The sequence below is a fragment of the Myxococcus dinghuensis genome (assembly GCF_024198235.1).
Classification (GTDB): domain Bacteria; phylum Myxococcota; class Myxococcia; order Myxococcales; family Myxococcaceae; genus Myxococcus; species Myxococcus dinghuensis.
In genome coordinates this window covers 1-55,717 of sequence record NZ_JAKCFB010000024.1, presented here as the reverse complement: position 1 = coordinate 55,717, position 55,717 = coordinate 1, and the positions used below count along the sequence as shown (strand labels likewise).

The following is a 55,717-nucleotide window of genomic DNA, read 5'->3' as shown; positions in this document are numbered from 1 at the left end:
ACGCCGCTCTACGACCAGGCCGTGGTGCTGCTGGGGACGGTGCTGGCGAAGTCCCAGGAGTTCAGCGGCAACGGCGTGCCGGTGCGCACGGTGACGCTGCTCATCACCGACGGCGCGGACATGCACTCGTGCAACGCGAAAGCGCGGGACGTGAAGGCCCTGGTGGAGGACCTGCGCCGGGCGGAGAGCCACATCGTCGCGGGCATGGGCATCCACGACGGCAGCACGGACTTCCGGCGGGTGTTCCGCGACATGGGCATCGAGGACCGGTGGATCCTCACCCCTGGACAGACGGCGCAGGAGATTCGCGCCGCCTTCCAGGTCTTCAGCCAGTCCGCCGTCCGGGTGAGCCAGGGGGCCGCGAGCTTCAGCCGCACGGCCCTCGGCGGATTCGGACGGTAGCCACTCCCCGCGTCAGTGGACGCGGGCGCGGGGCAGGTTGGACGGCGCCACGTGGCCGGACTTGAGGCCCAGGTTCGGCGCGCACACCAGCGCCTTCAGGTCCTCCGCGCGGCGCGTGAGGTCGTCGAAGGGCCGCACCGTCTTCGTCACCGGGTCGGTCACCGTGGTGCCCTGGAGGAACGGGGACAGCGTCGACGCCCGTCCCGCCTGCCGGGGTGCCACGTGGAGGAACTCCGTCTGCGTCTCGCCCGCGTGGCAGCCGCTGCACGTGTTGAGGGAGAACTTGTGGCGCACCTCGTTCGACACGTTCGGCGCGCGCCAGAAGAAGTCCAGCGGCACCAGCGCGTTTGCCCCCAGGAAGGGGATGCCCCCCATGCTGTCCGGCACGACGTGGTTCTCCGCGAGCACGTCCGTCTGGTTCTGCATCAGGTAGTCCGCCAGCATCTGCGTGTTCTCGAAGTGGTTCGCCGGCGTGAGCTTCACCGTCGTCGGCAGGAGCCCCAGCGGCGAGAGCACGAACTCGCGCATCTCCCACGGCTCCGCCAACTGGATTTCGTTGGTGCGAATCTGGTTCAGCGCGCTGCCCACGTGGCGGCCCGACATCACCCCCGCCTTCGAGAAGCGGTCCGTGAGCGCCTGGAGCTTCGCGTTGTAGCCGGGGCTGCCCACGCGCACCGCGCCCAGCGCGTGCCAGTCCTCCGCCCAGGCCTGGATGGCCGGCGCGGAGCCACCCGGCAGCGCGTACTCCAGGATGACGGTGAACTCGAGCGGCGCGCCGTTCGGCGCCACCACGCCGTAGATGAAGCGCCCCTCACCCGCCTGGAAGCCCTCGTGGCGCAGGTCGAGGCGGTTGACGATGGCCAGCAGTCGGAACGGCGCGGTGTTGAAGTCCAGCGGCTTCGACGGCCCGCCGCTGCGCGCCTCCCACGGGCCCAGGACCTGCGTCTGCATCTCCGGACGCGGCGGAATCTCCAGCCCGTTCACCATCTGCTTCGTCAGCCACGTCTTCAGCCACCCACGCACCAGCTCGGACGGGTCCTGTCCGCCTGCCATCTCCCGCATCACCGTGCCGAAGTGCCACGGGCCGCCCGGCGCCGTGCGCACCGGGTCGTCCACCACGGACACGTCGGTGATCATCAGCTCACTCGGCTTGTGGATGGTGCACGTCTGCGGCGAGCACTGCGTCCGCGACTCGCAGCCGTTCGCGGTGTTCCCGTCGCAGTCGTAGTACCCCGGCGCGCAGGTGTTGCCGCACGTCGCCGCCACGCAGACGCCGTCCGCGTACGGGTTGTCCTGGCACGAATTGCCGCACGTCCCGCAGTGGTTCGGGTTCTTGGTCAGGTCGACCTCGCACCCGTTGGACGAACGCCCGTCGCAGTCCGCCGTTCCCGGCGGGCAGCGCAGCTCGTAGGCGGGCCCCTCGAAGCAGGCGGAGAAGTTGTAGGCCAGGTCCCTCGCCGCCAGGAACACGCGGTGGCTGCCGCCCGCGCCGAACGGAGCGCTCGCGCTGAACCGCCCCTGCGCGTCCGTCTGCACCATGCGGATGGGCTCCCCCGTGCACGCAACGTCGATGAACACGCCCACCGTCGCGTACGGCTCCGCGGTGCCCGTCACCCACAGCTCCCGGCCCGAGTCGAAGTACTGCCACTTCACGTCCGTCACCCGCGGCGGCGCCGGCGGGGTGCTGTCGTTCTGGTACTCCAGCGGGTTCGAGCAGGTGGACGGCGTGGCGTAGCCGCTCGCGTCCCGCGCCCGCGCGGACACCTTCACCGCCGCGTCCTTCGCCACCGTCACCTGGAAGGAGAACGCGCCGTTGGCGTCCGTGGTCAGCGTCTTCTCCACCGGGCCCTGGCAGTCCGCGCTCTTGAAGATGTCCACCGTGACGCGCGGCTCGGCGCGGCCGCCGAAGGTCGGCGTCAGGCCCTGGTTCGGAGAGGTGGGGCTGATGCTCACGAGCACCGGCGCCAGTCGCTGCGTCCCGCCGGTGCCGCCGCCGCTCGTGGGGTACTGGACCGTGGGGCTGCAGTGCGAGCCGTTGCCCACGCCGTCGTAGACGCGCACCGAGTAGGGCGCGCCCGGCGTCGAGGGCACCTGGATGGGGACCTCGCAGTACGCGCTCTCGCCCACCTGCGTGTTGGCCACCGGCGTGCCCTTGCAGCCCGCGCCCGGGTACACGAACACGGAGGCGCCCGGCTCCGTGTGCAGCGTCAGTCGATGCGCGGGCCCCTCGCCCGACTTGACCCACACGGGCGACGGCGTCTCCGGCGGGGTGCGGTCCACGAAGACGGTGTTGCCGATGACGACGTTGTCACCCTCGCGCGTCTCGTTGACGAGCCCATCCGGGTCCGCCCGTCCGCTCACGAAGTAGATGCCCTCCGTCGCCGCCTGGGCGCTCACCCACGAGGACACCTGCTGACACTCGTCCGGCCGCAGGGAGACGCGGGCACTGCGCGCCAGCAGCACCTCGGTCGCGCCGATGGATTGGGAGGTGGTGAGGAAGAAGGCCACCTCCGTCGTCCCCGCGCTCGTGCCGTAATTGCAGACGCGCGCCGTGACCTGCTGGGGAGCCTCGCCCAGGGTCGACGGGCCGGTGAGGCGGCTCAGCTCGAAGTCAGGGGAGTCGGGCGTCGAGGGGCCGGGCTCGAAGGGGTCGGGGTCCGGCTGGGCCCACGGCGGCGGCTCCGTGTCGAGGTCCGGGTGCTCCACGATGCAGCCCGTGAGCGTTCCCGTCGCGAGCGCGAGTGCCCACCAGTGTCGAGCGTGCATAGGTCTGACGTGCCTCCGGGGAGCGCCAGGGACCGGCCCAGGCTGGCTGAAAGGGGGTGCTCCCACCGTGGCCCTCGACGCGCCCTGTCGGCTTTTATTCAACCTCCCGACTTCCTGGCATCGAGGGTCGGGCGCGCCCCACCGCGTCACTCCGCGGGTGCCTCCGAGGCGTGGGCGGGTAGATTGGCGCCATGGCTGCTTCTCCGCGTGTGTTGCTCCTCGCCGAACGATTTCCCCCGGATATCGGAGGGTTGGCGCGCAGTGGGGCGCGCACGGCGGGGGCGCTCTCCCGGCTGGGGGCCCGGGTGGACGTGCTCGCGTGGACGCGGACGCTGCCCCCCGGCGCGCTGAGCACGGTGGAGGACGCGGGGGAGGTGACGCCGTTCGCCCGGGGCGCCACGCTGCACCGGCTGGGGCTGTTCGGGAACCTGGACCTGTCCATGCAGCACACGTTGGATGTGCTGGGGCACCTGCACACGAAGCGGCGCTACGACCTGGTGTGGGGCCACTACCTGTCGCCGCCCGGCTTCCTCGCCGTCGTGTTCGCGGCGTCGGTGGGCATCGCCTCCACCGTGAGCGCGCGCGGCAACGACGTGGACCAGCTCATGTTCCCGCCCGGGGACTTCGCCCGGCTCCTGTGGACGCTCCAGCGCGCGGACGTGCTCACCGCGGCCTCGGGGGACCTCGGGCGGAAGATGGGGATGCTGCTCGGGCGAGAGGCGCGCGTGGAGGTCATCCCCAACGCCGTCGACACGGACGTCTTCACCCCGGGCCCGGTGGACCCGGCGCTCCGTGAGCGGCTGGGCATCGCTCCGGACGAGGTGGTGCTCGGGTTCTCCGGTGAGCTGCGCCACAAGAAGGGGCTGCCCTTCCTGTTGTCCGCGTTGACGGAGGTGCGCCGGTTGCGCCCCGCGTGCCTGCTCGTCATCGGCGAGGTGCGCGCGCGGGACGCGGAGCACCTGGTGGCCTATCGCGCGGAGCACCCGGAGGATGGCGCGCGCATCCTCGTGTCCGGTGCGCTCGAGACGCCCGAGGCCATCGCGGCGCACCTGCGGCTGTGCGACGTGTATCTCCAGCCCTCGCTCTGGGAGGGCATGCCGAACGCGTTGCTGGAGGCGATGGCGTGTGGCCGCCCCGTCATCGCCAGCGACGCGGGAGGAATTCCCGAGGCGGTGGAGCATCAGCGCAACGGGTTCATCATCCAGAAGGCGCTGCTGAACCACCTGGGACAGGCCTGTCTCGACGTGCTCTCGCTCTCACCCGAGCACCTCGCGGCCATCGGCGCCGCCGCGCGGCGTCGCATCCTGGAGGGGTTCACCGCCGACGCGGAGGCGCAGGTGCTGCGCCGCGTGCTCGCTCGGGCGATTCCCACGGTCGCGTGATTCGGGCGCGGCGAAGCCGGGGCACCGCTGCGTTGCGTGTCCCGGCCTGCTCACGGCGGCGTCCCGCACTTCAGCCCGAGCGTCGTCTCCGCGAGGCCGTGGTGCCGCACGGACCTGCGCGGGGGCGCTGGCGCGGCGTGCATCCAGGCTGGCGGATTCGCGAAGCGCTGCGAACCCAGCATGGCGCTTCAGCGCGAACGTCGTCTCATCGGAGCGTCATGCAGACATGCGTCCAGGCGGGTCGTCCGCTCGTGAGCAGCTCCGCATGGCGTTCCGATGAACGTCGCCTCATAGGTCTGCTACGCGGAGGCGTCGTCGCGGTGCGCATCCGAGCGGGTCCAGTCGTCGGTCGCCGCGAGCGCTGACGGTCGCTCCAACCGCTTCAGCCCGAACGTCGTCTCGTAGGTCCGCACCAGCGCCTCGCGCGCCTGGGTCCACGAGAAGTCCCGCTCCACGCGTGCTCGGGCCCGGGCGCTCAGCGCGGGGCCCAGGTCCACGTTCGCGCGCAGCGCCTTCACCGCCTCGGCGATGGCCTTGGGAGCGCCCGGCCGAATCAACATCACCTCGTCGGGACCGGCGATGTCGCGCACCACGGGCAGGTTGCTGGCGATGACCGGCGTGCCCGACGCCATCGCCTCCAGCAGCTTCAACGGACAACAGCCCTGCACGCAGTTGCGGTCGTTCACCGGCAGCGGCACCAGCACCGCGTCGCAGTCATGGTGCAGCGCCGCGAGCGCGTCCTGGGGCAGGGGCTCCAGCAATTCCACCGCGCCCTCCAGCAACAGGTCTCCGCAGCGGTCCATCAACGCGCGGCGCTGGTGCCTGCGCAGCGGCCCCACCAGCGTCAGCACCGTGGGCAGCTCCCGGCGCAACAGGCGACAGGCCTCGATGGCGTGATGCACGCCCTGCCAGGACGTCATCGTCCCGCTGTAGAGCAGCCGCACCGGACGCCCCGGCTCCGTCGCGCGGGGCGGCGCGTAGCGGAACACCTCCAGGTCCGCGCCATTGGGAATCACCCGCACGCGCGACGCCTGCGCACCCCGCGTCACCAGGTACTCCGCCGTCACCGCGCTCGGCGTCACCAGCAGGTCCGCGCGCGCGATGCACGTGTCCTCCTGCACCTCCAGCTTGCGCAGCAGCTCCACGTCATCCGCCACGTCCGGGTGGTGGTACTTCAGCTCGATGGACGGCAGCCCGTTCACCTCGAACACCAGCGCGTCCGTCAGCGACTCCTTCGCGAGAGCGAGCGGGTAGCCCTCGAAGATGGAGCGCACGTGGACCACGGAGGCGCGGGGCCTGCCCCGCCACCAGGCGGCCAGGTGCGAGCGGAACGAGAGGGCCTGCGCCACCAGGTCTCTCCCCCGAGCCTCCAACGGGTGATACGTCACCCCCTGCGCGAGCGGCTGCGCACCCAGGGGCGTGGTGGCGGCGTCCCGCAGGGCCACCAGGTCCACGCCGCCGAAGGCCGCGCCCAGGGCCTCCACGAACGCCCGGATGTGCACGGCCGCTCCCTTGGGAGCGGGGAAGCGATCGAACGAGGCGTAGATGATTCCCGAAGCGCCGGACGTGAAGGCCACGCATGGGTGCTATCGCGCCTCGTGGACCCGCGCAAACGCCCGGGTTTGACCCTCACCCGGCGGACCCATACGCTCGGCCGTCTCGACTCTGACTCTGAGGGGGAGTCCTCGTCGTGTCCCGCGATTACGACCTCGAAACCCTGGTCCACCAGATGGAGCGTCAGCCGCGCTATTCCAAGACCGCGCCCCTGGCGCAGGTGATGGACGACCTGGACTTCTTCGAGAGCATCGATGACGTCGTGGCCGCCCTGCGCGAGAAGTGGTCGGGGCGGGGGAAGACGGCCACGGCTGCGGCCAGCATCTCCTTCGTGCTCTGCCTCATGTGCCTCTTCGCGGACGCGTTCTCCGGGGTGGTGGCGTGGGTGCTCGGGGGCGTGTTCATCGTCTCGCTCGTCGCGACCCTGGTCTGCCTGAGCAAGAACCACGGCCTCGGCAAGCGGGACCTGCCCGACCGTCGCTACCAACTGGTGATGTACCTCCTGCGGCGGCTGCGCAAGGACATCCCCCCGGACGAGCCCCTGACGCTGAACCTGGACCTCACCGACCTGGACGCGACGGAGAAGTGGAAGGGCTCCGGGCGGGCGGGGGACTGGACGACGAACGACTACGTGGACCCCTGGCTCCAGCTCCAGGTCCGGCTCGCGGATGGCACGCACCTGCGCCTCACCATGGAGGAGTGGCTCCAGAAGCGCTCGCGGTCCAAGCGCAACTACCGGGGCAAGGTGAAGACGAAGCACAAGTCGAAGAGCAGTACCGTCCTCGGCGTCCAGCTCCGGGTGAAGCCCGAGCGCCACCCGGACCTCGTCTCGCTCGAGGGGGCCGCCCGGAAGGCGTTGAAGCTGCCCGCGTGCGTCACGGACACGCGCCTCGACGTGTCCGAGGACCGGCTCGCGCTGCGCACCCGCCTGCCGTTGGAGTGGCTGGCGGTGGACCCCAGCCAGAACGACACCCAGCCGGACTACTCCCAGAACGAGTACGGCACCGGCACCCCGAACCAGAGCCGAGACATCAACGGGCGCTGGGTGGAGACCGTGCCGGACGCGACCCGGACGTTCCTGATGATGATGCTCAGCCTCTACCAGGTGCTCAACTACTCCACCGCCTCCCAGCGCAAGTCTCCCTCGAGGGCCACGCCATGATTCGACACCTGCCCTGGTTGGCCCTCCTGCTGTGGGTCGGCTGCTCGAAGCCCTCGGGCTCCGAGGTCCCGACGACGCGGGCGTCCGCCGCGGAGGCGGAGCAGGACGACACCGCGTCCGCCGGCAAGCTCAAGTTCAAGGACGCCGACGACCGCGAGCGCTTCTCCCTCAAGCCGAAGGACGACGGCGCCAAGCTGGTGGATGGCGACAACCGCGAGCTGGCCCGCCTCAAGTGGAAGGGCGTGTCGCTCAAGGTGTCCGACCCCCAGGACGTGCCGCTGGCGCACGTCGTGGGCTCCGCGGGCGGCGCGCTCACCGTGCGCGACGGCGCGCAGCAGCAGGTCCTCTACACGCTCGCGCGCCAGGGGACGGGCTGGCGGCTCAACGACTCCCGGGGCGCGCTCCTGTACACCGTGTCGCCGGACGAGGACGGCGCCCGCGTGCAGGAGGCCTCCGGCGTCGAGGTGGCCCGGGTGAAGGTGCGCGAGGGCAAGGTGTCGCTGAAGGACGCGGGCGGGCGGACGCTGCTCGCCACGAAGTCCGACGTGCGCGCGGACGCGGTGGCCTGCCTCGCCTTCGAGAAGCTCGACCTGCCGCTGCGCGTGGCGCTGCTCCATCAACTCCAGACTCCGCCCACGGCCGCCGCGCCGTGAGCCCCTCGACCCCACCGGAGCCGCTCCGCTCATGAACGCAGAGACCTGTCAGGTGGCCACGGGCTTCCTCTTCACCCGCGAGTGCGGTCTGCCCGCCGAGGCGCTGTGCCCCAACTGCGGCAGGCGCGTCTGTGACGCGCACCTCACGTCGACCGAGGAGGGCGCGCTGGTGTGCACCGCGTGCGCCGGGACCGCCACCCGCGAGACGGAGGACGACGCGAGCTACTACTACGACGACTACGGCTACTACGGCGGGCCGAACTCCTTCTGGGGCCAGCGCACGTCGAGGGACCCGCACGACTTCACCGAGGCGGATGGCGGGAGCCTGCGCCACGAGGGTGACGCCGCGTTCGAAGAGGACATGGTCGGAAGCTGATGGCGCGGTGGCTCCTCTACGCGCTGGGCGGAGGCATGGGCCACTTCACGCGCTCGTGTGCCCTGGCGCGCGTGGCGCTGAAGCGGGGCCACCGCGTGTCGTTGGTGACCAACAGCGACTTCGCGCCGGACATGCCGTTGGAGGCCATGCTCGGGCCGGGCGGTCGCGTGTACCGGCTGAGCGCGGCCCTGGACAAGGACGCGGTCCGCGAGGCGGTGGAGGCCCTGCTGGAGGGCGTGCGCCCGGACCTGCTCGTCGTGGACACCTTCCCTCGCGGCATCGCCGGCGAGCTGGCGCCGCTGCTGCCCGAGCTGCGCATGGGCAAGGTGCTGGTGCACCGTGATTTGAACCCCACCTACGTGGAGCGCTTCGACATCGCGAGCGCGGTGGAGGCGTTCGACCTGCTGCTCGTCCCCGGTGAGGACGCGGCCTTCGCCGGACACCCGCGCGCGGTGCGCACCGCGCCCTGGGTGTTGCTGGGCCAGGACGAGTGGATGAGCCGCGCGCAGGCCCGCGCGTGGTTCGGCCTGGAGTCCGGCGACGCGCGGCCCCTGTTCGCGGTGATGGGCAGCGGCAACGCGGTGGAGGTCGCGGAGGCGGGGGACATCGCCGAGCGTCTCCAGGCGCGGCTGGGGGAGGCCGCCGCCGTGCGGTGGCTGGTGCCGCCCGGGCCCTGGTCGCCGGAGCACCCGCACGCCCGCCGCCGCAAGCGCAAGCCGGGTCGGGTGCCTCCCCGCGAGGTGTGGCCCGCGCTGGCGGTCATGCCCGGCGTCGACGTGCTGGTGGGGGCGGGCGGGTACAACACCGTGCAGGAGGCGCGCGTCACGGGCACGCCGCTGGTGGCGCTCGCCCGGGAGCGCCGCTACGACCGGCAGGCGCTGCGACTGCGTCCGGAGGAGCTGGCCCACACCGGCGAGGAGCTGGTGGCGAGGGCCGCGGCGCTGCTGGACTCCGGCGCCCCGCGGGGACGCTCGCCCGCGACGTACGCGGGCGGCGCGAAGGACGCGGTGGCGCTCATCGAGCGCATCGTCCTCAGTGCTTGAGGTCCTTGTGGCCCGGCGCCGGGTCGATGCCGTGCGCCATGATGAAGTGGTAGAGGACCTGCGGGTCCTCCTTCGGTCCCCCCATCAGCTCCACCAGGAAGTGGCCCTGCGTGCCGGACTCCGGGTCCGGAGCGACGGTGACTTCCGTGACCTCGCGGCCGGCCATCACCAGCTCGCCCACGAGCGCCTTGCCCTTGAGCACCTGGACGATGTGCTGGCGCTCCTCCTCGAGCAGCAGCCAGTGGAAGTCGTCGTGGTCGTACAGCATCGCGTCCACGGAGCCGGCGCGCAGGATGCACTGCGTGTGCTCCTGCAGCCACCGCCAGAAGCCATCGAATTTCAGGGTACGTACCGGCTGGGAGAGCATGTCCATGGTGACCTCGTCGCGCGCGGCCAGGGGGGCTCACGCTCGCCCGCCACGTCCGTCCTCCCTAGCACGATTGCCCGTGGCCAGTGATGACGGCATGTGGAGAACCTCGTTCTCCGCCCGTCTGCTGTCCAGTCCGTGAATCCTCCACGGGTGGACCTTGTTGCTCCAGTCAGGAAGGGGGCGTGAGCACCAGCGTCCCCGGTTCGTGGAGGACCGAGCGTGAGAATCCCCGCCCACCGCATGGCACGTCGCCAGGTCCGGTCCCTCCTCCGGGAGGCGCCATGAGCCTGCGCGCATGGCTCGCCATCACGCTGGGCGGCCTGGCCCTCGTCACCCTGCTGGCCGCCGGGGCGCTCATCGGCCTGACGAACGCGCAGCACCACTCGGCGAACACGCTCGGGGACTCCGTGGAGGGGCTGCACCGGGCGGAGGAGCTGGAGATCGACCTGCTCATCCACTTCCGCCTCAGCGGCGTGGCGGGGCCGGTGGAGGCGACGTCGGACCTCATCCGGGGGCGCACGCTCGAGAGCATCGAGGCCTCGTTCCCCCGCCTGCTCCAGGGACTGGACGCCACGGCCTCGGGGCCGCAGGAGCAGGCCCTCATCCACGAGGTCGACCACCACTTCTCCGGCTACCTCGACGTCCAGCGGGACGCCCTCCGGTTGCCCCTGCGCCAGCGGGCCGCGAAGGTCATCCCGGCGCTGGACGCGGCGCTCGACTCCCTGGAGCGGCTGGTGCAGCTCAACGTCGACGAGGCGCGCATGGCCCGCGAGGCCTCCGCGGACCTCAACCGGATGGCGAACACCATCGGCCTGGTGCTGTGCGGGCTGATGCTGGCGGGCCTGGTGGCGGGCACGTTCCTGCTCCAGCGCATCGCCATCCAGCCGCTGCGAGACATCAGCCAGTCCATGCGCCGCTTCGGCAACGGGCGCAAGCGCACGCGCGCGCCGGTGTCCGGACCCACCGAGCTGCGCGACATGGCGCGCACGTTCAACGAGATGGCCAACAGCCTGACGCACCAGCAGGAGCAGCAGCTGGCGTTCCTGGCGGGCGTGGCGCACGAGCTGCGCAATCCCCTGTCGGCGCTCAAGATTTCGACGGCGCTCCCGGAGCGCAGCCGCGCGCAGCTCACCCCGGAGCGCATGGAGCGGGTGCTCGCCCTCGTGGGCCGGCAGGTGGAGCGGCTGGACCGGATGGTGGGGGACCTGCTCGACGCCACGCGCATCGAGGCGGGCAAGCTGGACCTGCGGCCGGAGGTGCGCGACGCGCGCGACCTGGCGCGCGGCGTGGTGGAGCTGTACCGCTCCAGCGACACCGGGCACGTGCTCCAGTTGGACATGCCGGAGGTCCCCATGCCGGTGCGCGTGGACCCGGACCGGTTGGAGCAGGTGCTCACCAACCTGGTCAGCAACGCGCTGAAGTACTCGCCCTCGGGCAGCCGCGTGGACGTGGGGGTGCGCCGGGAAGGGGACGAGGTCCTCATGTCCGTGAGGGACCAGGGCATCGGCATCACCGACGACGAGAAGCGCATGCTCTTCGCGCCCTTCCAGCGCGCGGGCAACGCGCGGCGGCGCGCCCCGGGCGTGGGGCTGGGGTTGTCCGTCGCCCGCCGCATCGTCGAGGCGCACGGCGGACGCATCGACGTGGACAGCCACCCCGGCGTCGGGTCCACCTTCACCGTCCGGCTGGCCTGCGCCACCGGCGCGGTGGAGGCGCATCCCGAGCCGCCGAGCGGCCACCTGCACTGAGCGGGAGGGGCGCGCGGGCGCGATGAAGCGTTGCGTGTCGCGCTCGCGTCGAGGAGGCTGCGTGCGCCTGGACCGGGGCGGACGTACCTTCCGGGCCACACGACAGGAGTTGCCTGGACCATGAAGATTTCGCGCCGAGTTGCGCCCCTCGTCATCCTGCTGTCCGCTGGAGGACTGGGCGCATGCGCCTCCAAACAGCAGGCCCCGGCGGCCCAGGCCGCGCAGGCCCCCGTGACGCCGGCGACCGTCGTCCAGTCCACGGAGGGTGGCTTCTCCGTGTCCCTGCCCGGCCCGGTGAGCGAGGAGCGCCGCACCCAGGTCACCGAGGTCGGCGAGGTGACACTCCACACCTTCATCGCGGTCCGTCCGGAGGCGGACACCGCGTACTACGTCTCGTATACGGACTTCCCCGCGGCGGCCGTGCAGCAGGCGGACCCGCGCGACGTGGTGTCCCGCGCCAGCCTGGGCGCGCTGGAGGCCCTGGGGGCCACCGGCGTGTCCTCGCGCCCGCTGACGCTGGAGGGCTTCCCGGGCTGGGAGGTGGAGGGCGTGTCCGGCCCCCGCCGGCTGCGCGGGCGCTTCTTCCTGGTGGGCCACCGGCTGTATCAGCAGCTCCTGCTCCACCCCGAGGGCCGCATCCCCCAGGACGCGGACGGCTTCTTCGAGTCGTTCAAGCTGGACCCGCAGATGGCGGCCATGCTGACGGGCGCCCGGCGCTCGTGAGGCGCGGCCGCGCGGGAGGCCTTTGAGGCGGTGATGGCGGGTGGTGTATGGCATCACCCGCATGAATCTCTCGGGCATCGACCTGAACCTGTTCCTGGTGCTGCACGCGGTGCTGGAGACGGGGAGCGTCACGGACGCGGCGGCGCAGCTCCACGTCACGCAGTCCGCGGTGAGCAACGCGCTGGCGCGGCTGCGCGACGTGCTGGGGGATCCGCTGCTGGTGCGCAGCGGGCGGGGACTGGTGGCCACGCCGCGCTGCGAGGAGCTGCGGCCGCTGGTGGCCGGCGCGGTGGCGCAGTTGCAGAGAGCGGTGGACGGCCAGCGCTTCAACCCCGAGGAGGACACGCGCGTCTTCACGCTGTCGTGTGGTGACAACCAGGACGTGTGCGACGTGCCGCTGGTGGTGGAGGCGTTCGCGCGCCGCCTGCCCCGGGCGTTCCTGCGCGTGGTGAGCATCGACTACCTGGTGGCGTCCAACGGCCTGGCCACGGGAGACGTGGACGTCGCGCTGGCGCCCCGGGCCGTGGCCGAGCGGGACGGCTACCTGGCGGAGGACCTCTACCTGGAGCGCACCGTCTTCCTCGTGCGCAGGGACCACCCGCGCATCACCGGGAACACGCTGACGCGGGAGGCCTTCAACACGGAGAAGCACGTGGACATGCTCATCAACAGCGGGCGTCCCGGGGTGGGGCACCGCATGTTCGAGCAGTTCTGCAAGGCGAACGGGCTTTCGTTCAAGCCGGCGCTCGCGGTCTCCCACTTCGTCGCGGCGGGCATGGCCGTCACGCGCTCGGACCTGGTCGCGGGGATGCCGGCGCGCACGGCGGACGTGCTCTGCGCGATGCTGCCCCTGCGGCGGCTCCAGTTCGTTCCGGACCCGGCCGCGATCCCCATGTCGCTCATCTGGCATCCGCGCACGAGCACGGACCCCGCCGCGCGCTACTTCCGGGAGCTCATCGTCGACGTGCTGCGCGATGGTTCCGTGGCGAAGGCGGAGGTCCGCGCGAAGCCCCGTCCCCAGGCCGCGCGGACCCGCAAGCGCTGACGCCCCCGGGACGTGGGTCCCGGAGGCGTCGGCGTGCTACCGGGGAATCTCTCCGAAGGCCCCCGACTCGAAGTCGTAGATGGCCTGGATGATCTCCCGGTGGTTGTTCATCACGAACGGCCCGGTGTGGGCGATGGGCTCGCGGATGGGCTCACCCGCGAGGACGACGAGGTGCGTGTCCTCCTCGGCGCGCAGGGACAGCGAGTCCCCGTCGTTGGCGAAGACCGCCAGCTCTCCGCCGCGAACCATCTCCGCGTCCGCCGACACGCGACCCCGGGTGACGAGCACCAGGGCGTTGTGGTTCGACGGGAGCGGCAGCTCGAAGCGCTCACCCGCGCGCACCTTCACCTCGAGCAGGGTGATGGGCGTGAAGGTCCGGGCGGGACCCTTCGCCTCGCCATACCCGCCGGCGATGACGCGCACCTTGCTGTCGTCCGTGACCGCCCCGCCGGCCTGCACGGGGACCACGGGGATCTGCTCCTTCGTGATGGGCTGATAGCCCGGAGGGGACATCTTGTCCTTGCGAGGGAGGTTCACCCAGAGCTGGAGCATGTGGAACGTGCCCCCGCGCCGGGAGAACCCGGGCTCGTGGTACTCCTCGTGGAGGATGCCGGACGCCGCCGTCATCCACTGCACGTCGCCCGGGCCGATGACGCCGGCGTGCCCCGCGTTGTCACGGTGCGCGACGGAGCCCTCGAAGGAGAGCGTCACCGTCTCGAAGCCGCGGTGCGGATGCCAGCCGACGCCCCGCTGGCCCTTGTCGAGGGCGGGGTAGGCGAAGGGCGGGTGGTAGTCCAGCAGCAGGAAGGGACTGGTCCGCTCCTGGCGCAGGCCGCCGCTCGGCACGAGGGTGTGGACGCGGAAGCCGTCACCCACCCAGTGCAGCTCGCCGCCGCCGTGGACACTCTCCACGGTACGGGGACGGGGCGTGGTGTGCGGCGTCGTGGGGATGCTGACGTGGGTCGTGGTGCTCATGGTCCACAACCTAAGCGCCGACCCCCGGCTGTAAATCGCCCCCGCGCGTGATGCTTTTCATCACGTCGTGTGATGGTCCGCGCCGGCGAGCGCCAACTGGCAGAGCGAGGTGAGCCTGTTGGCCGCCCACGTCGCCACGGGCCCCAGGGGCGTGCCCTTGCGGCGCACCAGGGCGAGCGGGCGCTGGGGTGGGGGACCGCCCTCCCACGCCGCCAGCCGCAAGGGCACCAGCCGGCCCGCGGCCAGGTCCTCGCGCACCAGGTGCTCGGGTTCGTGGCCCCAGCCGACGCCGCCGAGCAGGAGCGCGTGCTTGGTCATCAGGTCCGCCACGCGCCAGGTGCGCGTGCCCAGGACGCCCCGGTCCGCGGTGCCGGCCTTCCCCTCCGGGAGCCGCTCGCTCAGGACGACCTGGATGGCGGAGGACAGGTGCTCGTCGGTGAGGACACCCTTCACCTTCGCCAGGGGATGTGAGGGCGCGGCGACGGGAATCATCTTCAGCAGCGCGATGGGGCGCTGCTCCAGGCCGGTGAGGTCCAGGTCCGCGCCGGCGATGCCCAGCGTCGCGCGCCGCTCGCGCACCCGCTCCGTCACCGTGGACAGCAGCTCCACCTCCAGCGCCAGCTCCACGCCCGGGTGCGCGCGCGCCAGCTCCCGCACGAAGTCCAGCAGCGCGTCGGTGGGGAACATGGCGTCCACGACGAGGGAGAGCTTCGTCTCCTCGCCGCTCTTGAGCCGGCCCACCACGGCCTGGAACGACGCGAGGTCCTCGTGGAGCCGCCGGGCCGCGGCGACGACGGCCTCGCCCTTGGCCGTCAGGCGGGGGACGCGCCCGCTGCGGTCGAAGAGGCGCAGGCCGAGCTGCTTCTCCAGCCGCTGCATGGCCTGGCTGACGGCGGGCTGCCCCTGGCCGAGCTTCCGCGCCGCCGCGGAGAAGCTGCCCTCCTCGGCCACCGCGCGGAGCGTGCGGAGCTGGTCGATGGTGACGCTTTCGAGCACCGCGCGACTGCATCACATCGCCAGGGGCGATGCACGCGCGTCGCTCGGCGCTACTTGCGCGACGACAGCCACGCGACGATGAGCGAGGACAGCGTCGCGGCGGCGGTGGCCTCCGGCAGCGCGCCCCGGAGCATCTCCCGCGAGAGCGCCTCCGCCGCGCCGATGATGCCCACGCAGCGCTGGCGCAGCGCCTCCCGGGGTGCGTCGCAGTAGGGCGCGAGCGCCTCCTGATAGAGGGCCACGTAGCCGTCCAGCACGCGCTGGTAGAAGGCCTCCATCTCCTCGTCGCCCTTCAGCGCGGCGGAGACGGCGTGCAGCTCCGGGCCCATGTCCGCGTAGCAGCGCATGTACGCCGCGCTCATCACCTTGGAGACGTCCTCCAGCTTGCGCCGCGTGCGGCCGATGGCCTCCGTGAGCGCGGTGACCTGCTGGCTGTCGATGCGCTCGTAGAGCGCGATGAGCAGCCCGGAGCGCGTCTTGAAGTGCTCGTAGGGGATGGGCTTGCTGACGCCCGCGCGCTCGGCGAGGTGCCCGAGCGTCAGCGCGTCCGAGCCCTCCTCCCGCACGATGGCCATGGCCGTGTCCAGCAACTGGTCGCGCCGCTGGGCCTTCGGCAGCTTCTTGGATGACGTGTCGCTCATGAGGACGTCGCGGACTCCCCTCCGGGCTTAGCCCCCTCCACCCCGGCTCGCAACCCGCGGGGCGTGGCCGACGAATCCATTGCGAACCTACTTTTGGTAACTTACTAGTCGTAGGGTCAGCGGAACACTCCACCGCGCCGCACCGGCGCCACACCCACCGTCTGCCCGAAGGGGCAGGGGAGCGCATCGTCATGTCCTCGAACACGCAGAAACCGGTCCTCATCCTGGGAGGCTCGGGCGTCGTCGGCTCGTTGGCCGCCCGGACGTTGCGTCGGCTCCATCCCACGTTGCCCATCGTCATCGGAGGCAGGGACCTGGCCCGCGCGGAGGCCGTGGCGCGGGAGTTGGGGCACGCGGAGGCCACGCGCGTGGACCTGGAGCGCGCGGACCTGGGGCAGCCCGCGTCGCGCGCCTATGGCGCCATCGCGATGTTCGTGAAGGACGACTCGCTCCGTTCGCTGCGCTACGCGCAGTCGCAGGGCGCGGCCTACCTGGGCATCTCCACCGGGCTGTTCGAGGTCGCGCCGGAGGTCGCGTACTTCATCCACCAGCCGGGGCGCTCCGCCGTGCTGCTGGACAGCAGTTGGCTGGCGGGCGCGGCGACGTTGGCCACGCTCCACTTCGCCCGCGAGTTCCAGTCGCTGGAGACGATTGAAATCGCGGCGGTGCTCGACGAGCAGGACCTGGGAGGCCCCGCGGCCCTGGCGGACGTGACGCGCCAGGCGGCGGCCACGCAGAGCACGCTGCTGCTGGAGCAGGGGCGCTGGCGCTGGGTCGACGTGGCGTCGTCCTCGCGCACCGTGCGCGGCGTGGACGGGAGCGAGGTCCAGGTCCAGCCCTACGCGTTGCTCGACCCCGCGAGCCTCGCGGCGGCGACCGACGCGAAGTCCATCCGCTTCGACTTGAGGGTGGGCATGTCCGCCGCGCGCCGCCGGGGTGAGCCCTTCTCCACGGAGTTCATCATCGAGCTGGAGGGGACGCGGAAGGACGGGACGCGGGGGCGCGTGCGTCACGAGGTGAGTCACCCCGCGGGACAGGCGCCGGTGACGGCGATGGGCGTCGCGGTGGGGCTCGAGCGGCTGCTCGGGCTCGTGGGCGGCGCACCCGCCGCGCCGGGCCTCTACCTCCCCGAGACGCTCATCGAGCCCGAGCACCTGGTGCGGCGCCTCCAGGACATCGGCACCCGCTTCCATCGCGCGTGACGTTCCTCTCCCTGAACCCATCCATCCGGAGCATCGACATGTCCACGAACACCCTGAAACCCGTCCTCGTCATCGGTGGTTCCGGCGTCGTCGGCCGCCGTGCCGTGAAGGCGCTGCGCCGGCTCCAGCCGGAGCTGCCCCTCTGGATTGGAGGCCGTGACACGAACAAGGCCGCCACGCTCGCCCGCGAGGTGGGGCTGGCGGAGGCGGTGCGCGTCGACCTGGAGCGCGACGACCTGGGGCTGCCCCCCGACGCGGACGTCAGCGGCGTCGTCGTGCTGCTCAAGGACGACACGCTGCGCTCCCTGAAGTACGCGCAGGCGAAGGGCGTGCCCTCCGTGTCCTTCTCCGACTTCGCCTTCGACATCGGGCCGGCGGTGGCGCTGCACGCGCACCGTCCCGCGCGCGCGCCCATCCTGCTGCTCGGCCATTTCCTGGGCGGCGTCATGACGCTGGTGACGCTGCACCTGGCGCGGGAGTTCAAGGTGGTGCACTCCATCGAGGTGGGCGGCCTCTTCGACGAGGAGGACGTGGGCGGGCCCGCCGCGAGCGGCGACATGGAGCGCCTGACGAAGGGCGTGCCCAGCCCGTTGATTCGGCACGAGGGGCGCTTCCTCTGGGCCTCGGGGGACGAGGCGACGCGGGTGTTCCACGGCGTGGACGGCACGGCGTGGACGGGGCGCGCGTATCCGTTGCTCGACGTGCCGAGCCTCGCGGCGGCGACGGACGCGCGCACCGTGCGGCTCGACTTCGCGGTGCGGCCCGTCGCGGCGCGGCCTCCAGGACAGGGGGCGGGGTTGGAGGTGGTCATCGACCTCACGGGGGAGACCGCGGAGGGTGTGACGAAGCGCGTGCGCCACGCGCTCGTGGACCCGGACGTCCATTCGGGGCTCAGCGCGTTGGGCGCGGCGCTCGCCACGGAGCGGCTGCTGGGCCTCGCGGGTGGGGCTCCCGTGGGGCCGGGGCTGCATCACCCCGAAGGCGTGCTCGACCCGGCCTACGTCGTCGAGCGGGTGCGCGAGTCGGGCACGCGTCTCTGGAAGATGTGACGGGACGCCGCGCGAGGTCGTGCCGGGGCGCGCTGTCAGGGGCGGGCGGGATACTGGCGGGAGTCGAGCCACGCTCGCAGGAGGCCGCCCGTGACGAACCCGCTGCCCGCCCCGTCCGCCGTGCCGGTGTCCCAGCCGATGCAACCTCCCGCCGAGCCACGCCCGGAGAAGCAGGGCGCTTCCCGCTTCGACGGCGTGCTCGCGGACAAGGCCGTCGCCGCCCCGCCTGAGGCCCCCGCCGTCCGCCCGGTGGAGGCGACCCCGAAGGCGGAGGGGCCCGTGCTCCACATGGTGACGCAGGTGGCGCGCGACCTGGAGCAGGGCCAGCGCGTGCTCGACCGCATCATCGCCTCCGCCTCCTCGGGCGTGTCCTTCTCCAACGCGGAGCTGCTGTCGCTCCAGGCGTCCATGTACCGCTACACGCAGGAGCTCGACCTCGTGAGCCGCGTGGTGGAGAAGGGCACCAGCGGCTTGAAGGATGTGCTCAAGACACAGGTGTAGCGGCCACGGAGCCTTGCGCCGCTTCGGCGCGGGAGCCGGTGACGGCTCGTGCTCCAGGTGGGCCCCGAGGATGCCTGCATGGAATGCTGACGCCTGCGCCCGTCGAGCAATGCGTGCCCCGTCCATGGCTGCTTGGAACCAGCAATCGTGATTTCGAGGTGTGGCTGCCTCGCCGACGAGACGACTGGGCGCGCAAGGCCTCACGGGAAGGGCGTGTGGTGCTCGCACTTCGGACTGGTGTTCACGTGGAGCGGCGAGATATTCACCCGTCGAGAATCCATGAAAAATCCAGTCATCGCGACACGAGAGCTCGTACGCGGCGCAGCACGGTTTCATGACCTCATCTACGTCATCAGCAAGGGCAAGACGCTGGTCAAGGACGAGATCGCCCACACCAGCGTGGTCAGCGTCGATGGAGATGATTGGGCCGACGGCGTCGACACCGCTTGGAACTCGACGGCCATCGCGGTGGCGAGGCGGCCCTCCGAGAAGATGGTCCTGGTCGGGGAGGATGGTGAGGTCGCGACCTATGTCGGGGGGAAGAGCACGAAGGAGTCGCTGAAGCCCGCGCCGGTGATGATTCGCAATGCGCGCGAAATCGGGGGCCTGGTGTTCGCCTGCGGGATGAAGCGACAGGTCTACAAGCGCGTCGGCGAGGCGAAGTGGGTGGCGATGAACGCGCCGGCCGCGACGGCCACGGAGAAGGCCGGCTTCGAGGCCATCGACGGCTACTCCGAGACCGACATCTATGCCGCTGGATGGGGCGGAGAGGTGTGGCGCTTCGACGGGAAGGGCTGGGCGTCGTGTGACAGTCCCACGCGCGTCGTCCTCAGCGCCGTGTGTTGCGCGCCGGATGGCTCGGTCTATGTGGCGGGGCAGCAGGGGGTGTTGCTGAAGGGGCGTGGAAGCGCCTTCACCGCGGTCGCCTGGGCTGAGGAGGTGACGAGTGACTTGTGGGACCTGTGCTGGTTCCGCGACAAACTCTACGTCGCCACCACGACGGCGCTGTACACGCTGGAGGGCAACCGGCTCGTCGAGGTCGACTTCGGTGCGGTGGGGACCCCCACGTGCCAGAGCCTGACGACGGCGGAGGATGTCCTGTGGTCGATTGGTCGCGACGACGTGGCCTCCTTCGACGGGACCGCGTGGCGGCGCTACGAGTGAGGCGTCGGCGCCCCGGGGCGTAGGAGGGCGCAGCGCGGGAGGTGAGGGACGCTGGCAGGGCACCGATGCGCCGCCCGTTGGGCCGGAGCAGATGCCCTGTCCCTCCCGCAGCCCCACCCCCGCCCAGCCATTCGTCCAGGCGGGGCGAGGCACGGGCCCGGCTCTCCCGAGTGGCGGTGGCGGCTACGGCGCCTTGCGCCGCTTCGGCGCGGGGGGCGGTGACGGCTCGTGCTCCAGGTGGGCGCTGAGCTGGTCGCGGATGGTGAGCACCTGCTCCTTGAGGTCCTGGAGCGCCTCCACCGTGCAGCCCGACGCCGCGAGGATGGCGGGCGGGACACACTCCGCGCGGGCCCGCAGCGCGCGCCCCGCGGGCGTCAGGGTGATGCGCACCAGCCGCTCGTCCGCCGCGTCCCGCTCCCGCCGGACGAGGCCCGCCGACTCCAGGCGCTTGAGCAGCGGCGTCAGCGTGCCCGAGTCGAGCAGCAGCCGCTCCCCCAGCGCCTTCACCGTCACCCCGTCCTCCTCCCACAGCACCAGCATCGCCAGGTACTGCGGATACGTCAGCCCCAGCTTCTCCAGCAGCGGCCGGTAGGTGCGGTTGAGCAGGTGCATCGTCGAGTACAGGCTGAAGCACAACTGCTCGTTCAGGTGCAGCACATCCCGGGGCTTCCTGGTCGTGGGCATGGCCGGCGGACTCGATTCCGGAGGCGCGAGGCCTCCCCTCCCAACATGCTGCCCTATTCCATTGCGCGCAATAGAATTGGGCCCCGGGCCGCCGGGAAGGTTCAGTGCCAGAGCAGGTGCCAGGCGCGCACGCGCGCCAGGAGCGTGACGCCGTCGAAGGGCTTGGTCAGGGTGTCGATGACCAGCGGGTGGTGGACGGGGCGAGCGGCCAGGGCGAGCACGGTGAGCCTGCCGCCCCACCGGGAGTGCCGGTTCAGCCGGGCGAGCAGGTCCCGGCCATCCAGCCTCGGCAGGTCCATGTCGAGCACGACCAGGATGGGCGCGTCATGGACCTCCATCCAGGTGAGCGCCTCGATGGCGTCCTTCACGCCCGCGACGATGAGCCCCTCCGTGGTGAGGACGCCACAGAGGAGGGAACGGAGGTCCTCGTCGTGCACGACGACGAGGACGGTGCCGACGAGGGCGCCTGGAATCACGGGGAGTGACTAGGTCAGCTCCCCGTTGCCGAACAGTGAACATCTGCCGGGTTCGAGTGGCATCAACGTCGCCGCTCAGTGCTCCCCGAACATGGCCAGCAGCACGCGCCGTGCGCGGCGCACCTCCTCCCCGGAGCGGCCGGAGAGGAAGTCGCACAGCTCCGCCACGTCGTCCGTGCGCTCGTGCTCGAAGCCCTGGAAGAGCGTCTTCAAGGAGACGTCCAGCCCCGTGGTCAGCTTTCCCAGCGTCTCCAGGGAGGGAGAGAAGGCACCCCGCTCGATGCGACGGATGGCATCCACGGAGAGGTTGCTGCGCTCCGCGAGGGCCTCCTGCGTGAGCTCCCGGCTGTTGCGGAGCTTGCGCACGTGACCGCCGAATTTGCGATGGAACTTCGTCTTGGTCGCCACCTTGTTTTTCGCGTTCTCCATATGAGGTGAAGGGGAATCTGGGGACGCTCGCCCCCAAGTGAAGTGAAGGTGTTGGCGGGTGCTCATCCGCGCCTTCCCGGTCGGTGGGGAGCCTGGCGGCCGGGAAAATGCGCGGGCGGAAGCTTTCGTCTACGCTGCACGCCGCATGACGGATTCGGAAGTCGGGTGGGGTGGTTGGCGGGCCGTGGTCCCCGCCCTGGCGTGCGGCCTCTTGGTCGCCTGTGAAATCGGCGCCGAGCCCCGGCCCCTCCCCCGCGCACCCGCGCCGCCGGCCCCCGCGCCGGTGGCCGCGCCCGTGTCACCTCGGGCGAGCCCCCCGTCGGCGCCCACGCTGCGTCCACGGGTGATGCCCGCGCCACCGGAGCGCACGCGCTCCATCCAGGAGCTGGCCCAGAAGCTGGGCGCGACGGGGACGGCGGTGGACGACCCGTGCCTGGAGTCGGGCGCGAGCGGCTGCGCGCGCACGGCGCTGACGCCCTGGTTCGAGTCGCTGGACGCGCTGTCGTCGGGGTTGGCGACGGGGCCCTCGGTCATCGAGGCGTTCGGCAACTCGCTCATCGCGGGCGACCGCATCGTGGACATCCTCCGCGACGACCTGGGGGCGGCCTTCGGCGTCTCCGGGCGGGGCGTGCTGCTGGTGGACCGCATGGCGCCGTACGGCGGGCGCGGTCGCACGGGGCTGAGCAAGGGCGGGTGGCAGCCGCGCACGTTGGGCGAGCTGCGCGCGCCGCCGCACCCGTTCGGCATCACCGGCGTGTACCACGTGGCCACCGAGGCCCGGGCGCGCAGCCGCTTCAAGCTGGAGGGCGAGACGCGGGGCACGCTGTGGTGGCTGGACGTGCCGAAGGCGGGCGGCTTCTCCGTCGTCAGCGGCGACCAGGTGCTGGCGAGGACGGAGCCCACCGGCAGCGGAGGGGCGCGCGCCACGCACTTCACCCTGCCGGAAGGCGCCTCGACGGTGGACATCGTGGCGGAGGGCAAGGGCGCGGTGGCGCAGGGCGTGGTGCTCCAGCACGGGCGCCCCGGCGTCATCCTGGACATGCTGGGCGTGCCCTCGGCGGACGCGACGCTGTACGCGCGCCTGGACGACGCGGCGCTGCGCTCGCAGCTCGCCGAGCGCGACCCCCGGCTGCTGCTCTTCTTCCTCGGAGGCAACGAGTCGAAGCGCCTGGAGTGGAAGCGCACGGACATCGACACCCTGCGCACGGACCTGCGCGCGCTCCTGCGCCGCGCCCGCGCCGCCGCGCCGGCCAGCGCCTGCATGGTGGTGGGGCCCATGGACGCGGTGCGCGACACGAAGGCGGACGGCAAGAAGCCCTTCACCCAGCGCCCCTTCCTGGAGGCGGTCGTGGAGGCGGAGCGCGAGGTGACGATGGCGGAGGGCTGCGCGTTCTTCAACCTCTACGCGGCCATGGGCGGCAAGGGCGCGCTGACGCGCTTCCACCAGGCGGGCTTCATGCACGAGGACCTCGTGCACCCGCGTGGCCGGGGCCTGGACGTGCTGGGCCACCTGGTGACGGACGCGCTCCTGCGCGCCTGGGTGGCGGCGCCCCAGGGCCGCCGCGTGGCCGCGCTGACACCCGCACAGACAGCTCCGGCCGCCGCGTCGGAGCGCACCGTGGAGGCCGCGCCATGACGAGGTCCCGGCTGCTGTTCGCCGCGCTGTGGCTCTTCGCCGCGCCGTCGCTGGCGGCGCCGAAGCTCCCCTCCACCTGCGAGCCCGTCGGGGGCGAGGCGGCGGGCGCCGAGGCGGCGTTCACCCCGGAGGCGCGGCAAGCGCTGGACGCCATCGTCCGCGCGGAGCTGTCACAGGGGCCCGTGGCGGGCCTGTCCGTGGGCATCACCCGGGGGAGCCAGCGCTGGGTCTGCGCGTACGGCTACCGGGACGTGGTGAAGAAGCTGCCCGCCACGCCGCGCACCACGTACCGCCTGGCCTCCATCACCAAGTCCTTCACCGCCGTGGCGGTGCTCCAGCTGGTGGAGCAGGGGAAGCTGGACCTGGACGCGGACATCCACTCGCTGGTGGCGTCGTACCCGGCGAAGCAGTGGACCGTGACGGTGCGGGATTTGTTGGGCCACCTGAGCGGCGTGCCCACGTACGACGGGCTCGCCTCCAGCGACAACGTGAAGGCGCTGGGCACGCAGGAGGCCATCTCCGTCTTCGCCCAGAAGCCGCTCTCCTTCGAGCCGCGCAGCCGCTACCTGTACAGCACGTGGGGCTACAACCTGCTGGGCGCGGCGGTGGAGGCCGCGTCCGGCCAGTCCTACCGCGACTACCTGCGCGAGCACGTCTTCCAGCGCGCGGGCATGGCGCACGCGGACCTGGACGTCATCGCCACGCGCGACGAGCACCAGGCGGCGGGCTACCGCGTGAAGGACGGCGTGCTCAAGAGCTCGCGCTTCCTGGACGTGTCCAGCCGCTTCGGCGGTGGCGGCACGCGCGGCTCGGTGGACGACCTGCTCGGCTTCGGCCGCGCGGTGCTCGACCACCGGCTGGTCCGCCGCGAGACGATGGGCCGGATGCAGGCGTCCATGGCCACCAGCGACGGGCGCCTCACCGACTACGGCATGGGCTTCGCCACCTACCCGCTGCGCGGGCACTACCTGGTGGCGCACGCGGGCGGGCAGCCGGAGACGACGACGCTGCTGGTGATGTTCCCCGCGGAGGACACCGTCATCGCCCTGGCCACCAACATCGAGGGCGAGGCCAAGCGGCTGCGGCGGCTGTCCATCCGGTTGATGGAGGGCGTGCTGGAGGACGGCGTCACGCGGCGCGACGCGCACTTCGCGGACCCGGTGGACTCGGTGGTGTACGAGGGGCTGGGGCGCATCGCCAGCTACGGGCTGGCGTACCACCAGTGGGCCACGCGCGGGCCGGGCACGCTGCCGCCGGACGAGGACCTGCCGGGCGCCTTCGCGCGCGTGGCGGAGCTGCTGGACCGCAAGCTCATCGCGAAGGACGGAAGGGCGGCGCTGGAGCGCATCCGCGGCGGGCACGACCCGCGGATGGGCGCCGTCTTCATCCGCGTGGGCGCGCACATGGCGCGGACGCTGGAGAAGGCGCACGGCGCCGAGCGGCTGGCCGCCTACCCCACCGAGGGGCCCCTGTCCTTCTTCGCGGACTACCTGGCCGCGTGCGACGCGCAGGGGCTGCCGGAGGCGGAGCGCTTCGGCGGGACGCTGCGCGCGGACCTCCTGCGCTTCGTGGCCGGCTGGAAGCGCGCGCAGGTGCCGGCGCTGTTGCGCCAGCGCCTGGACGAGGTGAAGGACCCGGAGGCGCACTGGCCCTCGCTGAAGAAGCTGGCCGCGGCGGCGCCCGACGTGCGGCCGGACTTCTCCGACGAGCTGCTGCGCGTCGCCGACGGGTTCGCCTGGCGCAAGCAGCCCGCGCTGCGCCTGCGCTGGCTGGAGCGGGCGGTGGAGCTGCAGCCGCGCAGCGTGGACGCGCGGCTGGCGCTGTCCCAGGCGCTGCTGCTGGCGAAGCGCGACGACGAGGTGGTGCCGCACCTGCGCGAGGCCCTGGCCACGCCCCAGGGCGCGCTGGCGCTGGCGCCCGCCGCGTTCCTCAAGCGCGTGGTGTTGGAGGCGGAGAGCGCCCAGGTGGGGTTGGGGTTGGTGCGCGCGGGCGTGGCGCTGCACCCGGACTCCCCCGAGCTGTGGGAGTCGCTGGCGAAGCGCGAGCGCTCCCAGGGACACAAGGCCGAGGCCAAGGCGGCGCTGCGCCAGGCCCGGCGCGCGCGCGAGGGACGTCCGGAAGTCACGGCTCCCTCGGAGTCCACGGGTCGCACCGGCGCGGAGCAGCAGGGCAGCGGGCCGGTGCCGGATGACCACGGCCTGGTGCGCTCCCGACAATCCCCCTGAACCGGGAGGGAGTGTGCGAGGATGACCGCGTGCCAGGCATTCCGTGTCCCTCGTGTCAGGCCTACATCGTTCCCGGCTCGTTGTTCTGTGGGAAGTGTGGCCATTCCTTCGTGCGTCAGGCGGTGCCGGAGTCGGGCGAGCCCGTGTGCTCCGTCCACCCGGACCTGGTCAGCGTCCAGGCCTGTGAGCGGTGCGGCGCGTTCTCCTGCGCGAAGTGCCTGAGCGTGGGCGCGCGCGGCGAGGCGCTGTGCGCGAAGTGCATCGTCCGCGAGCCGGCGGAGCTGCTCCCGTGGGACCGGCGGGAGGAGCTGGGGCTCCTGAAGGCGTTCTGGAAGACGTGCGTGGAGGTCATGCTGCGGCCCACCGTGACGTTCGAGCGGGTGCGGCCGGACGGGTCCATCGGCAGCTCGCTCGGCTTCGTCGCGCTGGCGTGGACCGTCGGCATGCTGACGACCTTCCTGCTCTACGGGCTGATCCTCGCGTTCATGCCGTGGGACACCCTGGCGGCGAGGGACGCGAAGATGCCCTCCGGCATGTTCATGCGGGGGACGATGATCGCCATCTTCTTCTTCTACCTGCTCCTGATTCCGGTGCTGGGCGCGGTGGGGTCGCTGGTGCTCGCGGGCATCGACCACCTGGTGCTGCGGATGGCGGGGGTGACCCAGCAGACCTACTCGGTGACGCTGAGGGCGCACGCCCTGTCGATGGGGGTGTACCTGGCCGGACTCGTCCCGCTGTGCAGCGCGTACGTCATCCCGTTCTGGTCCCTGGGCATCCGGGTGGTGGCCTACCGGAGCATGCACCGCACCACGTGGGGGAAGGGCGCCCTGGGCGCGCTGGTCGCGCCGGTGGGGTTCGTCGTCCTGGGCTGCGGCTTCTACCTCGCGATGGTCGCGTTCTTCATGAGCGCGCTCCCGAGCGCGCGCTGAGCCCCCGCCGGACGCGGGCGCTCGAGCGACTTGTGCTCCTGGGCCGTCGCGGCCCGCGCTACTGGGCCGTGGCGGGGCTCGACGGAATCGCGGCGGTGACGGTGCGCTGCTTGGGCCAGAAGCGCGCGTCGTGCACGTCCTCCAGCGCGGCCAGGCGCTTCTTGGCGCGCGCGTCGTAGATGCGCGCGGCCCGGTCCGACGCCACCAGCAGCAGCGGTCCCCGCGCGCGCAGCTCGATGACCGACGTGGGGCCCAGGGCCAGCGACTCCGGCTCCACGAGCCTGTCTCCCAGCTCCCAGCGCAGGGGCGGCATCAGCACCGGCAGCTCCCGCGCCGCGCGCCACGCGTACAGCGGGCCGCCGTGGGTCTCCAGCGAGACCCACTCGCCGTATTCCGTGTGGCCCTTGTCCTTCACCACCGCGTCCAGGCGCGCCGTGTCCTCGCTGCCCTCGGAGAACTCCGTCGCGGCGGGCGCGTCCGGGTCCGCGCCGAACGTGGAGGACACCAGCATGCTCGCCGTCGCCAGCGCGCCCGTGCCCACCGCGTCGTCCGTCTCGTACACCGTGGCCACCGTCTCGATGCGCTTCCACGCCTCGCCCTCGCGGCGGTACGCGTGCGCCAGGCCGGGGCTGCCCTCCGTCTCCGGCACGGGCAGCTTGCGCCCGTCCACCACGAAGTGCTCCTCGCCGCGCTCCGTCTTGCGCGTCAGGCCCTCCAACTGCGACACGAGCGCGAAGACATGGCCCTGCGCGTCATAACCGAGCGTGTCGGTGTGGCCGTCCTCGGGCAGGGGCAGGGGCAGGCCCTGGCCCGCCTCGAAATCCACCGTCCAGGCGCGTGGCCTGTGCTCGCCACCGCCCCGGTCCACCAGCGCGCCGTGCTTGCCGTCCGGACTCCACGTGAGCCCCAGCCGGGCGCAGGGCGCGTCCACGGTGGCCAGGGCCTTGCGTATGCCCGCGGTGTCCTGGCGCGTCCACGTACAGCCGGACGGCGCCGCGTCCTGCAGCAGCGAGAGGGAGAACGGGGGAGCGGGTTCGACGGTGGGCGTGGGCGCCGGAGTCGTGGGCGCGGGGTCCTCTGACTTCTTGCAGGCGCCGACGAACAGCACGGAGCCGAGGAAGAACGCGGGGCCAAGGCGGCGGAGCATGAGGCTCTCCGGTGCGGGGTTTTCTCCCACCATCGCAGAACGGTGGGAGTGGGAGGAAGGCACCCGTGGAGTACACCCACGAGGCCTTGCACGAGCCCAGCCCTCTTCTCTACACCATGCCCCCCACGTCTCGTCGCCTGGGTCTCAGACGAGCCACCCTGTCTCATCCAGGAAGAGTGTCTCGCTGAACATCGTCGAGTCCGCGTCCTCGTTCCATTCGTGGGATGCGAACAGGTCCTCACCGTCCTTCACGGTGAGCAGGACCTTCAGGTCCTTGAGCGCGTGGGGTTCGACGGTGAGCGGATCATCCGAGAGCACGACCAGGTCGGCGCGCATGCCGGGCGCGATGGTGCCCTTGGTGCCCTCCTCCGAGTAGAGCGTGGCGTTGCCGCGCGTGAGGCCCACGAGCGCGTCCCTCACGCCGACGCGCTGCTCCTCACCCAGCACCGCGCCGGAGCGGGTGGTGCGGTTCACCGCCGCGTCGAGCAGGCGCAGCGGCTCCAGCGGCACCACGGGCGCGTCCGAGTGGAGCGACAGCGTCATGCCCCGCCGGAGCGTGGAGGCGAGCGGGCTGATGCGCCGCGCGCGCTCGGGGCCGAGCGTCTCGCGCAGGTGCCAGTCCCCCCAATAGAAGGTGTGGACGTTGAAGTAGCTGGGGAGGATGCCCAGCTCCCGCATCGCGTCGAGCTGGTCCTCGCGCACCGTCTGCGCGTGGACCATCACCGGGCGCAGCGGCTTGGGGCCGTGCTTCGCGCGCGCGGCGCGGACGGAGGAGATCATCATGTCCGACGCCGCGTCGCCATTGCAGTGCACCAGCAGTTGGATGTCCTCCGCGTAGGCCTTGTCGAACCACGCGTCCAGCTCCTGCTGCGACACCACGGAGCGGCCGCGATAGTCCGCGGGCTCGCCCTCCGGGGGCCGGAGGTAGGGGCGCGTGAGGTAGGCCGTCTTGCCCTGGGGCGAGCCGTCCGCGGTGATCTTCACGCCGCCCACCTTGAGGCGGCCCTGGTAGTCGCCCACGCGCTTGCGCGCCTTGAGCGCGGAGAGGGCCTCCGGTGAGGACGTCGTCTGCTCGCGCGCCTCGCGGTCGCAGTCGTGGCGGTGCGTGGCGTGCGCGCGGGGGGCGACCCGGGGGGAGAGGGCCTCCGTGAGCGTGGTCCACTTCGGGTACGCGACGATGTCGATGAGCAGTCGCCCCTGGCGGGCGGCCTCCTCGAGCAGGGCCAGCGCGGCGGGCGACGTCTGGCCCTCCTGCGCGGTGGTGACGCCCCGGCTGGCGTAGTGGAGTTGCACCTGCTCCAGGGTGCCCAGCAGTTGTTCGGGCGTGCGTTGTGGCAGGTGGGCGAGCAGCCCGAACACGGCCTGCTCGGTGACGACGCCCGTGGGGACCCCGTCCGCGTCCCGCCAGATGCCGCCGCCGGGCGGGTCCTCGGCGCCGGGGACGTAGCCGGCCTGCTCCAGGGCGAAGTGGTTCGCGGTGGCGAGGTGGCCGGAGACGTGGACGAGGACGATGCCGTGCGTGGTGGAGAGCGTGTCCAGCTCGTCGGCGAGCGGGTGGCGCTTCTCCGCGAGCAGCGAGTCGTCGTAGCCGACGGCGACGACGGTGGTGCCTTCGGGCGGCGCGCTCTCCCGCAGGTGCCGGCGCATGCGCGTGAGGATGTCGTCGAGGGATTCGACGTCGCCCGCGGGAGGTGGGCTCAGGTCGGGCCACCCCCAGGTCTCCACCATGGCCGCGATGTGCGAGTGGCCGTCCACGAAGCCGGGCACCAGGGTCCGGCCCAGCAGCGGGATGACCTCCGTGTCGCGGCCGCGGTGCCTGAGGACCTCGTCGCGCGAGCCCACGGCGAGGATGCGGTCGCCCCGGAGCGCGACGGCCTCCGCGACGGGCCGGGCTTCGTCCAGGGTGTGGATGGTGCCTCCCTCGAAGATGCGGTCGGCGAGGGGGAGGGCCGTCTGGGACGGCGGGCGTTTCGTGCTCATGCGAGGGGTCCGGGGACGGGGCGTGGCTTCACCCCGAAAGGTGTGTCGCGCGCGCGTGCGCGTCCATGGGCCCCCGGGGTCGGAAGAGGGTTGTGCCTGAAGCCCTTCGCCGGGCGAGAGGCCGTGCGGCCCGCGAGCGCCCTGGTGTGGATTGCCCGTATGCGCGGACGTCCCCAGCCTGCCTGGAGGAGGCGCGGGGTGGGGGCCACCGCACGCACGACATGTCCATCGACGACACCATCGACCTGTCGAGACCCGAGGTGCGGGAGCACGTCCTCTCGCTGGGCACGCTCGCCGCGGACCTGCTGGGCGTGTTCGCGGGCTCGGTGCTGGGCGCGCTGCTGGCCGAGCGCCGGAAGCTGGACCTGATGGGGTTCCTGGTGCTCGGGCTGGTGTCTGGGATTGGGGGCGGAGTCCTGCGCGACACGCTGCTCCAGGCGGGGCCGCCGTTGGCGCTGGTGCGCCCCATCTACCTCGTCGCCGCGTTCGTGGGGGCCTTCGCGGCGTTCATCTTCGAGCTGCGGCACGGGCCCACGGTGAAGCTGCTGATGTCGCTGGACGCGCTGACGCTCGGCTCGTTCGCGGTGGCGGGGGTGCAGCGCACGCTCGAGGTGGGCCTGTCACCGGGGACGGCGCTCCTGGTGGGCATCATCACCGCGGTGGGCGGAGGCATGATTCGCGACGTGCTCATCCGGCGAACGCCCACGGTGATGCGGCCGGAGCCGGGCTACTACGCGCTGGCGGCGCTGGCCGCGAGCGCGGTGTGCCTCGCGCTCTCCCTCTCCGGGCACAAGCGCCTGGCGCTGCTGGCCGGCATCGTCGTGGGCGCGCTGGTGCGCGTGTTGTCCGTCCGCCACGGCTGGCGGCTGCCGGTGAAGAAGACGCGCCGGCCACAGCCGAACGTGAAGGGGGATGACTTCGGCGGCATGGAGGAGCCGAGGTAGCGGGCCGCGCACGTGTGCATCCTCGGGTCATCGCCATGCGGGCGAGTCCGCCGTTCCGTGTTTGTGACAGGAGGCTCCACGGAGGGCGCCTGGTGAGCGGATACACTGCGACCCGTCTCGTGCCGCGAGGACGTCTCGGGGCGCGGGTTCTCCTCCCGCACCTCCGGAGCCACCCATGCGACGCCTTGTCGTCCTGTTCACGGCGATGTCCCTCACGGCCTGTGTCCGCACGACGGGAGGGGCGCCCGTGGCCACTCCGGCCGAGTCCGCCGCGGCGGCGCGGGAGGACGCGTCGGAGGCGGGCTTCCTGGCCTGGAGAGGGGAGCACGCGTCCGCGTTGCCCCTGTTCCGTCGCGCGTGGGCGCGAGGGGGCCGCGGCCGGTTCATGGCCTATGACGCGGCCTGCTCGGCGGCGCTGCTGGGGGAGGACACGGAGGCGCTGCGGTGGTTGGGGCGCGCGGTGGACGAGGGGCTCGATGAGCTCGCGCGACTGCGTGAGGAGCCGAGGTTGGCGCGCGTCCGGGGGCTACCGGGCTACGCTGTCCTCGAGCAGCGCGTCGCGGAGGCCGAAGCGAAGGCGCTGCGCGCGACGGACCCCGCGCTGCGCGACGAGTTGATTGCTCACGCGGCGGAGCACCACGCGGTCCGTGAGACCGTCCTCGCGTCCAACCTCCGGGGCGAGGCGGCCAGGAAGCGGCTGGAGGAGGTCGACAGGCGCAATGCCGCCTGGCTCGCGGAGGTCGTCGCGCGCAAGGGCTGGCCGGACCATGCCACGGTGGGGCCACGCGCCTCGTTCGCGGCGTGGCTGCTGGTGCAGGGCGCGAACCACGACGTGGCGTTCCAGGCGCGGGTGCTGCCGATGCTGGAGGAGGCCGTGGCGCGGGGAGAAGGCTCGGCGGCGAACCTGGCGCACCTGACGGACCGCGTGTTGGTGAACACCGGCAAGCCGCAGCGCTACGGCACCCAGATGGAGGAGGTGGACGGCGTCATGGTGCCCAAGACGCTCGAGGACCCGGCCGGGGTGGACGCGCGCCGCGCCGCCGTGGGGTTGGGAACGATGGAGGAGTACAAGGCCGTCTTCGAGCGCATGCGGCAGCAGCAGGCCGCGGGCCAGAAGTGAGGCCCGCCCGTCGCCCACGCGGCGCGGCGGACGGGCCCTGGCGCGAGGCGCGCGGACTACTCGCTGAACAGCTCCGCGGAGCTGAACAGCTCCGGCTCCTCCTGGCTGGTGCCGCCGGCGACGAGCACCCGGCCGTCGTCCAGCAGGGTCGCGGTGTGGCCCGAAATGGAGGCGTCGCCGCCCACCGCGAAGAGCGTCCAGGAGGCGGGGTCGAAGACCTCCACCGAGCCACCAATCTGGTTGCGCGTGCCGCGCGCGACGAGCACCTTGCCCGACGGCAGCAGCGTCAGCGAGTGGCCCGAGCGGCGGGACTCGTTGGCGTAGGAGACGTACTCCCACTCGTTGTCCTCCGCCCAGAACAGCCAGGCGCCGCTCTCGAAGCGGGCCTGCTCCTGACCCACGGCCAGGACCGCGCCCTGCGGCAGGAGGACGGCCGCGTGGCCGAGGAAGGCCGGCGGCGCCGCCGCGGGGCCCCAGGAGCCACGGGCCGGGTCGAAGCGCTCCGCCACGCCGTTGACGCCGTTGTCGTTGATGGCCAGCACGCGCCCGTCCGGCAGCAGCGTCGCGCTGATGCGACCCTCGACCGCGCCCATCGGGCTCACGGTCGTCCACGCGCCCGTCGCCGGGTCGTAGACCTCCGCGCTCTTCAGGGCCGCCGCGCCGAAGCCGCCCGCGACCAGCACCTTGCCGTTGTTCAGCAGCACCGCCTTGTGGCCCCGGCGCGCCGTCGCGAGGCTGCCCGTGGCGCTCCAGGTGCCCGTCGCCGGGTCGTACAGCTCCGCGCTGGCCAGCGTGGCGGTGTTCTGGCCGCCGACGACCAGGACCTTGCCGTTGTTCAGCAGGGTGGCCGTGTGGCCCTGCCGCGCCGTGGAGAGGTTCGCGCGCGCGGACCAGCCGTTGGTGGCGGGGTCATACGCCTCCGTCGTGGCCGTGGCCGCCGCGGAGGACGGGCCGGACGTCCAGCTCGTGCCGCCCGCGACGAGCACCTTGCCGTCGGACAGCAGCGTGGCGGTGTGCGAGGTCCGCGTCCGGCTCATCGACGGCGCGACGGCCCAGGGCGACGTCAGGCTGGCCCGGCTGGAGACCGTGGGCGCGGCGGCGAACGCCGTGCTCGCGCCGGTCATCGTCGCCAGCGCACCGCACAGGCCCAGGCTGAGCCACGTCTTCGTTGTGGTTGCTCGTGTCATACGTTCCTCGTGGTGGTGGGTGAGGTCCGCATTGTGACGGGAGGGGCCGACGTTCCGCTGGGGCTTCCGCGTCAACAACGCGTGACGACGCGGTGTACCAGTCACTGAGTTACATTGGAAATGCGGTAGTTTTTACGGAGGCGGCGGTGTCGGTGCGACATCGCGCCGGTCGTTCCGTTCACCAGGGATGCCGGTGTCCGGACGTCGCGCTCAGGGCGCGGAGGCCCACAGCTCCACCTGCTGGGCGCGGGCCCACTCCAGCTCGCGTCCCACGGTGACGGGGTAGGGCGGATGCGCGGGCGTCAGCGCGCGCACCTCGGGCGGGAGGCGGGAGATTTCGCGTCGCGCGTGCGCGCGGGCTTCCGCGAGCGTGGGCATCGCGCCCACCAGCCGCCGGCCGGCGCGCATCACCGGCCTCAGGAGCGGCCGTCCCCGGGCGACGTCCGAGCGCCGCACGAGGACATCGCCGTGAGCGACGTCCTGGGCCTCCTGCCGGTACACCTGCTTGGCCCCCGGCAGCAGCACCTTGCCCTCGGACAGCTTCACCCGCGGCGCTCCCGCGTACTCCACCAGCTTGTAGGCCATGTCCAGCGAGGGCGCGTCCGCGGACACGCCCATCGCGGTGCCCACGCCGAAGCTGTCGAGCGGGGCGCCGCGCGCGAGCAGCTCCGCCACCTTGTCCTCGTCCAGCCCTCCGCTGGCGACCAGCCGCACCTGCTCCAGGCCCGCCTCGTCGAGCATCTCCCGCGCCGCGCGCGACAGGGCGAGCAGGTCGCCGGAATCGAGCCGCACCGCCGGCACGCGGAACTCCTCCCCGCGCTCGCGCGCCAGGCGGATGACGTGCTGCACGCCTCGCAGCGTGTCGTAGGTGTCCACCAGCAGCGTCGCCTCCGGGTAGACGCGGGTGAAGTCCCGGAACGCCTGCAGTTCGTCGTCGTGGACCTGCACGTAGCTGTGCGCCAGGGTGCCGGACAGGGGAATCCCGTAGCGCTTGCCCGCGAGCACGTCGGAGGTCGAGTCCACGCCCGCCAGGTACGCGGCCCGCGCGGCCTTCAGCCCCGCGTCCGTGCCGTGGATGCGCCGCAGGCCGAACTCCATCACCGGACGCCCCGCCGCCGCCTCCACCACGCGCGCCGCCTTGGACGCGACCAGCGTCTGGAAGTGGAGCTGGTTGAGGAGGAACGTCTCCACGAGCTGGGCCTCCGGCAGCGGGGCGCGCACCTCCAGCAGCGGCTCCTGGGCGAACACCGGGGTGCCCTCCGGCATCGCGTCCACGTCCCCGCTGAAGCGGAAGCGCTCCAGCCACGACAGCAGCCGGTCCGAGAAGCGCCCCAGCGACGCGAGCCACTCCAGGTCCTCCGGGCGGAAGCGAAGCTGCTCCAGCCCCTCGAGCGCGTCCTCCAGGCCGGCGGCGAGCAGGTAGTTGCGACGGGCGGGGAGCCGCCGGACGAAGAGGCTGAAGACCGCCTCGTCCCACTGTCCCTCCGCCAGGTACGCCTCCGTCATCGTGAGCTCGTACAGGTCCGTCAGCAGCGCGATGTCCGGCTCCATGGCTCGTCGTTCCTCTCCGTGTGGTGCGCCCCGTCACTCCAGGGGCGACCTCGTTGGCCGGCTCGTGCCCGGCGCGCGCGGGAGGTGCTTTTTCCGGGCCAGTCCGTGGACCGGCCTCACGCTGGAGCGCTGGCTCCCGCCTGCGGCGACGTCGCGCCCGCCACCCACCGCTCCAGCTCCGCTCGGGGCATCACGCCGCTGCGCCGCGCCACCTCGCGTCCTCCCGCGAACACGACGAAGGTGGGGATGCCCTGCACGCCCAGCGTGCTCGCGGGCCGTGGGTGCTTCTCCGTATCCAGCTTGAGCACCAGCAGCCGCCCCACCTGGGCGCGGCCCACGGCGTCCACGATGGGGGCCGCCGCCCGACACGGCGCGCACCAGGGGGCCCACAGGTCCAACAGGATGGGCACCGGAGAGGAGACGATGGCCCGGTCGAGCCCCTCGCCATCCACCTCTTGCGGCGCGCCCGTCAGGTCCAGCGCGCGGTGGCACCGACCACACTCGGGGGTACCCACGGGGCGGGGCTCTCGCACGCGATTGAACGCACCACAGGCAGCACAGCGGAACATGACGCGCCTCCTTTTCGCTCGGAGCCTCTTCACTGGAAGGTAGGCCGCGCGGGCTCCAGGCGCGTCCCTCCGGAGCACGCATGTAACGGCGGCCTCGCCCGCCCGCCAGGGCTGGAGCCGGCGGGGGCTTTGCGTGCTCCGGCGGACATGTGCAGCTTTTGCGCGGCCGGGGGCACTCCCCAGCGGACCCCTCGGTGGTTCGGTGATTGCACCGTCCCGGTCCGTCGGCGGGAGAGCGAGCATGCGACTGGCTGTCTTCGACACCCATCGTTACGACCGGAGCGCGTTGGAGGACGCCAACGCGGACTTCCGTCACGCGCTGGCGTTCCTGGAGCCCCGGCTGACGCTCCAGACGGCGCGGCTGGCGGAGGGCTTCCCGGCGGTGTGCTCGTTCGTCAACGACCGCGTGGACGCCGCCGCGCTCGCGGTGCTGCGCGAGGGTGGGGTGCGGCTCATCGCCACGCGCTCCGCGGGCTACAACCACATCGACCTCGTGGAGGCCGAGCGGTTGGGCGTGCGGGTGACGCGCGTGCCCGAGTACTCGCCCCACGCGGTGGCCGAGCACGCGGTGACGCTGGTGCTGTCGCTCAACCGCCACATCCCCCGCGCCGTCGCGCGCGTCCGGGACTGGAACTTCTCGCTGGAGGGGCTGGTGGGCTTCGACGTGGCGGGGAAGACGGTGGGCGTGGTGGGGACGGGCCGCATCGGCCGCGCGACGGCGCGCATCTTCCACGGCTTCGGCTGCCGGCTGCTCTGCCACGACGTGACGCCCGACGAGGCGTTCGCCCGGGAGGTGGGCGCGCGCTACGTCCCGTTGGAGACGCTGTACTCCGAATCCGACGTCATCTCGCTGCACGTGCCGCTCACGCCGGATACGCGCCACATGGTGGACGCACGCGCGCTGGCGCGGATGAAGCGTGGGGTGGTGCTCGTCAACACCGGGCGCGGCGCGCTCATCGACAGCCGGGCCCTCATCGACGCGCTCAAGCAGGGCCACGTCGGCGCGGCGGGGCTGGACGTGTACGAGGAGGAGGAGGGCATCTTCTTCCAGGACCTCTCCGGCCAGGTGCTCCAGGACGACGTGCTGGCGCGCCTGCTCACCTTCCCCAACGTGCTCGTCACCTCGCACCAGGCGTTCCTCACGCGCGAGGCGCTCGTGAGCATCGCCCGGACCACCCTCGGCAGCGTCCAGGCCTTCGAGCGGGGCGAGCCGCTCGTCCACGAAGTGCGCGCCCGGTCCGTGCTCCCGCCGGCGCGCTGAAAGGAAGACCATGACCATCCTCTGCGCCACCAACTTCTCCGACGTCGCCCGCCGCGCCAGCGACGTCGCCGCCGAGCTGGCCCGCAAGGCCGGAGTCCCGCTGCTCCTGGTCCACGTGCTCAACACCAACTCCGCGCGCGCCTTCGGCGACGCGCTCGTCCGGGCGGCGGAGGCGGCCCTGACGGACGAGCGCCGCCGGCTGGAGCGGTCCGGCGCGAAGGTGGGGTGGGAGCTGCTCACCGGCGAGCCCGAGCGCGAGGTGGCGAACCTGGCCCGCGCGCGCGCGGCCACGCTGGTGGTGACGGCGTCGCCCACGCACGAGGCGCCCTTCCTGGGCGTGGGCGGGACGGTGGACCGGCTGGCGCAGGCGCTGGACGCGCCGCTGCTGGCGGTGCGCGACGCCCGGTCGCTGGAGGCCTGGGTCCGCGGAGAGCGGCCGTTGAAGGTGCTGCTCGGCGTGGACCACTCGCTGCCCTTCGAGGCGGCCCGGGATTGGGTGAAGGGGCTGCGCGCCTTCGGCGCGGTGGACGTGCTGGGCGGGCGCGTGGTCTGGCCCGACGCGGAGTACCGGCGACTGGGCCTGACGCGGCCCATGGAGTTCACGGAGGTGACGCCCGAGCTCCAGTCGGTGCTGAAGCGGGAGACGGAGGTGCTGCTGTCGCCCCTGGCCCACGGCGGCGCGGCGCCTCGCGTCTTCGTGCAGCCGGGGTTGGGGCGCATCGCCGACTCGCTGGTGGAGCTGGCGGCGGTGGAGCAGGTGGACCTGCTGGTGGTGGGCACGCACCACCGCCGCGCGCTCGGGAAGATGTGGAGCGTCTCCCACCACGCGCTGCGGCTGGCCTCCATGTCCGTGGCCTGCGTTCCCGCCCAGGCCGCGCTGGCGGGCATGGACGCGCCGCTGCCCGCCTTCCACGACGTGCTGGTGGCCACGGACTTCTCCGACACGGGCAACCGCGCGGTGGCCTACGCCTGCGGCCTCGTCTCCCCCGGCGGCACCGTGCACCTGGTCCACGTCGCGGAGACGGACCGCGAGCTGGCGGCGGAGGCCCAGCGCCTGGAGGCGCTCGTCCCCCGGGAGGCGGAGGCCACCGGCCGGCGCGTGCGCGTCGAGGTGCTCGTGGGCGGCAAGGACACCGTCACCGCCCTGCTACAGGCGGCGGAGCGGCGCTCCGCGGACGCCATCGTCCTGGGCACGCACGGGCGCACGGGCCTCAAGCGCGCCGTGCTCGGCTCCGTCGCCCAGGCCGTGCTGGCGCGCACCGAGCGGCCCGTGCTCCTGGTCCGGCCACCCACGACCTGAATTCCTGGAGTCGTGGTGAGGGCGTGGCCTCCGTGTTCGCGCAGGAGGTCCGGGGCGTGCTCGCGCCAGCGGGTCCGCTCGACGCGGCCCGGAAGGCGGCGCTGCGCTACCTGGTGGAGCACGAGGACGAGGTGGACCGCGCCGACGACATGCGCCTGTCCGGCGCCGACAAGGACTTCGACCTCCGCACCGGCCCGGCCGAGCAGGAGAAGGGCACCGTCGCCACCGTGAAGCAGGACGCGGACGGCAAGGTGAAGGTCACCTTCAAGAAGGAGACACTCAAGGAGCCCATCTGGGACTGCAAGGAGACGGACAAGCTCGACCGCATCGACGCGGACGGGAAGCTCGTGTACCGGCGCGACTGCGCCTGCAAGGGCTGGCAGAAGCTCACCCTCCAGGTGGCCCCCGTGCTCGTCGACGCGCGCTGCGCCTCCGCGCTCGAGCCCGGCCGCTACGCGGAGCTCCGCTCCTTCCGTGACCGCACCGCCATGCCGGTGCGGGTGTTCGACACGTCCAGGCGCGAGAAGCTGTTCGGCGTCGCCGGCTTCGGCTGGGAGTCGCTCCGGGGGGCGCCGGGAGGTCCGGCGGCCCTCCGGCCATGGGACGCCCAGCGTCGTCCAGTGGATTGGCAGCACGACAATCCATTGGAGAGGGGGCTGCTTTCTTCGGGGGAAGGAACTAGTACGCCTCGTTTCCCCTGGAACACGAAAGGACGCGACCATGGCTTTCACGCTTCCCGAACTGCCGTACAAGAAGGACGCTCTGGCTCCCCACATGAGTGCGGAGACGCTGGAGTTCCACCACGGAAAGCACCACGCCGCGTACGTGAACAACCTCAACAAGCTGCTGGACGGCAAGCCCGAGGCGGCCAAGTCCCTGGAGGAGATCATCCTCAGCAGCGACGGCGGTGTGTTCAACAACGCCGCCCAGGTGTGGAACCACACGTTCTTCTGGAACTGCATGAAGCCGAACGGTGGCGGCGAGCCCAAGGGTGACCTGGCGGACGCCATCAAGCGTGACTTCGGCTCCTTCGAGAAGTTCAAGGAGGAGTTCTCCACCGCCGCCGCCACGCAGTTCGGCTCCGGCTGGGCGTGGCTGGTGCAGGGCAAGGACGGCAAGCTGGCCGTCACCAAGACGCCCAACGCCGACCTGCCCATGAAGCACGGCCAGAAGGCGCTGCTCACCATCGACGTGTGGGAGCACGCGTACTACATCGACTACCGCAACCTGCGTCCGAAGTTCATCGAGACGTTCCTCACCAGCCTGGTCAACTGGGACTTCGTCGCCCAGAACCTCAAGGGCGCCTGAGTCCGCGACAGGGGCCGCCCGTGAGGTCGCGGCCCCTGGGTTTCACGTCCGCTCCTGGCTCCGCGTGAGCCGGGGCGTGACGGTGGCCCCGAGCGTCTTCCGTCGATTCACGGCAGCTCGCAGGCGAGCAGGTCCTTGTCGAAGACGGGGCCCAGCAGCAGGTGTTTTCCGAAGAGGGCGGCGGTGGCGGTGGCGGAGGTCTTCTGCCCGTCGTCGAGGAAGACCTCGGAGATGACGAGGTCCTTGCCCTTCCCCGTCAGGTGCAGCACCTGCGCGGGTGCGCGCCGCGTGCCGGTGGTGTCCCTCGCGTGGGCCGCGAAGTCGAGCAGCTTGGGGTGCGCGGCGATCCACAGGTCGCCCTGTGCATCCAGCTCGATGTTGTCCGGCCCGGTGCCCAGCGGCAGCGTGTGCACGTGCGTGAGCGCGCCCGTGGCGAGGTCGCGGTCGTAGAGGGACAGCGTGCCGGCGAGGGACTCGGTCAGGTACACCGTGCGGCCGTCGGCGGAGCGGTTGATGCCGTTGGCGAGCTTCGTGCCCTGGAGCACCGTCTGGAAGCCCTGCCCGTCGTAGTAGAGCACCGTGCCCTGCCCGAGCTGGAGGTAGTCCTCGAGCACCTGCTTCACGCCGGGGGGATTGCCGTGGTCGTTGGTGACGTAGAAGCGCTCGGCGTCCAGGGCCACCAGGTCGTTGGGTGAGACGAGCCGCGTGTCGCGCAGCGTCTGGCGGTGGACGAGCCGCCCGTCCGCGCCGACCTCGAAGCGCTCGATGGCGTTGCCCGTCGACGCGTGGTTCACCACGTACAGCGTCTGCGTGCCGTCGGGCGCGACGTAGAGGCTGATCCCGTGCGGGTGGAAGTCCTTCGAGAAGTCGCCCGTCAGCAGCGTGGTGGGCGTGGCGCCCGTCGGGTCGAACCGGTAGATGCCACCGGGCACGGGGTGCCCCGCCATCGTCGCGCGCCGGTCGTCCGAGGAGACGTACGCGTAGCCGAGGCCCGGGTGGAAGGTGATGTCCTCCGCGCCCACCATGCCGGAGACCGGCACGCACCGTCCCTGGGCGTGGGGTTTCAGCTCCTTGAACTGCCCCGCGTCGTGGAGTGTCTTGAGCGCGAAGCCCGCGACCGCGATGACGACCGCACCGGCGCCCAGCAGCAGCTTCTTCATGGGAGACCTCCGAGGAGGAGAGGACGGGCCAACCTAGCAGGGCTTGGCGTCGACCTCATCTCGAAGGGCCTCGTCGTGCCCGAACCGCGGCTCCCCACCGCGTGGGACGCCCTGGCGAGATGATGACCGGCGACCGGAGGAAGTGGAGGCTCCCTCCGGCCAGGTTCACGGGGCGCTGGCTACTGGTTGTTGTAGCACAGCCACGTGATCTCCCTCGAGTACGTCGAATGGAAGACCCTGACGTAGGTCGTCCCGTCGTTGCACGTGGTGTACTCGGTCGACGTGCCACACAGCCAGGTGATGCGCTTGGAGGACACATCCACCCGCGTCGACTCGTTGTCGTTGCGGGGGTGGCCACGTAGGCGCCATTCTTGTCGAGCACGTACAGCGAGGCGCTGCACTGGTCCGTGGTGTCCCCGAGCAGGACCTTCTCCTCGTGGGAGTCGAGCGCGCTCGACTCCGCGTCCACGCCGTCCACGCCCGCGCCGCAGCCGACCAGGGCCAGGGTGGTGAACGCGCACAGCGACAACATGCCTCTCTTCATGGATGTCTCCCGTTGGAGTGACGACTCATTCGTCACGGGAGCCCCAGAGCAGGGCACGTGCCAGCCCGGCTCCGCCCGGGCCCGGGTGGAACCGTGCAGGAACGGCACGATGCCGCCGTCCCGGAGGCGGGGTTTCCGCCAGGGACACGGCAGGACCTGCACGATGGCTTCAGGGCGAGGCGTTCACGTCCACGTAGGCCCGCTTCGCGGGCACGGAGACCAGCCGCCCCTCCGGCATGACCCAGGCGGTGAGCCGCCCGCCGTACACGCAGCCCGAGTCCAAGCCGATGGCGTGGGGATGGCGCTGCACGCCGCGCATGGCGTCGTGCCCGAAGATGACCAGCTCCGGCCCCGGCCACACGCTGGCCCAGGGCACGCCGCCGTCCACGCGCTTCGAGGGCGTCCCGTCCGGCGCGATGCTGCGCAGGTTGAGCAGCTCGTCCGGGCGCTGCTGCTCCAGCGGCACGCCGGGGACGAGCCCGCCGTGCACCGCGACCACGTTCAGCTCCGGGAAGCGGCGGTACAGCGGCTGCGCCTCCAGGTAGCGCCAGTCCTCGGAGGACAGCGTGTCGAGCACCTGCCGGTGCTCCTTGCCCAGCTTCTTGCCCTCCGGCGCGAGCCCGGAGTGCCACCGCAGCACGTGCGCGTCGTGGTTGCCGCGCACCGCGAGGAACCCCCGCTCACGCGCGCGACGCACCACGCCCGCGGAGTCCGGCCCCTTCGCCACCAGGTCACCCACCAACACCACGCGCTCGCCGCGTCGCCAGCCGCACTCCTCCAGGAGGGCGTCCAGCTCCTCGGCGCACCCGTGCACGTCTCCGATGAAGAGCGTCCGCATCGTGGTCTTCCTTAATGCGCTCCGGCGTCCGGGGGAATGCCACGGTCGCCCGGGCCCTCAGTCGGGTTTCGAGCGAAGCAGGCGGCTGAGGCTCACGTCGAGCTGGCTGGAGATGAGGCGCAGCACGCTGTCGAGCTGGGAGCCGGTCAACCGCAGCCGCTCGGTGAGCAGCCGCCGCGTCTCCTGCAGCAGCGACTCCTGCGCGGCCACCACCCAGCGCGCCGCGGTGGAGCGGTGCACGCCGTACAGCGCGCCCAGCTGGTCGATGCTCAGCCCGTCCAGGTACTTCAGGCGCAGGAAGTTGCGCTGGCGCGGCTCCAGCCCCGCGAGCGCGGTGGAGAACGAGGCGCTGAACTCCGCGCGGTACGTGTTCTTGAGATAGAGGAGCTCCGGGTCGTCCCCCGGCGCCACCAGCATGGACAGGTCCCCGTCGTCACCCACCGGCTGGCCCCCGCGCTGGCGCTGCCAGTCCAGCCCGAGCCACAGCGCCGCCGCGCGCACCCAGCCGCTCAGGGGCCCGGTGCCGGGGTAGGCCGCCAGCCGGGCGGGGGCCTCCTGGCTGCCCACGAGCATGCGCTGGCGCAGGAGCTGACGGACCTCGTCCAGCCCCGTGGGCGGCAGCTTCAGCCGCGCCACCGCCGCGTTGACCTCGGGGAGGAAGCTCGACTCGAAGGCGGCCAGCGCCGCGGGCAACCGGTCCGCGGCGGCGCGCGCGAGGTAGACGTCCTGGAGGTGCAGCTTCTCCACGTCCTCGTCGGGCGCCTCCGACGGGAGCAGCCGCGCGAGGTGGCCCACGTAGCGGGCCCCCTCCAGCTCCACGCCGGGCCACGCCGCGCGCGCCGTGGCGAGCACGCGCGACAAGCGCTCCTGGAGCGGAAGCAACGACTCCGTGGGGGCGCTCACGCCGCGCGCCGAGACAAATGCCTGGGCCAGGGAAACGTCCGGGTGGGACACGCCATGGGACGATAGCACCCCCCTCCCGTAATCCAGATTCAGCCAATTCCGAAGCAAAGGCTGGGTCGTCCCGTTCCTCCGGAGGAACGGGGAGCCTGGACGGCGCGTGTGTCGGGGGATGCGCCCGTTCGTGGGAGGGCGTCCGCCTGTCCCATACGCGGGCATCCGTGGCCCCCGGGCCACGCGTCCCCATGGCCCGGGCATTGCTGGTAAGGGGCGGGGGAGACGTGGCGGAGGTGAACGTGGAGTCGATTGGTGACGGGCCCGGTGACGCGGCCCTGGCCTCGTGGCTGGAGCTGAGCGCGTCCGCGCTGCGACACAACGTGGAGGTCTTCCGCTCGCTGGACGGCCGGGGTGGACCTCCCCGGGCGGTGGGGGTGGTGCTCAAGGGCAACGCCTACGGGCACGGGCTGGCGCAGGTCCTGCCGCTGGTGCACGGGCAGGTGGACCTCCTCTACTTCATCGCCCCCCAGGACGCGCTGAAGGTGCGGGAGTACGAGCGGGCCCGGGGCCTGGCGCCCCGGCAGGTGGTGGTGCTGGGCGGGGTGTCGCCGCGCGAGGCGGTGGCGCTGGCGCGCGAGGGCGTGGACGTGGTGGTGGCGGACCGTGGCTGGGTGGACGCGCTGCCCGCGCTGCGCGAGGCCCGGCTCGAGCGTCCGCTGCGGGTCCACGTCCACCTCGACACGGGGCTGGGGCGCGAGGGCTTCACGCTGGCGCAGCTCTCCGACGACGTGGGGTTCCTGGCGGAGGGGCGCGACGTGCTGGAGGTGGTGGGCGCGCTCAGCCACTTCGCCAACACGGAGGACGTGACGGAGCAGGGCTACGCGCTGGCGCAGGTGGACGCGTTCGAGACGGGCGTGGGGGTGCTCACCCAGCGGCTGGGGCTCCAGCGGCCCCTGCAGCGGCACATCGCCGCGAGCGCCGCCGCGCTGGTGCTGCCCCGCGCGCGCTACGAGGCGCAGCGGGTGGGCATCTCCCTGTACGGGCTGTGGCCCTCGGCGGAGACGCGGCTGTCGGCGCGGCTGGTGCTGGGCGAGGTGCCGGTGCTCAAGCCGGTGCTGTCCTGGAGGTGCGCGAGCCAGGCGGTGAAGTGGCTGCCCGCGGGCAGCTACGTGGGGTACGGCTGCACGTACCGCACGCCGGAGCCCACGCGCATCGCGGTGCTGCCGGTGGGCTACTACGACGGCTACCCCCGGCTGGTGTCGGGCAAGGCGCACGTGCTGGTCAACGGCCGCCGGTGCCCGGTGCTGGGCCGGGTGATGATGAACCACGTCATCATCGACGTGACGCGCGCCGCGCCGGACGACCGCCCCGTGACGGCCACGCTGCTGGGGCGCGACGGCGAGGAGGCCATCTCCGCCGAGCAGCTGGCGGACTGGGCGCAGACCATCCACTACGAGGTGGTCACCCGCCTGGGCGCCCACCTGGAGCGCGTGGTGGTGGAGTAGCTCAGGCCTTGGGGGCCGGCGGCTGCACCTTCCAGCGGCGGTGCAGCCACATCCACTGCTCCGGGTACTTGCGGATGCAGCGCTCCAGCGCGGCGGTGACCCGCGCGGTGTGCTCGGTGACGGGGTCCTCGCACTCGCCGGGCGCGGGCGGGAGGATGGGGCCCTCCACCTCCAGCCGCAGCGAGCAGCCCGTGCGGCCGGTGCGCACGCCCATCACCACGAACACCGGCGCGCCCGTGCGCTGGGCCGCCACCGCCATGGCGGGCGTGGTGGAGGCGAGCCGACCGAAGAAGGGCACGAACACCGCGGCCTTCACGGGCATCGCCTGGTCCAGCAGCATGTAGGGCGACTCGCCGCGCTCCACCGCGGCGGACAGCTCCATGATGGCGCCCTTGGGATAGATGAGCCCCGCGCCCGCGCCCAGCCGCGTCAACGCGATGCGGTTGTTCAGCGCACCCTTGAGCGGACGCACCAGCGCGTCGAGCGGGATGCCCCAGCGAATCAGCATGTCGCCCAGCAGCTCCCAGTTGCCGAAGTGCGCCGTCACCATCAGCGCGCCCTTGCCCGTGGCCACGCGCGCCCGGAGCGCCTCCCAGGCCTCCGAACCCTCGACGCCCTGCCCGGCCCAGTCCATGGGGAGCCGGTCCCCGGAGGGCAGCGACTCCACCACCACGCGTGTCATGTTGATGTACGCGCCGCGTGCAATCGCTCGCCGCTCCGCGTCAGTCTTCTCCGGGAAGGCCTGCTCCAGGTTGTCCATCACCACCTTGCGGCGGATGCCCAGGGAGTAGACGAGTCCACCGAGGAAGCGGGCGATGGCGTCCCGCGACGCGGGCGACAGCCAGGTGAGCAATGCCCAGACGAAGCGCGTCAGGAAGGCCGTCACGGGGCCCGGCAGCGTGCCCTCGATGCGACGCAGGTGCTCCGAGGGCACCTGCATGCTGACGGGGTTCGGGAAACCCTGACGTTCGTACTCGGGAATGGGCGTGGGCTGGGGCACGGCGCGCACTCCACCCCGAAGTGAAGTTTACGGCAAGGACACACTCCCGCTCCGCGCTACCTTGCTCGCCCGGCATGGTCCACTATGCGCGCCATGCCCAACCTGCTCCGTCCGGCGGCCTTGGCCGTCGCTACCCTGCTCTCCGCGTGCGGTGCCCGGCAGAACCCCGTCGTCGCCGAGCCGCCCGCGCCTCCCCCCGCACCGACCGCCGCGTCCGCGCCCACACCGCCCGCGCTGCGGCTGTCCAGGGAGGTGCGTCCCAACGCGTACGCGGTCGAGCTGACGCTGGACCCGAAGGTGGCCACCTTCCAGGGGGCCGCGGACATCGGGCTCGACGTGTCGACGCCCACGTCCGTGGTGTGGTTGCACGGCAAGGGCCTGAAGGTGACGCGGGCCGCGGTGACGCAGGGCGGGGTCTCCATCGAGGCGACGCCGCTGTCGAGCGACACGGACTTCCTGGGCTTCCAACTGGCCAAGCCGCTGGTGCTGGGCACCGCGAAGCTGCACGTCGAATACGAAGGTGTCGTGTCCGAGAAGGACAACAACGGCGCCTTTCGCGTCAAGGAGGGCGGGGACTGGTACGTCTTCACGCAGTTCGAGCCCATCGACGCGCGCCAGGTCTTCCCGTGCTTCGACGAGCCGGGCTTCAAGGTGCCGTGGCAGCTGACCTTCCACGTCCCCGCGGGCAACGTGGCCGTCACCAACACGCCGCAGCTCTCCGAGGAGGCGCGAGCGGACGGTGGGCACACCTACCGCTTCGCGCGCACCCAGCCCCTGCCCAGCTACCTCATCGCCTTCGGTGTGGGCCCGTTCGACTTCCTGCCCGCCGCGGACGCGGGCCAGAAGAAGGTGAAGACGCGCATCGTCACCCCGCGCGGTCGCGCCGCCGAGGGGGCCTACGCCGCGAAGGCGACGCCGGAAATCCTCGCCGCGCTGGAGAACTACTTCGGCATCCCCTACGCGTACGAGAAGCTGGACGTGCTCGCCGTGCCGCTGCTCGGCGGCGCCATGGAGCACCCGGGCCTGGTGACGTTCAACTCCCGCTCGCTGCTCGCCAGGCCGGAGGAGGACACGCTCAACCGGCAGCGCGGGTTCGCGGAGACGCAGGTGCACGAGCTGGGGCACCAGTGGTTCGGCAACCTCGTCACCCTGGGGTGGTGGGACGACCTGTGGCTCAACGAGTCCTTCGCGTCCTGGGTGACGCCGCGCATCGTCGAGTCGTGGCAGCCGTCGTGGGACGCCCCGGTGGAGCGCGTGCACGGCCGCAGCCGCTCGCTGGACGCGGACAGCCTGTTGTCCGCGCGCCGCATCCGCCAGCCCATCGACAGCGCCAATGACATCCACAACGCCTTCGACGGCATCACCTACGGCAAGGGCTCCGCAGTGCTGTCCATGACGGAGGAGTGGCTGGGCCGGGACGTGTTCCAGCGCGGCATCCAGCGCTACATGCGCAAGCACGCGCACGGCAACGCGACGGCGAAGGACTTCCTGGACGCGCTGTCCGCCGAGGCGAAGCAGGACGTGACGGGCGTGCTGGGCACGTTCCTGGACCAGGGCGGCGCGCCGCTCGTCACCGCGAGCCTGGAGTGCGGCGCCGGCCAGCCGAAGGTGGTCCTGTCGCAGCAGCGCTACCTGCGGCTGGGCTCGAAGGCGCCGGGTCCGCAGCAGTGGAAGGTGCCGGTGTGCGTGAAGTACGCGGCGGGCGGCAAGCTGTCGCGCGCGTGCACGGTGCTGGAGGGCGAGAAGGCGGAGGTGGCGCTCACCGACGCGAAGACGTGCCCGGAGTGGGTGTTCCCCAACGCGGAGGGCGCGGGCTTCTTCCGCATGCAGTTGTCCGGCGAGGCCGCCTCGAAGCTGATGACGGCGGGCCTGGGCAAGCTGTCGCGCTCCGAGCGCGTGGCGCTCCTGGGCGACGTGCGGGCCCTGGCGCTGTCCGGGGCGCTGCCGGCGTCGGAGGCGCTCACCCTGGCGGCGCGCATGGCGCAGGACACGGACCGCGTGGTCACCGAGGCGAGCATCGACATGATGGAGCTGGCGAGCGCGCGGCTGCTGGCGGCGGCCGCGCTGCCGGAGCGGCAGCGCTTCGTGCGGGAGACGTTCGGCGCCCGGGCGCGGCAGCTGGGCTTCGTGCCGCGCAAGGGTGAGAGCGAGGACACTCGGCTGTTGCGTCCCCGGCTGATGCGGCTGGTGGGCCGCGAGGGCGCGGACCCGAAGGTGGTCGCCGAGGCCCGCGCGCTGGCGGACAAGTGGCTTTCGGACAAGCGCGCGGTGTCGCCGGACATGGTGGAGTCGGTGCTGGCCATCGCCGCCAGCCAGGCGGACGCGGCCTTCCAGCAGAAGGTGGTCGCGGCGGCGAAGGTGGCGACGGAGCGGGTGACGCGGCAGCAGCTCATCGGCGCGCTGAGCAACCTCACCGACCCGGAGCTGGTGAAGCAGACGCTGCCCCTGGTGTTCGACAAGTCGCTGGACCCGCGCGAGACGGTGTGGATGGTGTTCGCCGCCTCCGGGAACGTGCGCACGCGGGACGTGGCCTTCGCCTTCGTGAAGGAGAACTACGAGCGGCTCGTCGGCGACGCTCCGGACGCCCTGTTCCCGAAGGAGATGGCGGGGCGGATGGTCTTCGTGGGCGGCGCCTACTGCGAGGCGGACAAGCGCCAGCAGCTCGCGGACTTCTTCACCGAGCGCAGCGCGAAGGCGCCGGGCGGGCCGCGCATGCTGGCGACCCTGCTGGAGTCCATCGACCAGTGCGTGTCGCTGAAGGCCGCGCAGGGGGAGGACATCCAGACCTTCCTCGGACAGCGGGGCGCGGCCAAGGCGCCGAAGACGCCCGCGCCGAGGTAATCCGTCCGGGGCCTCGCCGCCCGCGCCCATCCGTCGACTCCGGGAGGGCGCGGGGGTGGGGGTCGGGCGGGGCTACTTCCGGCCGCGCGACATGAAGGCCATGAAGGCCTCCTGCGCCTCGGCGGAGCCCAGGCGCTGGATGAACTCCGAGCCCTCCTTGGCGAGCACCTGGTGCGTCTGGGCGCGCAGGGGCTCGCGGACGAGGCGCTTCGTCACGCGCACGGCCTCCGCGGGGCGGGAGGCGAGCGTGCGGGCGCGCTCGGCGGCGACCTCCTGGAGGTTCGCGTCCGGGACGACCTTGTTGATGATGCCGGCGCGCAGGGCGGTGGCCGCGTCGAAGGGCTCGCCGAACAGGAGCAGCTCGCTGGCCAGCGCGTAGCCCGCCATGCGGGGCAGCAGCATGCTGCTGGCGCCCTCCGCGCACAGGCCCAGCTGGACGAAGGGCATGTGGAAGCGGGCGCGCTCGCTGGCGACGACGTAGTCACAGTGCAGCAGCATGGTGGTGCCGATGCCCACCGCGGGGCCGTCCACCGCCGCGAGCACGGGCATGGGCGCGTCCACCAGCGCCTTGAGGAAGCGGAACACGGCGCTGTCCTCGCCCGCGGGCGGGTGCTCCATGAAGTCGCCGATGTCGTTGCCCGCCGTGAAGACGCTGCCCGCGCCGGTGAGGAGCACCACGCGCACCTCGGCGTCGCCCTCGGCCTGCTTCAGCGCCTGGGTGGCCGCCTCGTACATGGCGTGGGTGAACGCGTTCTTCTTCTCGGGTCGGTTGAAGGTGAGGGTGAGGACCCCCGCTTCCCGCTTCGTCAGCAGCGTGTCGGACATGGGCGGGGAGCCTAGCCGAGTCCGCCCCCACGGGGGCGGTGACTTGTGGGGGCCCGGGACCCGGGAGGGGCACGGCCCGTGTGCTCGCTCCCTCCATGGGAGCACGTCGGACGCGCGGCTACGGCCTGAGCGCGCGCGCCACGATGGGCGCGACCGTCACCACGCGGTGTGGGAAGGGCAGGCCCGACGGAGGCTCCACGCTGTCGGTCCCCACGAGCTGGCTCAAGGGCAGGCCGCGCAGCCGCTCCACCGCGGGACCCACCAGCAGCGCGTGGGTGGTCACCACCGTGAAGTCCTCCGCGCAGCCCGCGTCGCGCAGCGTCCCCGCCGCGGCGGCCAGCGTGCCTCCGGTGGACACCATGTCGTCCACCAGGATGGGCCGCTTGCCGCGCACCTCGCCCATCAACCCGCTGGCGTGCACCGAGTCCCCGCTCAGGCGGACCTTGTGGATGACCGCCCACGGTCGCCCCAACAGCCGCGCCAGCGCCTCCGCGCGCTTCACCGCGCCCAGGTCCGGCGCCACCACCACCGACGTGTCCGTCACCTGCGGCCGCAGCGCGTCCGCCAGGAGCGGCAGCGCCGTCAGGTGCTCCAGCGGCGCTCCGAAGCAGCCCTCCAGCGCGGGGCTGTGCAGGTCCACGACCAGCACGCGCGCGAACCGCCCTTGCGACAGCATGTCCGCCACCAGGCGCCCGCCCAGCGGCTCGCCCGGCTTCGCGCGCCGGTCCTGCCGCGCGTAGCCCAGGTACGGCACCACCGCCTCCAGCCGCGCCGCGCCCGCCCGCCAGCACGCGTCCGCCATCAACAGCAGCTCCAGCAGGTGCTCCCCCGCGGGCGGCGTCAGCGCCTGCACCAGCACCACCGTGCGTCCCCGGACCGTGGCGGGGACCTCCAGGTGCATCTCTCCATCCGGGAAGCGCTCGAAGTGACAGTCCGTGGGCGCCACGCCCAACGCGAGGCCGAGCTCGCGGCCCAGGTGGGGACTGGCGGTGCCGATGAGGAGGACGGGTTCCATCCCGTCACCCTAGCGCGCCCTCCCACCCGACGACACGGCGCCCGCCCGCCCGCATGACCTCGTGCCTCCGGAGGGGCCGTCGTCCGCCCCTCCGCCGCCGGCCGCGCCACCGATGCTTTTCCTTGGGAGGGAGGAAGACGATGCGTTTTCGCGATAGAGCCGCCGCGGGCCGACGGCTGGCGTCGATGCTGCTGCCGTACCGGGGCTCGGACGTCCGGGTGCTGGGGCTCGCCCGGGGTGGGCTCCGGGTGGGGTTCGAGGTGGCCCGGGCCCTGGAGGTCCCCATGGACGTCTGGGTCTCCCACCGCGTGCTCATCCCCGGACGGATGACGGTGGTGGGCGGCGTCTCCGAGGGCGGCGGGCGCTACGTCGACGAGCGGGCCCTGCGCCTGGCCGCGCTGCCCCGCGTGGAGGTGCTCAGCATGGCCCGGAGCGAGCTGGACGAGGTGGAGCGCCAGGTGCAGCGCCTGCGTGGACAGGCCCCGCCGGACCTGCGCGGCACCACCGTGCTGCTCATCGACGAGGGCGTGGTGACGGGCGCCACCGGCGCGGCGGCCCTGCGCGCCCTGCGCACGATGCATCCGGGGAAGCTGGTGCTGGGCACGCCCGTGTCCACGCCGCGTGGCCTCGAGGTGCTCCGCGCGGAGGCGGACTCCGTGGTCTGCGTGGAGACGTGGGAGGCCCTGCGCACCGTCTCCGAGGCCTACGACGACTACCGCCCCCTGCCCGACGTGGAGCTGCGCAACCTGCTGGAGCGCTCGCGCCTGCCGCCGTGGCGGGCCCGCGCCGTGGTCGAGGCCACCGACCCGGGGGGCTCGTGGATGTGACGTCGTGCCCCGCGTTCGCGACCGAGGAGGAGACCCCGCCATGACCCATGACGACCAGGAGGCCGAGGTCCGGGAGGTGACGCTCCGCACGGAGAGCGCCGTGCTCGGTGGTGGCCTCGCCATCCCCGAGGGCGCGCGCGGGCTCGTCCTCTTCGCGCACGGCAGCGGCAGCAGCCGCTTCAGCCCCCGCAACCGCGCCGTCGCCCGCGCGCTGCGCGCGGCGGGCCTGGGCACGCTGCTGTTCGACCTGCTCGGCGAGGACGAGGAGGCGCTCGACGCCGGCACCGGCGCGCTGCGCTTCGACATCCCCTTCCTCGCGCGCCGGCTCGTCACCGTGGCCGAGTGGGCCCGGGGGCTGCCGGAGGTCGAAGGACTCCCCTTGGGCCTCTTCGGCTCCAGCACCGGCGCCGCCGCCGCGCTGGTGGCCGCCGCCCTGCGACCGGAGCAGGTCGGCGCCGTGGTGTCGCGGGGCGGCAGGCCGGACCTGGCGGGCCCCGCGCTGGCGCGCGTGCGCGCCCCCACGCTGCTGCTCGTGGGCGGACGGGACGAGGTGGTGCTCGGGCTCAACGAGGACGCCCTGGAGGAGCTCCACTGCGTGCGGGAGCTCATCGTCGTCCCCGGCGCCACGCACCTGTTCGAGGAGCCCGGGGCGCTGGAGGACGTCGCCCGCCGCGCCGCGGACTGGTTCTCGCGCTACCTCGACGCGGACCGGACGGAGGCGCGCCGATGACCACGCCCTCCCGAACCGAGGCGCCGCCGGCGCCGCCCCCTCCCCGGAGCGGCGCGTCGTGGGAGGACGTCACCCGGGGGGACGCGCGGTGGGTGCGGGGGCGGGGGCGGACGCCCGAGGTCGCCTTCGAGCAGGCCGCGGTCGCGCTGTGCGCGCGCGTGGCGGACCCGGCCGCGGTGGAGGTGCGCGAGGAGGTCCCCGTCACGTGCGAGCCGGCCGACCTGGACCGGCTGCTGGCGGACTGGCTGCGCGCCCTCGTCCACCTGATGGCCTCGCGCGAGCTGCGCTTCCACTGCTTCGTGGTGCGCATGGACGGCCGTCGCCTGTTCGCGAGCGCCTTCGGGGAACGCCTCGACCCCGCGCGGCATGGCGCACGCGCCCAGGTGCGCGGCGCGACGGTGTCCGACCCGCGGGTGCGCCGGGGGGCGGACGGCCAGTGGGTGGCGGAATGCGAGGTCGAGGTCTGAAGGGCGAGCTTTGGTCACCCCGCGAGCCCCCGGGGACTGGTATAGGCTCGGCCCCTCGCTTCCCTGGGAAAAAGAGCACATGAGTTCGCGTGAACCGCGCTTCGTCTGGCTGGACCTGGAGATGACCGGCCTGGACCCCGAGTCCTGCGCCATCATCGAGATTGGCGTCATCATCACCGGGCCCGACCTGCGTCCGCTCGCGGAGATGGAGCGTGTCATCTGGCAGCCGGAGGAGGTCCTGCTGCGCATGGAGCCGGTGGTGCGTGAGATGCACACGCGCAACGGGCTCCTGGAGAAGGTCCGCTCCTCCAACACGTCGCTGCGCGTGGCGGAGAAGGAGGTCACCGCCCTCGTCGCCGACCACTGTCCGCTGGGCGAGGGCATCCTCGCGGGCAACTCCATCCACACCGACCGGCGCTTCCTCTTCCAGTACATGCCGCTGCTGGAGCGCTACCTGCACTACCGCATGCTGGACGTGACGAGCGTGAAGATGCTCGCGCGCGCCTGGTACCCCAACCTCGTGGAGCCCCGGAAGCCGCCCAGCGGGCACACCGCGCTCGCGGACCTGCGCTCGAGCATCACCGAGCTGCAGTACTACCGGGACACGTTGTTCCGCGCGACGCCGGGCTGACCGCCCGGCAAAGGGCCCCGCTTCAGCCGACCCCGTCCCCGCGGGTCGGCTTGGGGCCGTCCGGCCCGCCGAGCAGCTCCGCGATGGTGTCCAGCAACAGGTCCAGCTCGAAGGGCTTGGCGAGGAAGCGGGCGCTCGAGCGGCGCTCCTCCTCGGAGATGCGGCCCGCGCTCATCACGACGACGGGGATGGCGCGCAGCGACGCGTCATCCCGGATGCGGCGCAGCATCTCCCGGCCGTCCATCACCGGCATCATCAGGTCCAGCAGCACCAGGTCCGGCCGCTGCTCCTCCATGCGCTGCAGGCCCTCGGCGCCGTTGAAGGCGGTGATGATGCCGTAGCCCTCCACGGAGAGGATGTCCTGGAGGGCCTCGACGATGGCCAGCTCGTCATCGACGATGAGGAGCCGCTTCACGGGCCCACCCCTTCCTCCGGGGATACACCTCCGAAACGTGTGTCCTCCCCGGGGCGCGCCGGGCCCCCCGAGAGTGTCCACCCTGGCATGCCGTCGGGGCGACACGTGGCGCGTGCTCCCGGCAGCTCAGCCATGTCCGTCACACATGCTCCTTTGCGCCCCTGGGTGGGAAGGTAGGACATGAGCGGGCGCGTGGCAGCGGTTTGCGCGCGCTCTGTTCGGAATCCTGCGGTGGGCGGACGGGAGGACTCCCGCGACCCCCGCCGAATGACGGTCTCTCACCGCAGGCGGGCGCGCAGCAGGTGCTTCTGCACCTTGCCCAGCGCGTTCCGGGGCAGCGAGTCCACGAAGACCACCCGGCGCGGCTTCTTGAAGCTGGCCAGCCGGTCGCGGCACCACTCCACCAGCGCCTGGGCCTCCGGGGCGGGCTGGCCCACGGGGGGCACCACCACCGCCACCACCTGCTCGCCGTAGTCCGCGTCCGGCAGCCCCAGCACGGCCACCTCCGCGACGCCGGGGTGCGTGGCGAGCACCTCCTCCACCTCGCGCGGGTACACGTTGAAGCCGCCGCTGATGATGAGCTCGCGCGCCCGCCCGGTGATTCGCAGGTAGCCGTCCGCGTCGTGCTCGCCCAGGTCCCCGGTGCGGAACCACCCCTGCGCGTCGAAGGACTCCGTCGTGGCGTCCGGGCGGCGCCAGTAGCCGGCGAACACGTGTGGCCCCCGGACCTCGATTTCGCCCGCCTCCCCGGCGGCCACGGGCTGGCGCGTGCGCACGTCCACCACGCGCGCCTCCTGGCCGGGGAAGGGGAAGCCCACCGTGCCCGGGCGGCGCTCGCCGTCGTGGGGGTTGGTGGTGTTCATCACCGTCTCCGTCATCCCGTAGCGCTCCAGGATGCGCGCGCCGAACTCCGTCTCGATGTCGTGGAAGAGCTGCGGACTGAGCGGCGCGGAGCCGGACACCCACAGGCGCAGCCGGCCCGGCTTCACGCCCGTGCGCCGCGCCTCCTCCAGCAGCCGGCCGTACATGGTGGGCACGCCGAAGAACATCGTCAGGGTGGCGTCGTCGCGCAGCGTGGCCAGCACGTCCGTGGCCACGAAGCGCCGGTGCAGCTCCGCGCTGCCGCCCGTGTACAGCGTGCCGTGCAGGCCCACCATCAGCCCGTGCGTGTGGAACAGCGGCAGGGTGAGCAGCAGCCGGTCCGCGGACGTCCACCGCCACGCCTCGGTGACGGCCCTCACGTTGGCCAGCAGGTTGCGGTGCAGCAGCATCGCGCCCTTGGAGCGCCCCGTGGTGCCGGAGGTGTAGCCCAGCACCGCCAGGTCCTCCGCCCCGGGCAACGTCAGCGCCACGGACGACGCGGCGCCCTCCTCGAGGAGCGCGTCGAACGCGACCACGGGGAGCGACGACGGCGCTTCGGCCGTGAGCGGCTCCACCGCCACCAGCGCCTGGAGCGAGGGGAGCTGCTCCCGCAGGGGCACCAGCTCCGCCGCGCCCGCCGCGCCCGTGACGCAGGTGTGCACCTCCGCGTCCGCCAGGATGTGGGCCAGCTCCACCTGGCGATAGGCCGTGTTCACCAGCACCACCACGCAGCCCGCCTGCTGCACGCCCAGGTAGGCGACGACGAACTGGGGGCTGTTCTCCAGGAACAGCGCCACCCGCGCGCCGGGGGACAGCCCGCGCTGGCGCAGGCCCCGGGCGAACGCGGTGACGTGCCGCGCCAGGTCGCCGTAGGTCAGGGTCGCGCGCTCGAAGGTGAGCAACGGCCGCTCCGGTGTGGTCCGGGCGTGGTCCAGGAAGGCTTCGAGCAGGGACGCGGTCATGGGGCGGCGCAGCCTACTTCCGTCGCTTTCATCGCAACCAAGCGGTGAGTCGGCCCGGACCGGCCCGGACAGGACGCCACCGTTCCGCCCGCATCGTGGCACACGTCGGGCCTGGCCCCGTGGCCTGTCCGCTTCTGGGACACCACTTTTCGGAACCGGGCACGCCTCCTCCAGGAGGTGGCGTGAAGGTGAGTGATTCCAGTGGGTTGGGAGTCGTGAAGTGGTTGGCACGCGCCTCGCTCTAGCGGCGTCCCGTGGACATTCCCAAAGCCAAGAAGCCGCGCCGCAAGCCATGGATCCTCGCCATCGGAGGCGCGCTCGCGCTGATTCTCGTGACGGTGGGTCTGGGGCAACTGCGTCCCGCGGCGCCGTCGGTGGACCGGGCCTCGGTGTGGCTGGACACGGTGAAGCGCGGCCCCATGGTCCGGCAGGTGAAGGGCGCCGGCACGCTGGTGCCCGAGTACATCCGCTGGTTGACGGCCGACACGGCGGGCCGCGTCGAGCGCATCCACGTGCGCCCGGGCGCCGAGGTGAAGGCGGACACCCTGCTCATGGAGCTGTCCAACCCCGACGTGCAGCTCCAGATGCTGGAGGCCGAGCGGCAGCTCTCCAGCGCCGAGGCCGAGTTCATCCAGATGCGGATGCAGCTGGAGACGCAGCGGCTGGCGCAGGAGGCCATCGTGACGACGCTCACCGCGGAGACCGCTGACGCGGAGCGGCGCGCGACGGCGGGCACCACGCTCCACCAGAAGGAGCTCATCGGTGAAATCGAGGCCCGGCAGACGGGCGAGAAGGCGGTCGAAATCAAGGGCCGCCTGGACCTGGAGCGCAAGAAGCTCGGCGTCGTCGCCTCCAGCATGCGCGAGCAGCTCGCGGCGTTGCAGGAACAGGTGGACCGGTTGAAAGCGGTGGCCCGCTTCCGCCGTACCCAGGTGGAGTCGATGAAGGTTCTCGCCGGGGAGGATGGAGTGCTGCAGGAGCTGCCGTTGGAGTTGGGCCAGTGGGTGACGCCGGGTGTGCTGCTGGCGAAGGTGGTGAAGCCGGAGCGGCTGAAGGCGGAGCTGCGCATCGCGGAGACGCAGGCGCGGGACATCCAGCCGGGCCAGAAGGCGCTGGTGGATACGCGCAACGGGGTGGTGGAGGGTCAGGTGGCGCGCGTGGCGCCGGCGGCCAGCCAGGGCACGGTGCGCGTGGAGGTGTCGCTGCCGGCGGAGCTGCCCCGGGGCGCGCGTCCGGACCTCACCGTGGAGGGCACGGTGGAGCTGGAGCGGCTGGGCAACGTGCTGTCGGTGGGGCGCCCGGCGGGCGCGCAGCCCAACGGGACGATGTCGCTCTTCCGGCTCATGCCGGGGAGCGACGAGGCGGTGCGGGTGCCGGTGCAGCTGGGTCGCGGTTCGGTGAATGCCGTCGAGGTGCTCCAGGGCCTCGCGGAAGGTGACCAGGTGGTTCTTTCGGACATGGCCGCGTGGGACGCGGTCGAGCGGGTGAGGCTGCGATGACGACGACGAGTACGGTGGAGACGCCCGCGGCCGACCAGGACGCGGCGGTGCTGGCGGGAGCCGCCAAGGTGGACACGGGCAAGTCCCTCATCCACCTGGAGGGCCTCACCAAGGTCTTCGAGACGGAGGAGGTGGAGACGCACGCGCTCTCCAGCATCCACCTGGACATCCAGAAGGGCGAGTGGGTGGCCATCGTGGGCCC

At 72.3% G+C, this 55,717-nt stretch carries 51 protein-coding genes and 1 pseudogene (1 of these 52 cut by a window edge); 29 read left to right on the top strand and 23 right to left on the bottom strand.

Translation table 11 applies throughout. From position 1 onward, the window contains the following. Positions 1-402: the 3' portion of a hypothetical protein gene (locus LZ198_RS27425; RefSeq protein WP_253975029.1), read on the top strand. Its footprint begins 396 nt before the window's first position; the window shows 402 of its 798 coding nt (coding positions 397-798); its start codon lies beyond the left edge, outside the window; the stop codon is at positions 400-402. A gap of 12 nt (positions 403-414) precedes the next feature. On the opposite strand, the gene LZ198_RS27420 is transcribed toward LZ198_RS27425, so the two are convergent. Further along, positions 415-3,168, bottom strand: a complete 2,754-nt coding sequence (locus tag LZ198_RS27420) for a CARDB domain-containing protein (protein ID WP_253975028.1) — start codon at positions 3,166-3,168, stop codon at positions 415-417. 191 nt (positions 3,169-3,359) lie between these two features. On the opposite strand from LZ198_RS27420, the gene LZ198_RS27415 reads away from it, so the two are divergent. After that, positions 3,360-4,550 (top strand): glycosyltransferase, encoded by a 1,191-nt coding sequence (locus LZ198_RS27415; RefSeq protein WP_253975027.1) that lies wholly within the window; start codon positions 3,360-3,362, stop codon positions 4,548-4,550. Between the two features lie 299 nt (positions 4,551-4,849). Here the strand turns inward: LZ198_RS27415 and LZ198_RS43475 are convergent, their stop codons facing one another. Further along, on the bottom strand, positions 4,850-6,127 hold the full coding sequence (locus tag LZ198_RS43475; protein ID WP_253975026.1) for a glycosyltransferase family 4 protein: 1,278 nt from the start codon (positions 6,125-6,127) through the stop codon (positions 4,850-4,852). 113 nt (positions 6,128-6,240) lie between these two features. Here LZ198_RS43475 and LZ198_RS27405 point away from each other — a divergent pair, with 113 nt between their 5' ends. Genes LZ198_RS27405 through LZ198_RS27390 form a run of 4 tightly spaced genes read left to right on the top strand, consistent with a single transcriptional unit; the run spans position 6,241 to position 9,338 of the window. Then, positions 6,241-7,266, top strand: a complete 1,026-nt coding sequence (locus tag LZ198_RS27405) for a hypothetical protein (protein WP_253975025.1) — start codon at positions 6,241-6,243, stop codon at positions 7,264-7,266. Further along, the gene (locus tag LZ198_RS27400) at positions 7,263-7,919 is read left to right on the top strand and encodes a hypothetical protein (protein WP_253975024.1); all 657 of its coding nucleotides are present in this window, start codon (positions 7,263-7,265) and stop codon (positions 7,917-7,919) included. The genes LZ198_RS27405 and LZ198_RS27400 overlap by 4 nt, the downstream gene beginning before the upstream one ends. A gap of 31 nt (positions 7,920-7,950) precedes the next feature. Then, positions 7,951-8,295, top strand: coding sequence for a hypothetical protein (locus LZ198_RS27395; protein WP_253975023.1), 345 nt, complete (start codon positions 7,951-7,953; stop codon positions 8,293-8,295). Then, entirely contained in the window at positions 8,295-9,338 is a 1,044-nt protein-coding gene (locus LZ198_RS27390; protein WP_253975022.1) for a hypothetical protein, read from the top strand. The genes LZ198_RS27395 and LZ198_RS27390 overlap by 1 nt, the downstream gene beginning before the upstream one ends. Here LZ198_RS27390 and LZ198_RS27385 read toward each other — a convergent pair. Beyond that, entirely contained in the window at positions 9,328-9,711 is a 384-nt protein-coding gene (locus LZ198_RS27385; RefSeq protein ID WP_253975021.1) for a serine/threonine protein kinase, read from the bottom strand. The genes LZ198_RS27390 and LZ198_RS27385 overlap by 11 nt on opposite strands. 278 nt (positions 9,712-9,989) lie before the next feature. On the opposite strand from LZ198_RS27385, the gene LZ198_RS27380 reads away from it, so the two are divergent. From LZ198_RS27380 to LZ198_RS27370, 3 genes are all read left to right on the top strand, one after another. Beyond that, positions 9,990-11,456, top strand: coding sequence for a sensor histidine kinase (locus tag LZ198_RS27380; protein ID WP_253975020.1), 1,467 nt, complete (start codon positions 9,990-9,992; stop codon positions 11,454-11,456). Positions 11,457-11,576: 120 nt separating this feature from the next. Further along, positions 11,577-12,179 carry a hypothetical protein gene (locus tag LZ198_RS27375; protein ID WP_253975019.1) on the top strand — a complete coding sequence of 201 codons (603 nt, stop codon included), beginning with the start codon at positions 11,577-11,579 and terminating at the stop codon, positions 12,177-12,179. A 61-nt stretch (positions 12,180-12,240) separates the two neighbouring features. Next, positions 12,241-13,224 (top strand): LysR family transcriptional regulator, encoded by a 984-nt coding sequence (locus LZ198_RS27370; protein WP_253975018.1) that lies wholly within the window; start codon positions 12,241-12,243, stop codon positions 13,222-13,224. Between the two features lie 36 nt (positions 13,225-13,260). Here the strand turns inward: LZ198_RS27370 and LZ198_RS27365 are convergent, their stop codons facing one another. From LZ198_RS27365 to LZ198_RS27355, 3 genes are read right to left on the bottom strand one after another with little or no spacing between them, the layout of a single operon-like run. Next, the gene (locus LZ198_RS27365) at positions 13,261-14,199 is read right to left on the bottom strand and encodes a pirin family protein (RefSeq protein ID WP_253975017.1); all 939 of its coding nucleotides are present in this window, start codon (positions 14,197-14,199) and stop codon (positions 13,261-13,263) included. A 60-nt stretch (positions 14,200-14,259) separates the two neighbouring features. Next, positions 14,260-15,195, bottom strand: coding sequence for a LysR family transcriptional regulator (locus tag LZ198_RS27360; RefSeq protein WP_253975016.1), 936 nt, complete (start codon positions 15,193-15,195; stop codon positions 14,260-14,262). A 50-nt stretch (positions 15,196-15,245) separates the two neighbouring features. Next, positions 15,246-15,836 carry a TetR/AcrR family transcriptional regulator gene (locus tag LZ198_RS27355; RefSeq protein WP_253975015.1) on the bottom strand — a complete coding sequence of 197 codons (591 nt, stop codon included), beginning with the start codon at positions 15,834-15,836 and terminating at the stop codon, positions 15,246-15,248. A 191-nt stretch (positions 15,837-16,027) separates the two neighbouring features. Between LZ198_RS27355 and LZ198_RS27350 the strand changes: the two genes are divergently transcribed. The 4 genes from LZ198_RS27350 to LZ198_RS27335 all read left to right on the top strand — a co-directional run bounded on the left by LZ198_RS27350 (position 16,028) and on the right by LZ198_RS27335 (position 19,752). Further along, positions 16,028-17,038, top strand: coding sequence for an NAD(P)-dependent oxidoreductase (locus LZ198_RS27350; protein WP_253975014.1), 1,011 nt, complete (start codon positions 16,028-16,030; stop codon positions 17,036-17,038). A 38-nt stretch (positions 17,039-17,076) separates the two neighbouring features. Next, entirely contained in the window at positions 17,077-18,087 is a 1,011-nt protein-coding gene (locus tag LZ198_RS27345) for an NAD(P)-dependent oxidoreductase (RefSeq protein ID WP_253975013.1), read from the top strand. A gap of 90 nt (positions 18,088-18,177) precedes the next feature. After that, positions 18,178-18,588 carry an ATP-dependent helicase HrpB gene (locus tag LZ198_RS27340; protein WP_253975012.1) on the top strand — a complete coding sequence of 137 codons (411 nt, stop codon included), beginning with the start codon at positions 18,178-18,180 and terminating at the stop codon, positions 18,586-18,588. A gap of 279 nt (positions 18,589-18,867) precedes the next feature. Continuing rightward, the gene (locus tag LZ198_RS27335; RefSeq protein WP_253975011.1) at positions 18,868-19,752 is read left to right on the top strand and encodes a hypothetical protein; all 885 of its coding nucleotides are present in this window, start codon (positions 18,868-18,870) and stop codon (positions 19,750-19,752) included. Between the two features lie 183 nt (positions 19,753-19,935). Here LZ198_RS27335 and LZ198_RS27330 read toward each other — a convergent pair whose 3' ends face one another. The 3 genes from LZ198_RS27330 to LZ198_RS27320 form a co-directional block, all read right to left on the bottom strand. Then, positions 19,936-20,436 (bottom strand): MarR family winged helix-turn-helix transcriptional regulator, encoded by a 501-nt coding sequence (locus LZ198_RS27330; protein ID WP_253975010.1) that lies wholly within the window; start codon positions 20,434-20,436, stop codon positions 19,936-19,938. Between the two features lie 101 nt (positions 20,437-20,537). Then, a complete protein-coding gene (locus LZ198_RS27325; RefSeq protein ID WP_253975009.1) occupies positions 20,538-20,912 on the bottom strand; it encodes a response regulator transcription factor in 375 nt (124 codons plus the stop codon). A 75-nt stretch (positions 20,913-20,987) separates the two neighbouring features. Next, entirely contained in the window at positions 20,988-21,320 is a 333-nt protein-coding gene (locus LZ198_RS27320; RefSeq protein WP_323382940.1) for a helix-turn-helix domain-containing protein, read from the bottom strand. 205 nt (positions 21,321-21,525) lie between these two features. Here LZ198_RS27320 and LZ198_RS27315 point away from each other — a divergent pair, with 205 nt between their 5' ends. The 3 genes from LZ198_RS27315 to LZ198_RS27305 are packed head-to-tail and all read left to right on the top strand — an operon-like array spanning position 21,526 to position 26,131. After that, positions 21,526-22,977: a GDSL-type esterase/lipase family protein gene (locus LZ198_RS27315; RefSeq protein WP_407667473.1), complete on the top strand. Its 1,452-nt coding sequence runs from the start codon at positions 21,526-21,528 to the stop codon at positions 22,975-22,977. Further along, complete coding sequence (locus LZ198_RS27310; RefSeq protein ID WP_253975006.1) at positions 22,974-25,202, top strand: serine hydrolase domain-containing protein; 2,229 nt, start codon at positions 22,974-22,976, stop codon at positions 25,200-25,202. The genes LZ198_RS27315 and LZ198_RS27310 overlap by 4 nt, the downstream gene beginning before the upstream one ends. 29 nt (positions 25,203-25,231) lie before the next feature. Then, the gene (locus tag LZ198_RS27305) at positions 25,232-26,131 is read left to right on the top strand and encodes a YIP1 family protein (protein WP_253975005.1); all 900 of its coding nucleotides are present in this window, start codon (positions 25,232-25,234) and stop codon (positions 26,129-26,131) included. Between the two features lie 58 nt (positions 26,132-26,189). Here LZ198_RS27305 and LZ198_RS27300 read toward each other — a convergent pair whose 3' ends face one another. Together LZ198_RS27300 and LZ198_RS27295 are read right to left on the bottom strand one after the other, a co-directional pair. Next, positions 26,190-27,278 (bottom strand): hypothetical protein, encoded by a 1,089-nt coding sequence (locus LZ198_RS27300; RefSeq protein ID WP_253975004.1) that lies wholly within the window; start codon positions 27,276-27,278, stop codon positions 26,190-26,192. Positions 27,279-27,422: 144 nt separating this feature from the next. Beyond that, positions 27,423-29,258: an amidohydrolase gene (locus LZ198_RS27295; protein ID WP_253975003.1), complete on the bottom strand. Its 1,836-nt coding sequence runs from the start codon at positions 29,256-29,258 to the stop codon at positions 27,423-27,425. Positions 29,259-29,479: 221 nt separating this feature from the next. On the opposite strand from LZ198_RS27295, the gene LZ198_RS27290 reads away from it, so the two are divergent. Continuing rightward, positions 29,480-30,202, top strand: a complete 723-nt coding sequence (locus LZ198_RS27290) for a trimeric intracellular cation channel family protein (RefSeq protein WP_253975002.1) — start codon at positions 29,480-29,482, stop codon at positions 30,200-30,202. A 175-nt stretch (positions 30,203-30,377) separates the two neighbouring features. Continuing rightward, complete coding sequence (locus LZ198_RS27285; RefSeq protein ID WP_253975001.1) at positions 30,378-31,322, top strand: DUF6624 domain-containing protein; 945 nt, start codon at positions 30,378-30,380, stop codon at positions 31,320-31,322. A gap of 56 nt (positions 31,323-31,378) precedes the next feature. On the opposite strand, the gene LZ198_RS27280 is transcribed toward LZ198_RS27285, so the two are convergent. The 3 genes from LZ198_RS27280 to LZ198_RS27270 form a co-directional block, all read right to left on the bottom strand. Continuing rightward, complete coding sequence (locus LZ198_RS27280; protein WP_253975000.1) at positions 31,379-32,509, bottom strand: Kelch repeat-containing protein; 1,131 nt, start codon at positions 32,507-32,509, stop codon at positions 31,379-31,381. A 210-nt stretch (positions 32,510-32,719) separates the two neighbouring features. Further along, positions 32,720-34,060 (bottom strand): nicotinate phosphoribosyltransferase, encoded by a 1,341-nt coding sequence (locus LZ198_RS27275; RefSeq protein WP_253974999.1) that lies wholly within the window; start codon positions 34,058-34,060, stop codon positions 32,720-32,722. Positions 34,061-34,176: 116 nt separating this feature from the next. Then, complete coding sequence (locus tag LZ198_RS27270) at positions 34,177-34,629, bottom strand: thioredoxin family protein (protein WP_253974998.1); 453 nt, start codon at positions 34,627-34,629, stop codon at positions 34,177-34,179. Positions 34,630-34,870: 241 nt separating this feature from the next. On the opposite strand from LZ198_RS27270, the gene LZ198_RS27265 reads away from it, so the two are divergent. The 3 genes from LZ198_RS27265 (at position 34,871) to LZ198_RS27255 (ending at position 38,498) form a co-directional block, all read left to right on the top strand. After that, positions 34,871-35,890: a 2-hydroxyacid dehydrogenase gene (locus LZ198_RS27265; RefSeq protein WP_253974997.1), complete on the top strand. Its 1,020-nt coding sequence runs from the start codon at positions 34,871-34,873 to the stop codon at positions 35,888-35,890. A 10-nt stretch (positions 35,891-35,900) separates the two neighbouring features. Beyond that, on the top strand, positions 35,901-37,190 hold the full coding sequence (locus LZ198_RS27260; RefSeq protein ID WP_253974996.1) for a universal stress protein: 1,290 nt from the start codon (positions 35,901-35,903) through the stop codon (positions 37,188-37,190). 720 nt (positions 37,191-37,910) lie between these two features. Next, positions 37,911-38,498: a superoxide dismutase gene (locus LZ198_RS27255; protein WP_253974995.1), complete on the top strand. Its 588-nt coding sequence runs from the start codon at positions 37,911-37,913 to the stop codon at positions 38,496-38,498. 107 nt (positions 38,499-38,605) lie between these two features. Here LZ198_RS27255 and LZ198_RS27250 read toward each other — a convergent pair whose 3' ends face one another. The 4 genes from LZ198_RS27250 to LZ198_RS27235 form a co-directional block, all read right to left on the bottom strand. Then, a complete protein-coding gene (locus LZ198_RS27250; RefSeq protein ID WP_253974994.1) occupies positions 38,606-39,658 on the bottom strand; it encodes an SMP-30/gluconolactonase/LRE family protein in 1,053 nt (350 codons plus the stop codon). A gap of 179 nt (positions 39,659-39,837) precedes the next feature. Beyond that, on the bottom strand, positions 39,838-39,981 hold the full coding sequence (locus tag LZ198_RS27245; protein WP_253974993.1) for a hypothetical protein: 144 nt from the start codon (positions 39,979-39,981) through the stop codon (positions 39,838-39,840). 390 nt (positions 39,982-40,371) lie between these two features. Continuing rightward, on the bottom strand, positions 40,372-41,040 hold the full coding sequence (locus tag LZ198_RS27240) for a metallophosphoesterase (RefSeq protein ID WP_253974992.1): 669 nt from the start codon (positions 41,038-41,040) through the stop codon (positions 40,372-40,374). Between the two features lie 57 nt (positions 41,041-41,097). Next, positions 41,098-41,943, bottom strand: coding sequence for a transcriptional regulator (locus LZ198_RS27235; protein ID WP_253974991.1), 846 nt, complete (start codon positions 41,941-41,943; stop codon positions 41,098-41,100). 278 nt (positions 41,944-42,221) lie between these two features. Here LZ198_RS27235 and alr point away from each other — a divergent pair, with 278 nt between their 5' ends. After that, on the top strand, positions 42,222-43,442 hold the full coding sequence (gene alr / locus LZ198_RS27230) for an alanine racemase (protein ID WP_253974990.1): 1,221 nt from the start codon (positions 42,222-42,224) through the stop codon (positions 43,440-43,442). 1 nt (position 43,443) lies between these two features. Here alr and LZ198_RS27225 read toward each other — a convergent pair whose 3' ends face one another. After that, positions 43,444-44,442: an LpxL/LpxP family acyltransferase gene (locus LZ198_RS27225; RefSeq protein WP_323382935.1), complete on the bottom strand. Its 999-nt coding sequence runs from the start codon at positions 44,440-44,442 to the stop codon at positions 43,444-43,446. Between the two features lie 93 nt (positions 44,443-44,535). On the opposite strand from LZ198_RS27225, the gene LZ198_RS27220 reads away from it, so the two are divergent. After that, on the top strand, positions 44,536-47,283 hold the full coding sequence (locus LZ198_RS27220) for a M1 family metallopeptidase (protein ID WP_253974989.1): 2,748 nt from the start codon (positions 44,536-44,538) through the stop codon (positions 47,281-47,283). Positions 47,284-47,355: 72 nt separating this feature from the next. On the opposite strand, the gene LZ198_RS27215 is transcribed toward LZ198_RS27220, so the two are convergent. Further along, positions 47,356-48,108: an enoyl-CoA hydratase gene (locus LZ198_RS27215; RefSeq protein ID WP_253974988.1), complete on the bottom strand. Its 753-nt coding sequence runs from the start codon at positions 48,106-48,108 to the stop codon at positions 47,356-47,358. A 118-nt stretch (positions 48,109-48,226) separates the two neighbouring features. Further along, on the bottom strand, positions 48,227-49,123 hold the full coding sequence (locus LZ198_RS27210; RefSeq protein WP_253974987.1) for a ribose-phosphate diphosphokinase: 897 nt from the start codon (positions 49,121-49,123) through the stop codon (positions 48,227-48,229). A 140-nt stretch (positions 49,124-49,263) separates the two neighbouring features. On the opposite strand from LZ198_RS27210, the gene LZ198_RS27205 reads away from it, so the two are divergent. From LZ198_RS27205 to orn, 4 genes are all read left to right on the top strand, one after another. After that, on the top strand, positions 49,264-49,950 hold the full coding sequence (locus LZ198_RS27205; protein WP_253974986.1) for a phosphoribosyltransferase: 687 nt from the start codon (positions 49,264-49,266) through the stop codon (positions 49,948-49,950). A gap of 40 nt (positions 49,951-49,990) precedes the next feature. Then, positions 49,991-50,680, top strand: coding sequence for a dienelactone hydrolase family protein (locus LZ198_RS27200; protein ID WP_253974985.1), 690 nt, complete (start codon positions 49,991-49,993; stop codon positions 50,678-50,680). Beyond that, positions 50,677-51,147 carry an archease gene (locus LZ198_RS27195; RefSeq protein WP_253974984.1) on the top strand — a complete coding sequence of 157 codons (471 nt, stop codon included), beginning with the start codon at positions 50,677-50,679 and terminating at the stop codon, positions 51,145-51,147. Before LZ198_RS27200 ends, LZ198_RS27195 begins: the two co-directional genes overlap by 4 nt. A gap of 79 nt (positions 51,148-51,226) precedes the next feature. Beyond that, entirely contained in the window at positions 51,227-51,778 is a 552-nt protein-coding gene (gene orn, locus LZ198_RS27190) for an oligoribonuclease (RefSeq protein ID WP_253974983.1), read from the top strand. A gap of 22 nt (positions 51,779-51,800) precedes the next feature. Here orn and LZ198_RS27185 read toward each other — a convergent pair whose 3' ends face one another. After that, positions 51,801-52,193, bottom strand: a complete 393-nt coding sequence (locus LZ198_RS27185) for a response regulator (RefSeq protein ID WP_253974982.1) — start codon at positions 52,191-52,193, stop codon at positions 51,801-51,803. Positions 52,194-52,471: 278 nt separating this feature from the next. Continuing rightward, positions 52,472-54,016, bottom strand: a complete 1,545-nt coding sequence (locus LZ198_RS27180; RefSeq protein WP_253974981.1) for an AMP-binding protein — start codon at positions 54,014-54,016, stop codon at positions 52,472-52,474. A gap of 254 nt (positions 54,017-54,270) precedes the next feature. Between LZ198_RS27180 and LZ198_RS27175 the strand changes: the two genes are divergently transcribed. Further along, complete coding sequence (locus LZ198_RS27175; RefSeq protein WP_253974980.1) at positions 54,271-55,515, top strand: efflux RND transporter periplasmic adaptor subunit; 1,245 nt, start codon at positions 54,271-54,273, stop codon at positions 55,513-55,515. Then, a pseudogene (locus LZ198_RS27170) lies at positions 55,512-55,717 on the top strand (ABC transporter ATP-binding protein); the annotation flags it as partial. The gene LZ198_RS27175 and the pseudogene LZ198_RS27170, both read left to right, overlap by 4 nt.

What these genes read in the sequence shown, in the direction of transcription:
- LZ198_RS27420 (WP_253975028.1), bottom strand. Translation starts at nt 3,168, where the DNA reads ATGCACGCTCGACACTGGTGGGCACTCGCGCTCGCGACGGGAACGCTC.
- LZ198_RS27415 (WP_253975027.1), top strand. Translation starts at nt 3,360, where the DNA reads ATGGCTGCTTCTCCGCGTGTGTTGCTCCTCGCCGAACGATTTCCCCCG.
- LZ198_RS27400 (WP_253975024.1), top strand. Translation starts at nt 7,263, where the DNA reads ATGATTCGACACCTGCCCTGGTTGGCCCTCCTGCTGTGGGTCGGCTGC.
- LZ198_RS27395 (WP_253975023.1), top strand. Translation starts at nt 7,951, where the DNA reads ATGAACGCAGAGACCTGTCAGGTGGCCACGGGCTTCCTCTTCACCCGC.
- LZ198_RS27390 (WP_253975022.1), top strand. Translation starts at nt 8,295, where the DNA reads ATGGCGCGGTGGCTCCTCTACGCGCTGGGCGGAGGCATGGGCCACTTC.
- LZ198_RS27385 (WP_253975021.1), bottom strand. Translation starts at nt 9,711, where the DNA reads ATGGACATGCTCTCCCAGCCGGTACGTACCCTGAAATTCGATGGCTTC.
- LZ198_RS27380 (WP_253975020.1), top strand. Translation starts at nt 9,990, where the DNA reads ATGAGCCTGCGCGCATGGCTCGCCATCACGCTGGGCGGCCTGGCCCTC.
- LZ198_RS27375 (WP_253975019.1), top strand. Translation starts at nt 11,577, where the DNA reads ATGAAGATTTCGCGCCGAGTTGCGCCCCTCGTCATCCTGCTGTCCGCT.
- LZ198_RS27370 (WP_253975018.1), top strand. Translation starts at nt 12,241, where the DNA reads ATGAATCTCTCGGGCATCGACCTGAACCTGTTCCTGGTGCTGCACGCG.
- LZ198_RS27365 (WP_253975017.1), bottom strand. Translation starts at nt 14,199, where the DNA reads ATGAGCACCACGACCCACGTCAGCATCCCCACGACGCCGCACACCACG.
- LZ198_RS27355 (WP_253975015.1), bottom strand. Translation starts at nt 15,836, where the DNA reads ATGAGCGACACGTCATCCAAGAAGCTGCCGAAGGCCCAGCGGCGCGAC.
- LZ198_RS27350 (WP_253975014.1), top strand. Translation starts at nt 16,028, where the DNA reads ATGTCCTCGAACACGCAGAAACCGGTCCTCATCCTGGGAGGCTCGGGC.
- LZ198_RS27345 (WP_253975013.1), top strand. Translation starts at nt 17,077, where the DNA reads ATGTCCACGAACACCCTGAAACCCGTCCTCGTCATCGGTGGTTCCGGC.
- LZ198_RS27335 (WP_253975011.1), top strand. Translation starts at nt 18,868, where the DNA reads ATGAAAAATCCAGTCATCGCGACACGAGAGCTCGTACGCGGCGCAGCA.
- LZ198_RS27330 (WP_253975010.1), bottom strand. Translation starts at nt 20,436, where the DNA reads ATGCCCACGACCAGGAAGCCCCGGGATGTGCTGCACCTGAACGAGCAG.
- LZ198_RS27310 (WP_253975006.1), top strand. Translation starts at nt 22,974, where the DNA reads ATGACGAGGTCCCGGCTGCTGTTCGCCGCGCTGTGGCTCTTCGCCGCG.
- LZ198_RS27300 (WP_253975004.1), bottom strand. Translation starts at nt 27,278, where the DNA reads ATGCTCCGCCGCCTTGGCCCCGCGTTCTTCCTCGGCTCCGTGCTGTTC.
- LZ198_RS27295 (WP_253975003.1), bottom strand. Translation starts at nt 29,258, where the DNA reads ATGAGCACGAAACGCCCGCCGTCCCAGACGGCCCTCCCCCTCGCCGAC.
- LZ198_RS27290 (WP_253975002.1), top strand. Translation starts at nt 29,480, where the DNA reads ATGTCCATCGACGACACCATCGACCTGTCGAGACCCGAGGTGCGGGAG.
- LZ198_RS27285 (WP_253975001.1), top strand. Translation starts at nt 30,378, where the DNA reads ATGCGACGCCTTGTCGTCCTGTTCACGGCGATGTCCCTCACGGCCTGT.
- LZ198_RS27280 (WP_253975000.1), bottom strand. Translation starts at nt 32,509, where the DNA reads ATGACACGAGCAACCACAACGAAGACGTGGCTCAGCCTGGGCCTGTGC.
- LZ198_RS27275 (WP_253974999.1), bottom strand. Translation starts at nt 34,060, where the DNA reads ATGGAGCCGGACATCGCGCTGCTGACGGACCTGTACGAGCTCACGATG.
- LZ198_RS27270 (WP_253974998.1), bottom strand. Translation starts at nt 34,629, where the DNA reads ATGTTCCGCTGTGCTGCCTGTGGTGCGTTCAATCGCGTGCGAGAGCCC.
- LZ198_RS27265 (WP_253974997.1), top strand. Translation starts at nt 34,871, where the DNA reads ATGCGACTGGCTGTCTTCGACACCCATCGTTACGACCGGAGCGCGTTG.
- LZ198_RS27260 (WP_253974996.1), top strand. Translation starts at nt 35,901, where the DNA reads ATGACCATCCTCTGCGCCACCAACTTCTCCGACGTCGCCCGCCGCGCC.
- LZ198_RS27255 (WP_253974995.1), top strand. Translation starts at nt 37,911, where the DNA reads ATGGCTTTCACGCTTCCCGAACTGCCGTACAAGAAGGACGCTCTGGCT.
- LZ198_RS27250 (WP_253974994.1), bottom strand. Translation starts at nt 39,658, where the DNA reads ATGAAGAAGCTGCTGCTGGGCGCCGGTGCGGTCGTCATCGCGGTCGCG.
- LZ198_RS27240 (WP_253974992.1), bottom strand. Translation starts at nt 41,040, where the DNA reads ATGCGGACGCTCTTCATCGGAGACGTGCACGGGTGCGCCGAGGAGCTG.
- LZ198_RS27220 (WP_253974989.1), top strand. Translation starts at nt 44,536, where the DNA reads ATGCCCAACCTGCTCCGTCCGGCGGCCTTGGCCGTCGCTACCCTGCTC.
- LZ198_RS27215 (WP_253974988.1), bottom strand. Translation starts at nt 48,108, where the DNA reads ATGTCCGACACGCTGCTGACGAAGCGGGAAGCGGGGGTCCTCACCCTC.
- LZ198_RS27210 (WP_253974987.1), bottom strand. Translation starts at nt 49,123, where the DNA reads ATGGAACCCGTCCTCCTCATCGGCACCGCCAGTCCCCACCTGGGCCGC.
- LZ198_RS27205 (WP_253974986.1), top strand. Translation starts at nt 49,264, where the DNA reads ATGCGTTTTCGCGATAGAGCCGCCGCGGGCCGACGGCTGGCGTCGATG.
- LZ198_RS27200 (WP_253974985.1), top strand. Translation starts at nt 49,991, where the DNA reads ATGACCCATGACGACCAGGAGGCCGAGGTCCGGGAGGTGACGCTCCGC.
- LZ198_RS27195 (WP_253974984.1), top strand. Translation starts at nt 50,677, where the DNA reads ATGACCACGCCCTCCCGAACCGAGGCGCCGCCGGCGCCGCCCCCTCCC.
- orn (WP_253974983.1), top strand. Translation starts at nt 51,227, where the DNA reads ATGAGTTCGCGTGAACCGCGCTTCGTCTGGCTGGACCTGGAGATGACC.
- LZ198_RS27180 (WP_253974981.1), bottom strand. Translation starts at nt 54,016, where the DNA reads ATGACCGCGTCCCTGCTCGAAGCCTTCCTGGACCACGCCCGGACCACA.